The organism is Nostoc sp. LPT (assembly GCF_017115165.1).
In the GTDB taxonomy this organism is placed as follows: Bacteria; Cyanobacteriota; Cyanobacteriia; order Cyanobacteriales; family Nostocaceae; genus Nostoc.
This window is the reverse complement of record NZ_JABXKF010000082.1, coordinates 1-57,671: the sequence shown is the minus strand read 5'-3', so window position 1 is coordinate 57,671 and position 57,671 is coordinate 1. Positions and strand designations below refer to the sequence as shown.

The following is a 57,671-nucleotide window of genomic DNA, read 5'->3' as shown; positions in this document are numbered from 1 at the left end:
TACGTTCTAGAGGCGATTGTAGAATCTGGTTTGGATTTAGGTGAGTATTATCGCCACTTGCAGAAACAAACAGGGTTTACCTCAGCTTATGATCGCATTGATTTACCCTTAGCAAATATGGAAGTGCGATCGCGTCTTTTGCAACAACTGCAAACCCAACCCTTAACAGAAATTGCCGGGTTAGCAGTGATTGATTGCCAGACAATTGACGGCTACAAGTATCGTCTAGCTGATAAAAGCTGGTTAATGATTCGGTTTAGTGGGACTGAACCAGTTTTACGGTTATACTGCGAAGCCCCGACAATTGAGCAAGTGCATCAAACTCTTGCTTGGGCGAAACACTGGGCAGAGTAAAATTAATTATTAGTCATTTGTCCTTTGTCCTTGGTAAATGACTAATGACCAATGACTAATGACCAATGACCAATGACTAATGACCAATGACTAAATTACTTGTAGTAGCCACAGGAAATCCAGGTAAGTTGCGGGAAATGCAGGCTTACCTGGAAAATTCTGGTTGGGAATTAACCTTCAAACCTGAAGAGTTGGAAATTGAAGAGACGGGCGAAACCTTTGCCGCCAACGCTTGTCTAAAAGCATCACAAATTGCTAAAGCCACAGGAAACTGGGCAATTGCTGATGATTCAGGCTTGCAAGTAGATGCCCTAAATGGCGCACCAGGGGTGTATTCTGCACGTTATGCCACAACCGACTCAGAACGCATTGCTAGGGTATTGAGAGAATTAGGCAACGAGGTAAATCGGCAAGCTCAATTTGTTTGTGCAGTAGCGATCGCTCGTCCCGATGGTGCGATCGTATTACAATCTGAAGGTATTTGTCGCGGCGAAATTCTCCACGTACCTCGTGGTGATAGTGGTTTCGGCTACGACCCAATTTTTTATGTGCAAGAGTTGCAATTGACCTTTGCTGAAATGACACGGGAGTTGAAGAGGTCAATTAGCCATCGAGGCAAGGCTTTTACGGCTTTACTTCCACAACTAGACACATTGTTTAGTCCTGAGTCTTGAGTTAGGATAAAAAACTGATTTAAGAAATGAAAAGCTATCTGATAATTAGTACTTTTTATACTTAATACCCGGAACAAGGGTCATGATAAACCAAGTCGAATTTTGCGGTAAAGTTTCTGGATCTGTGGTAACTTGCCAATATTGAACGGCATGGCGCTTGCCAAATACTATCTCTCGAATATACCTTTTCTCTTGTTGACCATCTGAGAATATACGGTTATAGGGTCGCCAACGGTTATATCTAACTTTCTGACCCTGCGGCAGCCAAACTCCATGATTGCTCCGAATCACCACTACAAAATTTAGTTCTAATTGGCACAATACACTAATAAAGTTACTTTCGCTTTCACCATATAAACTATCTGCTAGTACCAGTTTAAATTTAAACCCCATTTCTAGGAGCTTTCTAATCATAACAGCCGCAATTTCTGGCTTGGTCTGATAGACATCTGATTCTAATAATCTTTGTTTTGGTTTAGAAACTTCAAATATCAATGGGAATGTCATTCCCTCGAATAATCCATAAGCTGTAACTGCAACTATTCCATTTTCAATTTTTCCTAAATTACCTATATACTGTCTTTTGACGTAATCTGTCGTCGAGCCTTTCTTTTTATCCCCTGTCTCATCAATAATCAAGGTAATTTCTCGCCCAGCTAATACTTGTAAAATTAGCTTTAATCTGGCTTCTCTTAATTTCTCTATTTCCCTCTTGTGTTCTGTTAGGAAATACAATAACCCTTGTTCGTTCCCTAACCCTATTACCCGCGCTATCTCTGGTAGAGTTTTGCGTTTAATTTCTGAAATCATTCCTACATGAAGATATTTAAACGCTTCAAAACTTCTGACTTCTGGAAACAGCTTTCTATACCATTCACAGTAATCATCTACAAATTTTATAGTTTCCGTCGGCTCTCTTCCCCAAAACATAGTCCAGCAAAGAGTTTACGACACTTTACCCTATTATTTTCTCATGAGAGTGATGGAAGAGCGCTAGACAAGTATAAGTTCAGATTTCTTCTCGTCTACAGTTTCAAAGTAAAATTTTTCACCTTGCTCTATGCGTTGCTCAATCAGCCCCATCATCCGTAAAGCTTGCCGTAACACTGCTGACTTATTCATGTCCTTTTTTTCACTAAGACTATTTAGTAGCTCAAGTTCAGCGTCCGACAAGTTAAGCGTGATTAAAGTTTTTTTGCTCAAAACATCTTTACCTCTATTTTTATATATAGATTATATATCAAATATACATAGTACATAAGTTCTATGTCAAGAGTAAAGCCAGTTTTTGTCGTAACCTGTAGTCAATAGGACGTGGGAATATGCCTATACGTGACTGATTAAGTCGTATATAGGCATATAATTCAAAAGCTGATTAGGACTCAAACTGCTTCTGTGTTCTTTTCGCCGGTGCGAATCCGAATCACTTGCTCAACAGGCGAGATGAAAATTTTACCATCGCCGATTTCACCAGTGCGGGCAGCAGCAATAATTTTGTCTACCACCATATCAACCTGATTGTCGTCAACTACGATTTCCACTTTGAGTTTTTGCAGAAACTCAACGGTGTACTCAGAACCGCGATACCGCTCAGTTTGACCTTTCTGCCGTCCGAACCCCCGGACTTCAGAAACAGTCATGCCGACAATACCAGCGTTAACTAAGGCAATTTTCACCTCATCTAGCTTAAATGGGCGGATAATAGCTTCTACTTTTTTCATCTTCTTGACTCCTGACTTCTACTAGCTTCGTTTATATATCTAACCAGATCCGCTGTCTGAAGCTGTAACTAGCAGTGCTTTTCCTAAAAAATATGTAATAATTACAACTTTTTTAAAGTGTAAGTGCTTTACTTGAGGTTTTGTGACATGAGAAGCGGTAAGGATTTATTAATTAGATAATCTTTGAGGTTCTGACATAAAGAAGTTGCTGTCAATTTAGCATTTTATGTAGCTTTTATAACCTAAAAATAGATCGTTTTAGCCATTGAGCAGATTTGTTCGGATATTTAGAGAGTGATTGCAGACAAATTGCACGGTAGCCCGAAAGTCTGCTACTGCTGCTAACTGTGGGAATGTCAACTAACGTTTCTGATGTTCAAATAAGGGACGCACAATGAAATATCCAGCACTAAAGGCAGTCAACATGATTAACAAGATGGTAATAATTAACCACCAGCCATTGAGTTCCTTGACATCTGGCTCAGTAGTGGAATAATAACTGACTTGTTGCTCTTCTATAAAAACTGGTTCTGGTATCGGGAAATTCATTTCCATTACAGGTGTAGAAAAGTCCTGACGGCGGCTTTTTTCGGCTGGTTGTTTGGGCACAACGGATGGACGCTTTCCTGAAACCTGCTGAGGTGGACGTGCTTGTTTTACTGGCTGTTTGGCGGCACTTTTAACGTCACCAGAAGCTTGATTAGCTTGGTGATAACTAGATGTAGTATGGGAGCCCACAAAATTTTGCAAACGAGAAAAAGACTCAACGACTTTGGTAATTTCTTGGCGTAATAGTTGATTTTCTTGTGCTAGTTGCTGATTTTGAATGGTGAGTGCATTTAGCCTCGCCTGTACTGCTTGCAACTCTGTTGACAATTCCCTGTATACAGATAGCGGTACAGAAGGAGGGTAGGCTTGAGTAGTCGGTGTTGGCGAATTCCTGTGAACAGAACCTATGGTTGTTCGCATTGGGGGCTTGGTATTAAAAATCAAAGTAATTAGATCGTACAGAGATGCTAACAGAGATAGTCACCCCTGAAACTATGCCCAAGAATAATAGAAAAATATCGAAAGGGCAAAGATTTTTTATTTGGGCATTGGGGATGGAGTACTGAGAAAACTTTTCTTTAGTCCCCATCCCCAATGACCAGTCTCCAATCCCTAATCTTTAGTCTCTAGTCCCTAGTCCCCACAATGGGAAGAAGTGTCCCACAGGGCCTTGCCCTTCGCCAATATCTAGGGCGTAAGTGAGTGCGGTAGTCACATATTCCTTTGCCTGTTGCACTGCCTGCCACAAATCTTTTCCTTTAGCTAGATTAGCAGCGATCGCAGCCGATAGTGTACAACCAGTACCGTGGGTATTTTTTGTCTCTACTTGCTGGCAAGTCAAAACTTTCAACTTGTCCCCATCAAACCAGATATCAACACCACGCAAATCTCCCTGCATACCTCCGCCTTTGACTAAAACAACCTTCGTCTTTAAAGTCTTGTGAATAATTTCAGCAGCAGCTTGCATATCCTCTAAAGAATTAATTTGTAAACCGCTCAAAATTTGGGCTTCATAGCGATTGGGCGTAATCATAACCGCTTTGGGAATCAGGGCATGGCACAGAGTCTTCACAGCATCATCATCAATCAATTGTGCTCCCGTGCGTGACACCATTACTGGATCAACTACTAAATTATTGATTTGTAAAGCTTCCACTTGCTGGGCAACAGCAAAGATAATTTCCTGATTGAGCAACATTCCTGTTTTGGCAGCTTGTACGCCAATATCCTCAACTACTGCCTGAATTTGCGCCACAACAGCCTCTGTTGGCATAGCATCAACCCTCTTCACTCCTAGAGTGTTTTGTGCCGTGACGCAAGTTATAGCACTAGTACCGTGGACACAGTGAAAAGCAAAGGTGCGTAAATCAGCTTGAATTCCTGCACCGCCACCGCTATCTGAACCAGCAATGGTTAAAGCAACAGGTATTCTGGAGTTTATTTCAGTGTTCATATTATCAAGATTAAGTGAGTTGGCGTCATCAAACCAAACTATCTCAAAGATTGATGAACTAGGCTAAAACCCTCTTCCCTCTTGCCCGATTTCAACGACTGACTCCACCAGACACCTCCATAGTTTTTTAATTTTATTGTAAAAAAACTTACAATATTCCGGGTAATCACTGGTATCAAGTGCTATTTGTAAAGGTTAGTTTTAATTAAGTTCACAACGCTCAGTTACACCCCTTAAAACAGGTTCAACTAAGTTGTTACATTAGTCCCCTTAAGTTAAAGGGTCAACCTAACTAAAGTTTCAACCAATTTAACTTCGATCACTTTAACTTTAAGTCCCCAGTTATCAGCCAAGGGTGAATTTTACCATGCAGATTTGGCAACCTCCTGACCTAAAACAACGCATAAAGTTCAGAGGAATTACTATGCCAAATACGATCGTTTGATTGAAAAAAGCAGATGCTAAAGCTGGTTTGCAAAGAGCAGCGATGTCTACGACGGGCTACGCCTATGCAGCTGCTAAAGATGAAGATACGATTCAATTCAATTTTATCTAGTCTTGCTAAGAGGATATCTGATGACAAGTCTGGAGTAGAAGCATCTATGCGTTAATCGTCCAATTACTCTCAACAAAACTCTGATGATTGACGGTATTGATATTCCTAGTTTGACCGTCAACGGTTGACAGGAGAAAAATTTTTCAGGTTTACAACAGCGTTTCTACAATCGACGCGATTTTAAGTCGCGATCGGACAACTGTGACTGTCCTTAACAGTGCAGATAGATGACTCATTCAAATAACTACTTAGCAACTGAAGAAAGTTGCTGACATTGTACTACCAATTTCCCCTACATATATTTGGAGTAAACAGATGGCTGGCACAACATACTACGTTTCTGCAACAGGCAGTAATCAAAATAATGGCTTAAACGAAGAATCTGCATTTCTCACCTTGGGTAGAGCCGTGTATGAGATGAAAGCAGGCGACACGCTCTACGTCATGAATGGAAATTATCAAATGAAAGGGGTTACGCTTTTAAACTTGAATGGCTCACCAGATAGCTGGACAACAATAAAAGCTTATCCAGGGGCTACGCCGACGATAACAACAACGGGAAGTGGCATTACTATATTGAGTTCATCCTACGTGCGGATTGAAGGACTTGATATAAAAGGCAATCGGGAAAACATCACTCTCGAATATGCCTTGCAAGAGAAGAATAACCTTGATAATCCCTTGACCAATAGTAATGGAATTGCTGTTAATACATGGAAAAACGACACTGGTGTAAGTGGTACTAATCCTCATCATATTATCATTACTGGTAACACAATTCGTAACTTTCCAGGTGGAGGTATAGCAGTCAGTAATTCAGACTATATAACTGTTGAGAAAAACATTGTGTCTGGAAACGCTTGGTATTCACCTCACGGCAATCAGGGAATAACCTCTCTCCACAGTTTTAATTTTGATAACAATACCACTGACTACAGAATGATTTTTCGAGACAACATTGTCTACGATAACCAAAGTTTAATTCCGTGGAAAAATGGAGGCACTGACAAAATCACTGAGGGACATGGGATTATGCTTGATACTACCAATACCAGCAAAGATAATGTGGCCTATACAGGTAAGGCATTAATTGCAAATAACATTACTTACAACAATGGAGGTGCAGGCATTAATGTTTTCAAAGCTACCAATGTTGATGTTATCAATAACACGGCTTACAAGAATGCCCAGGTTCTTCCAGAATCTGGAGAGATTGGTGTTACTTACTCGGAAAATGTACGTGTCTACAACAACATTTTGTACGCAAGTGACAATCAAAATGCTAACAGAATTAAGTATGACACAAATGTAATTTTCGATCGCAATCTTGTTTATAACTCGAACCAATTCCAAGCTTCAGATAATTTAAACGCTACAGGGTTACAAAATCTTTTGGGTCAAGATCCTCAATTTGTTGATCCAGACAAAGGGAATTTTGCACTCAAACCTGGAAGTGTTGCGATTGATGGTGGTTCCAATGCCTTCAATAGCATCACTAAGAGGACTCCTCAAGATGGTGATGGTAATGGCAGTACAGTCGTTGATATTGGTGCATACGAAGCTCCCCGCAACCCTACCAAAACCCCAGAAATTCAAGTTCTCAGTGGCAATGTTGAGATTATAGATGGCAACACTGCCATTAACTTTGGCGAGACTCTTGTTGGTGAACCCTTGACTAAAACCTTTACCATCAAGAACACCGGTATAGCTGCACTCAAACTGAGTAATCTTAAACTTCCCGACGGATTTAGCTTGGTTGGAACTCTTCCAACGAGTGTGGCTGTTAATGCTTCCACCACCATATCGGTGGCACTCAATCCCACTGCACCCGGCGTCTATAGTGGCAGCCTCAGTTTAAACAACAACGACATTAATGAAAGCCCCTTTGACTTTGCCATTAGTGGCACAGTTTATACCCCAGAAATTCAAGTTCTCAATGACAATGTTGACATTACAGATGGTGACACCACTGCCATTAACTTTGGTGAAACGACTGTTGGTGATACCTTGACCAAAACCTTTACTATCAAGAACATCGGTACAGGCGCACTCAAGCTGAGTGATCTTAAACTTCCCGATGGATTTAGTTTGGTCGGAACTCTTCCAACGAGCATAGCTGTTAATGCTTCTACTAGCATATCGGTGGCACTCAATCCCACTACAGACGGTAGATATAGTGGCAACTTCAGTTTAAAAAACAACGATATTGATGAAAGCTCCTTTGACTTTGCCATTAGTGGCAAAGTCAGACCCGCTCCTGCCCCGGGAACTATAGTTCTCAATGGCACTAACTCCAATGACACCTTTATTATCCAACGAGGCGATGGCAATTACAGCATCACCGACTTTGGCGGTGTAGGTACTAGCTCAAACCCTTCGGCTGCGGTAATTGCCAAAGTAGATACTTTGCAATTTATTGGGACTGAATTGACTGCAAGAAATCTGCAATTAACTCAAAAAGGCAACAATTTAGAAGTCACCTTTGAAGATGTGGGTAATACCAAAGTCACTTTGCAAAACTTTAAGTTAGAAAACCTAGAGAACTTAGCCGCATCGACAACAAGACCTGCCATCGGTAATATCATTTTTGACGGAGAAGACAGTGTTACCAAAAGCTTTGATGTGATTAGTGCCAACTCCACTCAAACGTATATTTCCACCGCAAACTGCGTCACTTTCCTCAATGACTTGAACAATAACATTAGCGGTTTTTACAATTCCAACGACGTGATTAATGGTCAAGGGGGTAATGATACTATCAATGGCAGTGGTGGTGACGACCTGCTGCGGGGTGGTACTGGCAACGATCTTCTGATTGGTGGACAGGGCAACGATACTCTTGTGGGTGGTACAGGTGCTGACTCTTTCCTCTACGACACCGATGCTATCTTTAATACTGCTGTTATAGGTATTGATACCATCGCTGACTTCAATCGCTCTAGTGGTGATAAGATTGTCCTCGATAAGACTACCTTTAGTGCTATTACTTCTGATGTGGGAACGGGTTTTAGTAACGCCAGTGATTTTCAAATCACCAGTTCAGGGGCACTTAGCAATGCTGTAATTGTCTACGACCGTATGACTGGGCAGTTATTTTACAATCAAAATGGTAGCGCTGCTGGTTTCGGCAGTGGTGGTCAATTTGCACAACTTACTGGTGCGCCTTCTCTTACTGCCTCTGATTTCATCATTCAAGCATAGCTGGATCGGGTCAACTGAATGCAAGTGTAATCCAAACATGAATTGAGTTTTAAGGCGGCTTTCAATTAGATAGACTACACCCATAGGGCGCAATATCTGGTGAAAAAGAATGTAGAGATGTAGCACGGCTACGTCTCTACAAGGGTTTTGGATAACGTATATTTAATTTATGGAGATGTTGAATAAATGGTATTCAAGTAAAAGCCATTCCAAAAAACATCTTTCTAATAAAAACGTCGTTGCCCATGAATAATATTACTACTAGCGATCTAACTTTTTGACCAGAAATAGGCGTCTTATTTGGAACTTATAGTTTTAATATAACTACTGCTGTGGTTGCGATCGCAAGTCTTGTAATAGCCCCTGCAAAAACTTACCCCATTCTGCTGCCAAAGGGACTTCTGTAAACGGAACCCGGACTGAGTTAGTAGATTCGGAAAATAGAAATTCTAATTCTATAGAACGACCTTTTTCCGGTGGGTTGTTTACATCTACTGATTTTTCATCTACTAAAACCTGGATTTGTTTGATATCAAGCAAGGAGAATGTTTCTAGTTTAATCGGCCCTTGAGGTGTGGGTTTTCCCCAAGTGATATTGTTGTCTTTTTGACCTAATACAGCATAAATATCATACTTGGCCCGTTCAAATTGCTCTGCCCAAGTGCGATAAGCTTCGACTTTTTGATACTCTTTCGAGCCTTGCCAAGCTAACCAGAAAAACATTACTAACAAAGGCAACCACAAAAGACCACGTTCCATCGTTAAAAAAATCCTGATTCCTGAATAAAACTTGTAACTAAAAGTGCAAAATCTACCAACAAGTGATGCAAATAAGTTATGGTAGTGAGCAAACTGGCAAAAAGCGGTGATGAGTTAATATGAGAAAACTTATATTATTGTGCTTGTTTGTCATTGGGCTGGTATCTGCCATATTTGGTTTCCTGAATTTTCAGGGATTGGCAGCTAAAGGAGAGTTTGAGACGATTTTGCTTGATTTTCGCGAAGATATTCCATCACTTGTAGTGGAACAGGATTTGCAAGCGATCGCCAAACAATACAACGTTACACCCCAATTAGACAACAAGTTTTCCAAAAAAGATAATGTGTATATTATCAAGGGCGATCGCCAACGGCTCCAAGAACTGAAAAAATCTCAGTTTGCCCAAGCTACAGAATTCATTGAACCAAACTATATATACAGCAAGATTCCACAACCAGGTAAAGCAGCTTGGCTAGCAGAATTTTTGCGACCCCAAGAAGATGAAGAAGCAAATCCTTCATTAACTGGCCCCAATGACCAATATTACAGCAAGCAGTGGAACTTGCACAAAATCGGTGTTGAAGGCGCATGGAGTCAAACCAAAGGCAGTGGCATTACAGTCGCAGTGATTGACACGGGAATTACCAAGGTTCGCGACTTGTATGAGACAAAATTCGTCAAGGGCTATGATTTTGTTAACGACAGAGAAGAAGCCACAGACGATAATGGTCACGGTACCCATGTTGCCGGAACTATTGCTCAAGCTACAAATAACAAATATGGCGTCGCTGGAATTGCCTACGAAGCCAGTTTGATGCCGCTGAAGGTACTCAGTTCTTATGGCGGTGGTACCGTTGCCGATATTGCCGAAGCGATTAAATTTGCTGCTGATAAAGGCGCAGATGTGATTAATATGAGCTTGGGTGGTGGCGGTGAAAGCAAGTTGATGAAAGATGCGATCGAGTATGCCCATAGAAAAGGTGTTGTTATTATTGCCGCAGCCGGGAATGAAAACGCCAATGGAGCAAGCTATCCAGCCCGCTATCCCTACGTCATCGGCGTTTCGGCAATTGGCCCAGATGGCGAAAGAGCGCCCTATTCTAACTTTGGTGCAGGGGTAGATATCTCTGCTCCTGGTGGTAGTGAAGCTGGTAAGATTCTCCAAGAAACCATTGATGAAAAGGGCGAAGGCATATTTCTGGGTTTTCAGGGTACAAGCATGGCTTCTCCCCACGTTGCTGGTGTTGCAGCATTAATCAAAGCTGCTGGCATCAAAGAACCAGATGAAGTTTTAAAAGTTCTCAAGCAGTCGGCACGAGTTATCCAGGATGATGGTTTGAACTATTATGGCGCTGGACAACTCAATGCCGAAGCAGCAGTCAAACTAGCCTTTAGCGGGCAAATCAGTTTCCCAGATTTCTTTCGGTGGTTACGGGATAACGGCTATCTTAACCCCGGCTTTTGGATTGATGGTGGTGCGGTAGCACTGTTACCCAAGGTTTTAATGGTAGTTGGTTCCTATCTGCTGGCTTGGTTTTTACGCGTTTACTTCCCCTTCACTTGGAGTTGGTCTTTATCTAGTGGACTAATTGCCGGCAGTTCTGGGTTATTCTTCCTCAAGGGAATCTATATTTTTGATCTTCCCCAATGGCCTTTTCGGGTTTTGGGCAGTTCAATTCCCGAATTAGGAAATACCCTCCAGGGAACTGATGCATTAAATCCTCTATTTGCCAGTGTACTGATTCCCATTGTGTTGATGGCATTGCTGCTGGGACATCCTAGTTGGAAATGGTTTGCCATTGGTTCAACTTTAGGTATAGCAGCGTGCTTAACTACAAGCGCGTTTTTCGAGCCGACAGTTTGGGGATTGGGAAGTGGTAACTTAGCACGCCTCTTCCTCATTGCTAATGCCCTAGTCTGTTATGGACTTGTTCGTTTAGCATTGAAAAACGAAGAGAAAATTGCGTAAACGGGGAGTGGAGAGTGAGAAAGAATTCTTAATCACTCCCTACTCCTAACTCCTAACAGACGCGATTAATCGCGTCTCTACTTTTAACTCCGCACTCAGCACTGTTATGAGCATTAAACTTACAGGTACAGTCGAACGTCGTGATATTGGTACAGGCGCATGGGCGTTAGTTACAGAAGAGGGCGTTACTTACGAAATCCTCAGAGGGGCTGACAAAGACTTACTCAAAGCCGGACAAAAAGCAAAAGTGAAAGGACAGGTGCGTGAAGACATTATGACAACTGCCATGATTGGCCCTGTCCTGGAGGTCAAATCTTTTGAGGTAATTAGTTCTGATTAGCTGTAGAATTCAGAACCTCTTGCAGACGACTTCTAAACTCTCCTTTGGGATGACCTCCTTTTACTTCACCAACAATCTGAAATTCCCCCTCTGGAGAATTGCAGATGATGTAAGTAGGCCATCCCATTTCTGATTTATCGGGATATTGAGTCAATAAAATCTTGCGATACTTGCGATAAGCAGTCGTATCTTGCATCTTTACATCAATAAATTCTAAACCCAGTTCTTCAGCCACCTTTTTGTCATAAAAAGACATTTTGTGGCAAATGCCGCACTCTTCTGAAGAGAACTTAATTACAGCTAAACTCATGGGTTGGCTACTCTTTGATTCTAGGCAAAGTTTTTTAGCATAATGCTATGAGATATTACCATACAGATGGTCATTAGTGTCAACTTTAGGCTGAAACCCTAATTCAGTATTTTTTCCTCCTTCTCTGCTTTTAGTAGGGAAGGCAATTTTTTAGGAGGATTCTACCTCCGATAACATATTCTCAGTCTTTGAGTATCTGTGACAAACTATAGGACTCATATCATGTCCGCCAAATCACTCATAATAAAAGAACCCCACTCCCAACCCCTCCCCGCTTGCAGGGAGGGGAGCTAAAGCGCAGCTTTTGCGGGGTGGGGTTCCGGTTATTATGGTTAATTACCCGGACATCATATCATATCTGATTTCTGAACAAGATTTCAGATAAAACCCTGATAAAACGGGCTTTTCAGTCTCAGTATGTTTTCAGAAATCAAATCGGAGTCCTATAGCGCAATATCTACCAAGGGCTACGCCTACGCAAAAATATCAAGTGGGATGTGTTTATAAGTTCACATCTATTCACTGTCTGGATTTAGGCTTGTATTTAACTATATCCAAATCTCGATTAAAAAAATAAGGTGCGTTAGCTGTCTTTGTAACGCACCATCTATTAGCAATTGCAGATTAATAAGTCCATATTCCTTATTCTTCTGGCTCTAAATCTACTTCTTCCTCTTCATCTTCGTCACTGGCTTTAGCTACGGAGTTAGCAGAAACAACAGCGCCTTTATCTAGCTTTTCACGCACTAGTTTCTTAATTTCTTCAGCAAATTCAGGCTTTTCTTCTAGATACTTAATGGCGTTATCTCGTCCTTGGGAGATATTATCGCCATTGTAACTATACCAAGCTCCTTTGCGGACAATAATGCCAGTTTCTTCTGCTAAGTCAACAAGACAACCCAAGGTAGAAATACCTTTACCAAAAATAATGTCAAATTCCGCTATTCTGAAAGGCGGTGCTACTTTATTTTTAGCGACTTTGACTTTAACGCGATTACCAAATTCATCAGTACCTTTTTTCAAGGTTTGAATTCGGCGAATATCCAAGCGCACCGAAGCGTAAAACTTCAATGCATTACCACCAGTTGTGGTTTCTGGGCTACCGTAAGTAACACCGATTTTTTGCCGCAACTGGTTGATGAAAATTACTGTGCAACCTGATTTACCAATATTACCAGTAATTTTACGTAGTGCTTGGCTCATTAACCGCGCTTGCAGACCAACGTGAGCATCACCCATATCGCCTTCAATTTCAGCACGGGGGACCAACGCTGCTACTGAGTCTATAACTACAATATCAACCGCAGCAGAACGAACGAGCTGATCGACAATTTCCAAAGCTGATTCGCCTGTGTCAGGTTGAGAAATCAGCAGATTGTCAATATCTACACCCAATGCCGCAGCATAAGTAGGATCAAGGGCGTGTTCAGCATCAACAAAGGCAGCAATACCGCCATTTCTTTGCACTTCGGCGAGGGCGTGTAGCGCTACTGTAGTCTTCCCGGAACTTTCCGGGCCATAAATTTCAATTACCCGACCCTTGGGTAAACCACCACCCAATGCTAAATCTAGGGTGAGCGCCCCACTGGAAATAGTCTCCACCCGCATTCGGGTAGCATCGCCCAGGCGCATGATTGCTCCTTTACCAAAGCTGCGCTCAATCTGGTTGAGCACCATAGTCAGCGCTTTTTGCTTGCCTGAAGTATCTGTGTTGATAGCCATTCCTGCCTCTAATGCCTCTAAATATATGGTTTTAAGGAGTGTTGGTTTTGGAGTTTGAGTAGAACAGATATACTATTTTAACCAGAAAATTCTGGAATAGAACTTCTCAAATCAAAAAAAGGGTGTGACAAGATCGTAACTCGATCGCTACCAAATTAGGGTAGCTCTGCACAATGATACCAACTTGCATTCAGAGATAGCTTTTTTTAGCTGGGTAAGCAAGGGTTTTCAAAGAAAAATTATCTAAACAACTGACCTTACGCAGTGTACATACTTAGACTGCTTGATTTTGGAGAGATATAAAGCTTAGTACAACGTGGCGCGATCAATCAATAAACCGTTGAATCTTGCTCACTTATAACATAAACCGCAGTAGTCTCCGGCATCGATAAGTTTAGTAAAGTTAGCGTCCTTGTTGAAGAAAGCCTGTTGGCATTGAAATTATATACTGATATAACTGTAATATAAATTACAGTTATTATTCTAAGCAAACGTGAATAAGTCACAGGCTATTAAGCTACTTGAAAGTGAGGCATGGACAAAAGCAGATGCTATGCGTGCTTTGGAAGTAATTGACTTTAGTACCAATCCTGATGAGATTACCATTCGCAGAGCTATTTCGCTTTTTGCTGGTTCTGAACTAATAAAGCGTCAGCGTCTTCAAGCTGCTCAGAAAGGACTGGTAACGAAGAAAACTAAAGAGATTGAGTTGAAGGAGCAAGAATATGCTGCCAAAATTGACCAAGTTAAAAAGTATCCGAAACAGGAAAGAGAAAAATACGAAGCTGAAATTAAAAGCTTGTCTCAGAGAAATAATATTTTAGAAGTTGAACTCAAGACAATATATTCTCAAAACAAAAACTTAACAGAAGTTAATGAACAACTCAAAAAAGACAATAAATCTCTAAAAAGTTTAGTCGATCAAATTAAACTTAAACTAGCTATGAATATTAAAGAAATTCTCAAATATGAAGACAGTGAAATTCGGAAAGCAGTAATTACTTTTTTCAAATGGACTTTAGGATAAATTATTAATTATATGGCTTATAAAAAATGTAAACAAAGGAATTTTAGAGGAATGAGTTATCGGGCTGTTCAAGTCGCTAACTCCAAAAATCGAAGTAAGCTTCATAAAAAAGACCAAATTTGGCTAAAAGAAAACTTTTACATGAATATTGGCTGGGATAATGTTGTTAGTTTTTATCAAAAAATAGAGGAGTTTATAAATAATTATCAGCTTGAAGAATTGACGCTTGAAGAATTATTTATCGAGGCCGATCGTATTGGTAATAGATATCTCACTAATCAAGAAATAAAAGACTATAATCAGAGCTTATCTAAAGAAGTGAACGAGGTAGCAGAAGAAATAGATAAGCAGTTTCCTGAGACAGAGATGGAATTTATTGATTTCAGTAAAAATACTAATATCAAATATAAAAATAAGCCTAATCAAAAAACATATAGAACAGTAAACTTTTAGTAGAAAACATGGTTAATATTGTTAATATTCAAGATAAAGAACTTAAAGAATTATTTGAGCTTGCGGACAAAATTGGTAACAAGCGATATAACAGGCTAACTCATCAAGATTTTGAAACTTATCGGAAATTCGATTATTGGCGCTATATTAATGGTGATTATGAGTGTGGTACAACTCAAGATAGTAAAAATTGGGTGAGAAAAAATTCCAACTGGTACTGTCCAATTTGTAGTTCTCATTACTCTGACAAAGGTGGTAAGACGATAGATCACAAGCTACCTCGATCACAGTATCCTTGGTTAGCAATGGAATTCAATAATTTATGGGTCATTTGCCAAGTTTGTAACAAAGAAAAGGGTGAGATGCATTGGTACAAATATGAACACTATATATTTGTTCACTATCCGAATCTTTATCTTGCTGTGAAGGTGGCACGCCCTAGCCAGTTACTCCAGTCTCTAAGAGATTAAACCAAATAGTGTAATCAGTTATTGCTTTAACGCCCATTGGGAAATCTAACATTCAATAAAGAGTTTTATATCTGCATTAAAGCATTTCATTTAGCTAATGGCGAAACTTGATGGCACTTCATCCGTCACCCTTGTTACTATAAACGCCAGTTATCTAGTCTTAGTGAATAATTTAAATCCTGAATCATTTGATAATGAGATAAATTACCAGTAACTAAAGTTAGATTATGACTGATGGCAATTGCTGCAATCATACAATCGGGATAACCAATTCTTTTTCCGGTTGTCTTTAAATCAGCGTAGATTTTCCCTGCTAATACTGCTTCTGTCAAGTCAAAGAATAATATTTCCTGTGAAGCCAGTATAGTTAAAAATTGCTGAAGACGTTTTTCTTGCTTACGTTTTTGCCAGCCTTCTACAATTTCCATAACTGTAATTACAGAAATTGTATATTTATCAAACTGGTTTAAGTAACTATTGGCTTTGGCAATAATACGAAAATTTACTCGTTTAATAATTTCTGAAATAATATCCGTATCAAGTAGGGATTTTTCTACTTTATTCATCTAATACAGTATATCCTCTTTTTTCCATTGCCTCAGCAACAATTTCATCAACAATTTCTGGGACATCAGCGTATAATCCCATTAAGGGATCGTTTTTCTCCTGAACTTTTGCTAAACGTTCAATGACTTGACTAATCAATTCTGATAAAGTTGATTTATTTACTATTGCCAGTGTTTTTGCTCGTTCAAATGTAAGTCTGTCTAGTTCAAGTTCTATTTTTTCCATTATGGTTTTAAACTCTATTTAGTGATTAATTTAAGTCTAATAGATGTTTGGGATATTTTCAGTTTGATTATTCAACACAATAGCTATCAATTAACGTTATTTGCTAAGATTTGACTAGGTTTTTGCTCCCGCGCATCTTTAATGACTCTCGACCTTCCTGACTCTCTGATTCTCGATACAGCGCTTTCAGTATCTGGATTAACTGACTATATCCGCTTGCTGTTAGAGCAAGATAAACAATTACGGCAAGTTTGGGTAACTGGCGAAGTTTCCAGTGCTAACAATCATCGCAGTGGGTTATTTTTCACGCTGCAAGATCCCGATCGCACCGCCGGAATTAAGTGTGTAGTATGGAATAGCCAATTGCCAAAACTCACCCAGATACCTGTTCCTGGTGAGCAAATAATCATTTTGGGCAGCATTCGCCTGTATCCGCAACGGGGAGAGTATCAGTTATCAGTTTGGCAAACTCTACCTGCTGGTGTTGGTTTACAGGCGCTGCGCTATCAACAACTCAAAAATCGCTTGCTGGCTGAGGGGTTGTTCGACGCGCAAAGAAAGCGATCGCTCCCAACCCATCCCCAAACGATCGCTGTCGTTACTTCACCGACTGCTGCTGCTTGGGGTGATATTCAAAAAACTCTCAAGCAAAGGTATCCAGGTTTACACGTTTTATTTTCTCCAGCTACAGTACAAGGTGAGCAAGCGCCTGAATCTATCGTCAAAGCAATTGAGCGCGTGGAAAGAGATGGTCGCGCCGAAGTGCTAATTTTATCGCGAGGTGGTGGTGCGGTGGAAGAGTTGGCTTGTTTTAATGACGAACGAGTGGTGCGATCGCTTGCTAGTTGTTCTATTCCTGTAATGACTGGTATCGGCCATCAACGAGATGAATCTTTAGCAGATTTAGTTGCAGATGCTTGTGTGCATACACCCACCGCGGCAGCAGAAATGGTTGTGCCAGCACTTTCGGAGTTGTATACTGAACATCGGCAGCGAGTTGTCGCTTTACATGAGGCGGTGCATAACTTTAAGGAAAATGCTGAGGATCAATTGCAAGTATTACGGAACCGTTTGCGACGTTTGCGGTTAGATCGGCAAGTGCAGCAGGAGGTGGAAAAGCTAGCTTGGAAGCGTCAGCATTTGGTACAAATTACGACGGGGCGATCGCAGCAAGCAACGCAGCATTTAGAATTATTGCGGCAAAAGTTGGCAACTCTTGACCCGAAAGCGGTGTTGCAACGTGGTTATGCGGTGGTGAGAAGGGAAGATGGGGCGATCGCTCGTTCGGCAACGGAGTTGGCTGTGGGGCAAGATTTAGTGATTCAGTTGGGGCAGGGTGGGGTTAAAGTGAAGGTTATGGAAGTGAATGAACCGCAGAGGCGCAGAGAACATGGAGAGTTGAATGGTTAAACGTAAGGGTGCTTCTAGTTCTGAGGAGGGTTGGAATTATGAGGCGAAGGTTGCTGAGATAGAAGGAATTATTACTCGCATTGAGGCGGGTGAGTTGGAATTGTCAGCTGTGTTTGACCAATTTGCAACTGCTGTGGAGTATTTGCGTCAGTGCGAAGGTTTTTTGCAGCAGCGACAACAGCAGGTAGATTTGTTGATTGAAACATTAAATCAAGAATAGAAGCTAGAGCCGCAAGGCGGAAGTCAAAAGTCAAAAGTCAAAAGTCAAAAGTCAAAATGAATACAGCATAAGCGTAAGTGTTTTATTGATTTGGAATGGGTGGTTTATTTACGCCGTGTTGTACTAGAGTCTGCCGTTAAGGCTGAAACAGTCAAATTTCAACCCGCAGATCCCCGAATTATTGAAAAACTCAGGGGCTTGTTGCTCACGAATTGATTCAGGATTGCTATAGTTAAAGCATCTATTTAAAATCTGTATATTTTAGAGAAAGTTCTAGTAGTCAGTTCAATATAATTAAAAAGCTAAACAGCTAAAAAGAAATAATTTGACTTAGGAAATCTCCGTTTTCACTACATATTCAACATTTCTGATTTCTGCCAAAGTTCTAATGAGGAGTTTGAGAAACTGAGAATGACTGATGAAATCATTGATTTGACAAACTGCGAGCGCGAACCAATCCACATTCCCAATCTGATCCAGCCTCACGGGGTTTTACTGGTTTTGCAAGATCCCACTCTGGAAATCCTTCAGGTGAGCAGCAATACCCAAGAAGTTGTTGGTCGTCAACCTGAAGAGTTGTTGGGCAAGTCGTTGTCAGATTTACTCGACGCCAAGCAGATTAAGCTGATTCAACAATGTCTGGCAGAAGATTTTGAAAGCGTTAATCCCCTCAACCTGTCCATTAAATATCTGAATAAATCAATTTACTTTGATGGCATTATACATCGTTTAAATAATATCATTATTCTGGAATTAGAACCGAAAAAATCAAAGGGGAAAACAAACTTTTTTGACTTTTCTCAACAGGTAAGAGGAACCATTACCCGCATTCAGAAAGCACCCTCACTGCTGGAAATGTGCCAGATTGTGGTTACAGAAGTCCGGCGAATCACTGGTTTTGAACGCGTCATGGTCTATCGATTTGATCAAGAAGGAGCAGGCAAGGTAATCGCTGAAGACACTAATCAAGAAACACCCTATTTGGATTTACACTATCCGCCCTCTGACATTCCCAAGCGAGCCAGACACCTATACACCCTCAACTGGCTGCGGCTGATTCCAGATGCCAGCTACCATCCTGTTACCTTAATTCCAGCGAACAATCCCTTGACAAATCAACCGCTCGATTTGAGTTTATCGGTGTTACGGAGTGTTTCTCCGTTACATCTAGAATATCTAAAAAATATGGACGTGACTGCCTCCATGTCTATTTCCCTGATACAGGATCAAAAGCTTTGGGGATTAATTGCCTGTCATCATTCCTCGCCTAAATATGTTCCTTACAATATCCGCACTATCTGCGAGTTCATTGGACAGGTGATGTCTGTGGAACTGGCAAATAAAGAAGCGAGTGAAGACATTGATTATAAAAGGCAATTGAAATCACTGCAAACTCAATTTGTGGAAGGGTTGTCTAAAGCTGAGTATTTCCTGGATGGCATGGTGCAACTGCAATCTCAATTACTCAATCTGACCAGCGCCACGGGAGCGGTAATATGCAGTGGCAACCAGTGTATTCGACTAGGTAAAACGCCATCAGAGGAAGAGGTTCACGCCTTACTTGATTGGATTAAACCTCACCTGTCTCATAACTTGTTTGAGACGCGATCGCTCACTAAAGATAACCCTACTGCCGAGTCATATAAAGCGATCGCCAGTGGCGTTTTAGCCTTGGAAATTTCTAGAGTTCATCACAATTACATTCTTTGGTTTCGCCCAGAGGTAATTCAAACAGTGAATTGGGGCGGCAACCCCAACAAGCCTGTGGAAGTTTTGTCAGATGGCAGTTTAAGAATGTCTCCTCGCAAATCCTTTGAATTATGGCAAGAAACGGTGCAAGGATCTGCCTTACCCTGGAAACCCTGCGAAGTTGAGGCGGTTATTGAACTGCGAAGCCTGGTTGTGGGCGTGGTGTTGCGGCAAGCGGACAAACTAGCATCAATGAATTTTGAATTACAACGGAGTAACGAAGAACTTGATTCTTTCGCCTACGTTGCCTCCCATGACTTGAAAGAACCGCTCCGGGGCATTCATAACTACGCTAACTTCTTAATGGAAGACTATGCAGACGTACTGGATAACGAAGGAATTGCCAAACTCCAAACCCTGGTGCGGCTGACCCAGCGAATGGAAGACTTGATCAATTCACTCCTCCATTTCTCCCGGTTGGGACGCGCCGAACTGATCCGGCAACCAGTGAATCTGAATGAGTTAGTCCCGCAGGTGATCACCACATTGACCATTGCCCGACCGCAGAGTAAAGTTGAATTTCGGATTCCTCAACCTTTTAAGAGCATTCAATGCGATCGCACTCAGATTAATGAACTCTTCACCAACCTAGTTAGCAACGCCATTAAATACAACGATAAACCTGAAAAATGGGTAGAAATTGGTTTTATCGAAGGAAATGGAGAAAAAGTTGCTTCTACTTCTTTGATTTTCTACGTTCGTGATAACGGCATTGGTATTGCTGAACAGTATCTTGACAAAATCTTTCAAATCTTCCGCCGCTTACATGGACGGGATGACTTTGGCGGTGGAACTGGGGTAGGGTTAACCATTGCCCGCAAAATTGTGGAACGTCACGGTGGTAGAATTTGGGTGGAATCTACCCCGACTCAAGGCAGTACCTTTTACTTCACCCTGTCGGCGGAGGCAAATACATGACTCAGATTTCAGCCTCCCACATCCAGGAAATGCCACTACTTTTAATTGTGGAGGATAGCAACGAAGACTTTGAGGCACTGCAACGATTTCTAGGACGCTCTGCCATTGCGTTCGCCATTCAGCGATGTGTGAACGGCGAACAAGCCTTGGCGTTTCTTTATCGGACTGGCAGTTATATGGAGCGCGAAAGTGCGCCCCGACCCGGCTTGATTGTGCTTGACTTGAACCTGCCCGGAACCGATGGACGAGAAGTGTTACGCCGGATTAAACAGGATGACAACTTGAAGATGATTCCGGTAGTGGTGTTTACTACCTCTAACAATCCCAAAGATATTGAAGTATGTTATCAATATGGTGTCAACAGTTACATCGTTAAGCCAATTAACTTTGCTCAACTCAAACGAGATATTCAGATGCTCGTAGAATATTGGTTTCAAGTGACGACGCTACCTGATTATCCAAAGGATTAGTCATGAGTTAGAGATCGCGCAATTGCCTCATCGTTTTTCAGTTAGATATTGAAAACTGAGTTTTTGTCAACAAGGAAATTCGCTGAACTCAGTGGATTGACCGCTTTCGTAGATATGTAAAAAAAGCTCATATTTTTTCACCATATCTAACAACGTATTGAGTATTTATTTCTTCTTCCGAGTTTTCTGTATTGATAGCAAAAATACTAAAAATTATGTTATCTATCGTGTTTATTAATTCTATAGAACTCAATATTGCTCATTCATCGGTTGGGTTGAGGAACGAAAACTAACTTAGACATTTTTATTTTCTAGTTTTAACTAAGCACTATTGCTATAGGACTAGTATTTTATTTTTGAAATCCACGTAGGGTGTGTTAGCAATAACGTAACGCACTAAAAGCTTGGAATCTGCTATTGGTCTAATCTCAACTTTATCCAAAATAAGAACTCGGTTTTCTGTATCCAGCAAAAACCCTGAATTTTTGGCAAATATTTTTTCCACGTCACAGATTATCGATGAAGTTAAAAAAGTAAAACTACCTGACCACAGTAATTTCAGCTTATATGTTTGCCTAAGGTAAAAATGGATAATTGGAGCTGATATCATGTTGTGTAAAAACTTATCTTTCAGATTGTAAGCTTCATGAAGTAGAGAGAAAAAGGATTTTAAAATGTTTACATAAATTTCTATAATAAATAAGAAAGCAAATATACTCTTCATAAATAATTTGTATGAGTGAATGAATATTTATAGCTTGTTCTCTAGCAAAAGTGATATAAGTATTATAAATAGTTTGTAAGCAACATATACTACATCAAAACCAAGTAAAGATGTTAATGCAAAGCTGATGAAAAGAGCAACAAAATAAAGTCTATCAAGTATGTTAAAATCCTGGCATAATAGGGGTTTTAGCATTGATTGAAAAATACCAGTTTTTCTCTGCTAACCTGCAAAATGTGGGTTAACTCATACTCGATTAATTAATTCACGATGTCTCAGCAACAGCGCACTCTCTTAATTGTCGATGATTCGCCAGAAGATCGAGAACTCTATCGGCGATATTTGCTGCGCGATCGCGAATATTCCTATACATTTTTAGAAGCAACGCAGGGGCAGCAAGGACTAGAACTTTGGCAGCAACACCAGCCCGATGCTGTGTTGGTTGATTATCGGCTACCTGACCTAGACGGGCTGGAATTTATAGCACAATTGCAACCCTCAATCCAACAGCCTTGCCTACCTGTGATTGTTGTCACCGGGCAGGGCAACGAGGCGATCGCAGTTAAGGCGATCAAAGCGGGCGCACAAGATTATCTTGTCAAAGAGCAAATTACCCCAGAAAAGCTGCAAACAGCGGTCAATGGGGCAATTGAAACAGTGCGGCTACACACCCAATTACAACAGCGTATTGAACGAGAGCGCGTAGTTTCACATATTACCCAGAAAATTCACCAATCGCTAAATCTGGATGAAATTCTTCAGACAACTGTAACCGAAGTGCGAGAATTTCTGCACACTGATCGCGTCTTGGTTTTTCAGTTAAAACCTGACGGAGATGGGACAGTAGTAGCAGAATCGGTTGGGACAGAGTGGCGATCGCTCCTTTACTCCACTATGTACGATCCCTGCCTCGCTAAGAAATACCTTGCATCGAATCCACTGGAAATTGTCAGCAACGATCCCGCCTTTGTCGAAAATTATAGCCAACCCTATTGTCAGGGTTACGTAACAGCAATATTTGATATTCAAGATAGCACCATTGACCCATGCCACGTTGAATTGTTGACTCAGTATCAAGTAAAAGCTAATCTGGTCGTGCCGATTGTTTATGATGATCACTTTTGGGGATTGCTAATTGCTCACAACTGTGCTGTACCAAAAAGATGGCAACCCTTAGAGATTGACTTGCTTAAAGAACTGGCGATTCAAGTTGGCATTGCAATTCGACAGGCGGAACTCTATCAGCAGGCACATAATGAACTGACTGATCGCAGACGGGTAGAAGCAGAATTACGGCAGAGTGACGAACGGCTGCAATTGGCACTATCAGCTTCTCGGATGGGAACATGGAACTGGAATATCCAGACGGGAACAATTTCCTGGTCGGATAACCTGGAAGCCTTATTTGGACTGGAAGCAGGAGAGTTTGACGGCTCATTCGAGATGTTTGCCGCGCGGTTGCACCCTGACGATCGCGATCGCGTGCTGGCAGCCGTCGATCGTGCTGTCGCCAACGGAGAAGACTATGACATTGAATTTCGAGTGGTATATGGCAACGGTAAAATTCGATGGGCATTGAGCCAGGGCAAGGTATTTTACGACCAACACGGACAACCAATTCAGATGGCTGGTATCGATTTAGATATCACCGAACGCAAACGGTCAGCCGAAGCCCTGCGCCAGAGTGAAGAATTTAAAAACCGTATTTTAGATAGCAGTTCTGACTGCATCAAGGTATTAAGCCTGGACGGGCGGCTCCTGTACATGAATATAGGTGGACTGTGTTTGATGGAAATTGACGACTTAAATTCCTATCTCAATACTGAATGGCTATGTTTCTGGGAAGGCAGCTATCGGCAACAGGCAGAGCAGGCACTCGCTGCCGCTAAAGCAGGCAAAGTCAACATTTTTCGCGGATACTGCCCAACTGCAAAAGGTACTGCGAAATGGTGGGAAGTGGTCGTTAGCCCGATTCTGGATGCCTCCGGGCAGTTAGAACGAATCTTATTGATTTCGCGAGACATCACCGATCGCAAAAAAATAGAACTCCTTTTGCAGGAGAGCGAAGCCCGGTTGAAATTGGCGTACAAAGCTACGGGATTGGGACTATGGGACTGGGACATTACCCGCAAAAGTATACATGTATCTGAAGAGTACTACAATTTGTTCGGGCTTGACCCAACCACAGAGGAAATCAGCTATGAACTGTGGTTAAGCCACCTGCACCCAGACGATCGCACCTCAGCCAATGAAATAGTGAGTCACACCATCCAGCAACAGCAAGAGTACTATGAAGATGATTACCGCATTCTACATCCTGATGGCATTCGCTGGTTAGCGGCTAGAGGTCAGGTTTTTTATGATGCTGCGGGCAATGCAGTACGGATGGTAGGCAACGTGCAGGATATCACCGCTCGCAAACAAGCTGAAATCGAACGCGATCGCTTGTTGAAATTGGAGCAAGCAGCCAGAGCCGAAGCCGAACGCGCCAATCGTATCAAAGATGAGTTTCTGGCCATTCTCTCCCATGAATTGCGATCGCCTCTCAACCCCATTCTCGGCTGGACAAAACTGCTACAAACCCGCAAATTTAGTGAAACCAAAACAGCTGAAGCTTTAGCCACCATTGAACGCAACGCAAAACTGCAAACTCAACTGATTGATGACTTGCTCGATGTAGCCAAGATTCTGCGCGGCAAACTTAGCATAGATGCTGCTCCTGTAAATCTGGCATTTGTGATTGAATCTGCGATCGACACAGTAAATACAGCAGCCCTTTCCAAATCAATTGTGTTGCATTCAGTACTGCCGAATATTGGGCAAGTCTCTGGAGATTCCAACCGCCTGCAACAGATCGTTTGGAATTTACTTTCCAATGCGATCAAGTTTACCCCCAAGGGAGGACGGGTAGAAACCAGACTAGAGCGAGTTGATGATCGAGCACAGATTATCGTTAGTGACACTGGCAAAGGCATTAACCCAGAGTTTCTCCCGTATATTTTTGAGTCATTTCGTCAGGAAGATGTTTCCATTACTCGCAAGTATGGGGGGTTAGGATTGGGGTTGGCGATCGTTCGGCAGTTAGTTGAGGCGCACGGCGGCACGATCAAGGCTGATAGTCCTGGTGAAGGCTTGGGAGCCACCTTTACAGTCCAATTGCCACTGCTGAATGTAGAACCGGAAATCAACCAGCCAGATGAGTTGCCACAAAAAGCACTCGAACTCACGGGGATTCGAGTTCTCACAGTCGATGACGATCCCGATGCTCGTGAGCTATTAACAGTATTACTTGCGGAATACGGAGCAAAAGTGCTGACTGTCGCCTCTGCGACGGAAGTATTGGCAAACTTGGAGTCTTTTCAACCCGATGTTTTAGTCAGTGATATTGGGATGCCTGAAGTCGATGGCTATTCTCTGATCAAACAGATCCGCACTTTAACGCCCGAAAAAGGGGGAGAGATTCCGGCGATCGCTTTGACTGCTTATGCCAGAGTTGAGGATTCCCAGCGAGCGATAAGCAGTGGCTATCAACGGCACGTTACCAAGCCCCTCGATCCAGAAGAGTTAGTTCAGGCTGTTGTGGCACTGGTGCAGACTAAATTAAATAATACCATAACTTAAAATGATAATGATTCGGTTTAACCCTTTTTAAATACTTATTTGCTGAATAAACGTCTGATGTTCTGCTGAACTTAGCCCTTTCTGCAACACTGCTAAAACTTGTTGCATATTGTCCGCAACTAATGCTGATACATCAAGCCACAATCCCGGAAAGACTTGACTTTGAATTATGCCTGACGCATTTGGTATCAGCGCTACGTATTCACCATTTTGCAAGCTGAACCAACTAACAGTCCGCTCAAAAACCTGCCAAACAATATATTCCTGAATGCCATTGCGACGATAGGCACGTTTTTTATCATACAAATCTTTGCTAGCACTGCTGGCGGCAACTTCTGCTACTAATTCTGGCGCACCTTCCACGTAACCATCAGTACCCAGATGAGATGATCCGCCACACGCTGCATCAATTAACAAAATGGCATCAGGTTGGGGTTCATTATCTAAATCTAGCCGCACAGTTGGATTATCGCCTAGTCTGACACCAAGCGTGGCTACTTTATAATTTCCCAGCCAAATCATTAAATTACCATGCGGTTCGGCGTGTGGTTCAAAGCCCAAAGGTGATCCCACGTAAACGACTCCTTCAATCAATTCAGCTTTCTTGAGGTTGGGCATAGCATTATAGCGACGCTCAAACTCTGGACGAATGAGGCGATCGCCACTCTCAAGAGGCGGAATGTCGGAGGTAGAATCAGTTGGAGTCGAATGTTGTGGAGACGTGTTGACCACGAGCGCAGGCAGTAGAGGTGGTTAAATTGATTGTATCGTAGTGCATTAAGCCAAAGAGACGTAGTACTAAGTCTCTACATTGTTTTTCGGTGCTAAGTCTCTTTCGACATCGCTCAAATTTAAACATTAGTTGTCAAAAATTGAGCGTTTGCAGCTAATGTTCTTCCATATATAAGAAACCCTTAAGCATTTGCCGCAAATGTATAATTCTTTTTTCCAAACGCTTAATACTTTGCAACAAATGGTCTTCCATGTATAAGAAACGTTTAAGCATTTGCCGCAAATGTATAATTCTTTTTTGCAAATGCTTAATGCTTTGCAACAAATGGTCTTCCATGTATAAGAAACATTTAAGCATTTGCAGCAATCATTGTAATCAACTTATAAATCTATTTATTTCCTGAAATATAACAGCAAAGGCAATACTGATATAGTGAAAATTACTAGCAACAATCTACCTAATTTGACAATATTTTTCTGGAATCTAATTCTGTATCTTTGTAGTTGTGTACAGCTAGGCTTTCTATTGAACAATTATTTGTAACTGCTATCCACATTAGTATTACAGAGTACCTAAAGAAACAATTTCATGCAGCCTGTGTTTTGCAATGGCTAAAAGTTAATAAAGCACATTTATCTGGCGAGTAAAAAGGGGAAATAAACTGCCATAAATTAGAGTTCTCTAATTGCACCATTAGCTCAACACAATAATAGTTGCAATAAATTTATGCCTAAATCCGACCCTGCAAAAATCAAAAAAGTCTCTTTCAGTCTTCCTTTTAGTATTGGTTCTGTTGAATGGGAAGCAGATCCAACAGAACGCAGAGCCGCCTGGTCACTTTACATTGAACTTGTTACCTGCATTGCAGTACAGCCTTTGGAAGTTGACCAAGGAATGTTACGGGAAGACAACTTGTTTCCTGTAACAAGACAAGTCCTAAAGGAGGCTGGTCCAGATGTGGGAGCATCACGCGATTCAGTAGGAGGAATTGCGATCGCAGTACTCAATAATGGTTTGCGTCCTTTCCTGGCTAAGTGGCATCCACTATTGCAGACATGGGAAGCCCCGCGTCCTCCTCATCTCAGTCTTAAAGAACACGAGCGCAATTGGTCTGAAGAGCCAAAATTGCGGGCTGAGTTGGAATCTCTGAGGAAGGATTTGGAAGAATATGCCAACGCGCTAGCAGTAATTGCTGGGGTGAATAAATAATGGAGAAACACGAATGCAAGTTTTCATGAGTTATAGCAGTAGCGATAAAGACTTTGTTAGGAGATTAAAAGGAAATTTAAAGAGTGAAGATATTGAGGTTTGGCTAGATGAAGATGAAATTATTCCAGGGGATAGTATACTAGCAAAGCTTGAAAAAGCTCTTTTTAATGCCAGTGTTTTTGTCCTGGTACTCTCACCTGATAGCATTGATTCGGAATGGGTTAAACGCGAAAGAGAAGCATGGATAAATCTACAAATTGACGAAGAAAAACGTGCCAAAGTAGAATCACGTGATCCTAATCGCCGCCTGATTCCAGTACTTTATAAAGACTGTAAAAAGCCACTTTTTCTTGAATCTATCTTACATATCCCCATAGATAACGAAAACTATCAAGATGGCTTAAAAAAACTTATCAAAGCAATTGGGCGTGAGTCTAATAGACCACCTGTGGAAGATGAAAATAATGTTAGATCAACTCCACAACAAAAATCTTTATTAGAAGACGACATCATAGGAGGAAAATTAGTTCTGAATCTGTTTCAAAGCCTCTCATCGAATGATCAAGAGAAGTTAATCTCACTTTGTAGCGGAAAACAAATTGAATTACCAAATAATCAGGAAAAAGAACCATTTGAAGAACTTCTTGAACTTATTAAAATTGCACGTCAAAATCCAAATAGTGAAAATTCTATAGTAAAGTTGTTAAATACAATAATGGAATTAAAAATTATTAGTAACATTGGTAATCTTATTCAAGAACTAAAAACAGGAAGACTTAACTTTTTAAAAGGAAAATTGTTTTTTCATGGAGCAAAAAATGACAGTTCCAATAATTCAAATTTTTACAATATTAATGAAATTAAAAACCTTCTATTGAATGGATTTGAGGGTGAAGAAAATCTCACAGACCGGATGAGCAAGCTTTTAGTGAATAGTGATAAGGGCGAATTATCAAAAAAAGACAACTACGCCGCAGGTAATATTTTAAATTTTTTATTGAAGCTCGACTTAAAAAAAGATTTTAGCTACTTTGATCTATCTAGTATCACTATTTTGGAGGCTGACTTACGAGAGGCTATTTTAACAGGAGTAGATTTTTCTAATTCTGACCTGAAAAACTCGATTTTTTCTGAACCGTTAGGTTGCATTCATTCCATAGCCTTTAATGCTGATGGTAGTTATTTTGCTACAGGGGATGCTCATGGATCAATTCGAGTTCATAATACAGAGAACTTGGAACTCTGTTATTTTCAGAACGAAAGGGGAAGTCAAATTTGGTCGGTTGCTTTTAGTTCAGAGACTGAACCTTGGAGATTTGCTTGGGGAGCAGAAGACGGTAGTGTTAGGTTATTCGAGATTGAAACCGATACTCTAGGCAAACTCAAACTTAGCAATATTGACTTACCTAACGAACAGGGATCTGTATTATCAAAGGGACGTGTATTATCAGTAGCGTTTAGCCCTAGTGGAAATATTCTGGCCTTTGGAGGAGATGGAAAGGGTGATGCGATAAAATTTTTTGATATTCTTGAGAAAAAAAAATTGCCAAGTTTATCTGCTACTAATATCTCTTGTATGACTTTTATTAATGACAACCTTTTAGTTAGCGGTGGGAAGGATGGAGATATTTATATTTGGTATTTCAACACCCGGAAAGAAGCGGTAAATAAAAGAGTTCATACAGGAGTAATACGATGTATTGCATTTAATAGTCAACAAAACATTATAGCCAGTGGAGGTGAGGATGGAAAAGTGATATTGTCCAATTATCTAAATTTAAACGGAGAAGGAAGCTTGACAGAACTCCAGTTTCCAACAGAAAATGAAAATATAATTAGTCAGATACGGACGCTAGCATTTAGTCAGGATGGGAAGATTCTTGCTGTTGGATGTATCGATAGGAATTTGAAAGGGCAGAGCGAACATAGAATTCGGCTGTGGAAGTTAATTGGGAAAGAATGGAATTTCATTGACAACTTGGAGGGTCATGAACATTTGATCAGAAGTGTAACATTTTGCCCTAACCCTACTAACGAACCTAAACTTTTAATAAGCGGTGGCGATGGGCGTACCGTCAAACTTTGGCATTGGGAAAACGAAAACGACAAATGGAAATGTAAACAGACCTTGACAGGATATGCTAATCGCGTCTGGTCAGTAGCATTTAGTAAAGAGAAAGATAAAGATGGTAAAGATCGTATAACTTTTGCCTGTGGAGGTGAAGACAATACAATTCGTATTTGGAATTATCATGACCGCTCAGATATTCCAATTCACAAACTTTTAAAACATACTGATTGGGTTTGGTCAGTGGCTTTCAACAAAGATGGAACACTTATAGCCAGTGGTGGTGAAGACAATAAGATTTTTCTGTGGCAGTTACAAGATGAAAAGTGGGAATCCATTGAGTTAATAGTAAATAAGGATAATGAACTAACAGAACAAGGAAATAAGGATAATGCACTGACAGAACAAGGAAATAATAAACTGACAGGACATAGTAAACGCGTTCGATGTGTTGTTTTTCATGCTGACAGCAATATATTGGCTAGCGCAGGCAATGACAACAAAGTTGTTTTATGGAATCTAGATGATAATATAAAATCTCCTCAAATATTAAAAGAATTTATTGAACACAAAGACCGAGTCCTATCCCTAGCTTTTAGTCCAAATGGTGATTATCTAGCTAGCAGCGACCGTGAGACAAAGATTTATCTGAGAAAGGTAGAGGTAAAGGTAAAATCAGACGGAACTAAAACTGTGAACGTAAATTCATACGAAACTCCGAACGTAAATTCAGATGACAAAGAAAAAGATATCAATGATCATAAAGACCAAGTTCATAGCATTGCTTTTGGCCCAAAGGAAAATACATTGCTTGAAAATAAATTGGTTAGCGGGGGTTTTGATCAACAACTAAAATTGTGGGATGTTGATTCTGGAGAACTTATTCACAAACTCACTTGGTCTGGAGATCAAAAAATACTTTCTGTCGCTATTCATCCCGAAAAACCAATGATTGCTAGTGCTGGACATGGTGGCTTTATTACGCTATGGAAAATAAGTGAGGCAGATAAGAAGTGGGAAAGTAAGCCTCACAAGACACTCAAAGGACATAAGCTTGCTGTAGAGTCTGTAGTATTTAGTCCTGATGGTAAGAGACTTATTAGCTGTAGCCAAGATCAGACTATCAAGTTTTGGGATGTAGAGGGAGATATTAATATTAGTATTAATACCATAGAACTTGGCAAACTATATCAGGGTATGAATATTTCGGGCGTTAAAGGTTTAGACGAAGCCCAAATTGATGCGCTGGAAGAATTGGGGGCTTCAAGGGATAGGAAAATTTCTGGTGTGTCGAATGAAATTTCACTCAACAATTAAGTTTTATCCTTCAAAAAATCCAAAATACTGCAAACCTTCTTCAATTCCAGCCGCAAATTGAGCTTTTGCTAAGTAACGATTTGGGTTTGGGTTAGCTTCGTGCCATTTCAGCAATTCCTGTTTTGCATTGCCGACGATAATACCTTTTTCTTTCTTGTCAGCAAACAGGGCAATATCGTTACCGGAGTCGCCACAAGCAACAGTTTGCGCTACATCTATTTCTAGATTTTCGCGTACAAAGGTCATTGCCATACCTTTATTAGCCTTACGTGGCAGAATATCTAGAACTTGAATCTCTAAATCTTTACCATCTTTGTAATTATTATCAAGGTTGTTGATATGAGTAGAGCTACCAAGGCTACAGATAACTTGAATATCTAATCCTTTCTTTAGCAAACGAGACTCTAGGTCTGACAAACAATTTCCAGAGATTTCTTTTTCTTCTTCAAGGAAATAGCTAACTTTAAAAGGTCTTTGCTCGGTATTTGGCTGGGGCTTTAATTCACTAAAAGCCTTAGATATATTTACAACTAAGTCTCTATCCCAACCTTCAGAGAGATAATCTGACCACTTAGAATCTAGAGTATTACTGTTACTGTAGTAAATTTCCGTACCTACAGCACATATAAGTACATCTGGTTCTAAAAGTGCTTTTTTATCTATAAGCTTTTGGTAAAGAAAAAGTGATCGCCCAGTTGAATAAACAATCTTTGTGTGGTGCTGCTGACGATGCTGTTCTAGCCGTTGATTTAACCTTGCCATTGCTTGGTCATCGCCTACCAGCGTATAGTCGAGGTCTGTTACTAAAAGAAACTGTCTCACACTATACCCCAGCACTCTTACTAAACTACACCATCACAAAACCATAAGGTATTTTACCACAGTTGCAGAAATATAAATTAAATGTAAAGTTAATCTACAGTAGCGGTATTGACCTTGACATTGTACCCCATAGCAGCGATAAAGGTCAGGCAATGCAGTTTTTACGCCAGAAGTGGAAATTTGCAGCAGAACAAACAGTTGTCTGTGGTGATTCAGGTAATGATATTGCTTTATTTGCTGTAGGCAACGCACGGGGAATCATTGTGGGGAATGCCCGCAAAGAGTTACTCCAATGGCACAAAGAGTATCCCGCTGATTACCGCTACCTGGCTTCATGTTTTTGTGCAGGTGGAATTATTGAAGGCTTAAAATATTTTGGTCTCTTGTAATGATTAGTTATCTAAAAGGTATAGTCGCTGGTATCCAAACAATTGGCGCTAATCGCGTGATTCTGACTCTGGAAGTGAATGGCTTGGGGTATGATTTGCAAGTTCCCCAACGCCTAGCAAACCAGTTACCAGAGTCAGGAGGAGTGGCGCAAATTTTTACCCATTTCCAAATTCGCGAAGAAGTGCCCTTTCTATATGGCTTTGCTTCCCCAGCCGAACGCGATTTATTTCGCCACTTGCTGACTGTCACAGGTATTGGTGCAGCCTTAGCAATCGCACTCCTAGATACTCTGGAACTACCAGATTTAGTCCAAGCAATTATCGCCGGCAATACACAAATCCTAATTCAGGCTCCCGGTGTCGGTAAAAAAATCGCCGAACGCATCTGTTTGGAACTGAAAAGCAAATTAGTTGAGTGGCGCAAATCAGCCGGGTTCTTCGTCGCCACAGGCGGGCCAGCACCGGGAATTCTCGAAGAAGTGCAAATGACCCTCTTCGCCTTGGGATATACTGCCCATGAAGTCAGTCACGCCCTGCATGTGGTCAGCGAAGACATCGGACTACCCAAAGATGCTTATGTCGAAGACTGGATTAAACAAGCCATCGCTCATCTCAGCAGTGAACAAGTTTAATTGTCATTTGTCATTAGTCATTAGTCCTTTGTCATTAGTTATTTCTTATTGCCCCCTGCTCCCTGCTCCCCTGCTCCCCCACTCCCCACTCCCCATGCCTACTGACCCTTATGCTTGGCTAGAACAGTCCTTAGCAACGATTCATCGGGCAGACTGGTATCGTTCAGTACAACCTATTAATGGTCGTCCGGGTGCAACGGTGGTTTTAGCTGGGCAAGAGGTAATTAATTTTGCCAGCAATGACTATTTGGGATTGGCTGGAGATGAGCGTTTGATGGCAGCTGCAACTGCTGCGATCGCCGAATTTGGGACTGGTAGTACTGGTTCTAGATTACTCAGTGGGCATCGGGAATTGCACAGGGAGTTAGAGGAGGCGATCGCATTTACTAAACAAACAGAAAATGCCTTGGTATTTAGTTCTGGATATCTAGCAAATTTGGGTGCAATTACCGCCCTTGTTGGCAAGCGTGATTTAATTTTCTCTGACCAATCTAATCATTCCAGTCTGAAAAATGGAGCGATTCTCAGTGGTGCAGCAGTTGTGGAATATCCGCACTGTGATATGGCAGTATTAAAAACTCAGTTGAACCAGCAGCGGCAAAATTACCGACGCTGTTTGATTCTTACTGATACCGTCTTCAGCATGGATGGCGATTTATGTCCGTTACCTGCACTGTTGGATCTCACTGATAAATTTAGCTGTATGCTGCTAGTCGATGAAGCTCATGCCACTGGGGTACTAGGAAAAACTGGCGCTGGATGTGTCGAATATTTTGGGTGTACAGGAAAGCAATTAATTCAAATTGGCACCCTAAGTAAAGCTTTAGGTAGTTTAGGCGGGTATGTAGCAGGAAGTACTGCCCTAATTGACTTTTTGCAAAACCGCGCACCCAGTTGGATTTATACCACTGGACTTTCACCTGCTGATACAGCCGCAGCCTTAGCAGCAATCAAGATCGTGCAACAAGAACCGCAACATCGTGCCCAATTGTGGGAGAATATATATTACTTGAAAACTTTGCTGCAACAGTTACCTAACTTGAAATTGCTGCCTTCTGAATCACCCATATTATGTTTTCAATTGCCTAATGCCACAGATGCCCTCAAAGCTGGAAAACAGCTAAGAGATGCTGGCATTTTTGCCCCAGCAATTCGTCCCCCCACAGTGCCCACAAGTCGAATCAGAATATCTGTGATGGCAACTCATCAAGTAGCACATATTGAAAAATTGGTAGCAGTACTAAAGGATGTTAACTGACGCCAGTAGGGCATGGGGCATGAGAGAAGAGACAAGGTAGATAAGGAAGACACTTGCTGAAAAGGTTATGTGTTCTCTAAACCTCTAAGCAATGAGATAGCAGAAGTACTTCTAGCAAGTCAAAGTATGTATTTATCCTCTGATGAATCCGGCAACTGATGAGGTAATTAAAAAAGCAGTTGGACGATCAATAGGTTATCTTACAACTACAGCCATTATTTTCTGTTTATCTCTATCCTTAACTAGATATTATTCCATAATTTTTGTTATGAATTAACTGGCATTTGTATTTAGTATTTTAAATTAGCAAAATAGTGTCATTTATCTTGATGGTTCGAGCTAAATTTTTACTCTACATATCAGATAACTAACAAATTAACCTCTGGCAAAAGAGGCTTTTAGAACTCAGCAAAAATCTATCTGTAGATAAGTTACTAAAATTTACAAACTAGCTTAGGGTATGTACAGCCTCTGCAATGAGTATTGGTTTTTCAAAAACTTTTCATGCCCCTTATTTATTATTCTCAGTTATTGCGTTCTGGCATCGCTGTATTAATTGTAGCACTTGCATTAGTGTTAATGTTAATGCTAGACCCCTGGTTAAGCATGAATGGAACTACTTTCCTGCTATTTTTTAGCGCTGTCATGGTGAGCGCTTGGTATGGTGGTTTGAAATCAGGGCTATTAGCAACTTCCTTGTCTGCATTACTGAGCGATTACTTCTTTCTCCCTCCAGCTTATGAGCTGAGTCTTGACTTATCTAATTCTGTGCGAATTGGGTTATTTGCATTACAAGGATTGCTCTTTAGTATCTTATGTGAGGCATTAAAAACTGCTAAAAGACGGGCGGATGAAAATCTCCAAAAGCTGAGAGTTAGTGAAGAAAGATTTCGATTAGCGTCAAGTAGTTCAGATATCGTGGTATTTCAGCAGGATCGCGATTTGCGATATCAGTGGATTCATAATCCTCAAGGTCTAAACACTGCTGAGGAAATATTAGGTAAGTCTGATGATGAATTATTTCCCGCCTCAGTAGCAGAGCAATTGCAGGCAATTAAGCTAAAGGTCATAGAGACTGGTGTTGCAACCCGCCAAGAGGTTTATCTAACAACTTGTAAAGAAAACCGTTACTATGATTTGCTAGTTGAACCACTAAGGGATTTAGATAATAGTATTCAAGGTATCACCTGTGCAGGTGTAAATATTACTGAGCGCAAGCAGGCTGAGGAAAGACTGCGTTATATCGCCCAAATTAGTAGTTTACTCTCTACTTCGTTAGATTATGAACAAACCTTACAACAGATAGCCAAAATTTCAGTTCCCCAGCTAGCTGATTGGTGTAGCGTCGATATTTTAAATGAAGATGGCTCCATTCGCCGCCTACCTATTGCTCATGCAGACCCATCGAAAGCAGAGTTGGCGCGTAAACTTCAAGAGTATGTGACAGATTATAAGGGTGCAAGTGCAATTACTAGAGTACTACAAACTGGTCAAAGTGAATTGATCTCAGAGGTATCTGACTCGCTATTAGTAGCAACTACTCAGAATCAGGAACACTTAGAACTTGTTCGGCAATTGGGGATGAAATCTGTAATGATTGTGCCGTTAATCGCAAAAGGGCGCATACTCGGCTGTATTACCTTTATCAACACCCTATCAGACCGTCGCTACGATCGCACTGACCTAAATTTAGCAATAGATATTACTCATCGTGCTGCCTTAGCAGTGGAAAATGCCCAACTTTATCGAGACATCCACCAGGCTTTACTCCATTATTCCGAATCTCTATCTCTCCTAGATGCGTTGCTAGGAGCGGCTCCTGTTGCCGTATGCTTTTTTGATCGGGAACTGCGCTATATTCGCATTAATCAAGTTTTCGCTGACATTAACGGTTTAGCTATAGAAGAACATCTAGGACGCAAATTTAGGGAAGTGTTGCCAGCGATGGCGGCTGAATTAGAGCCACAGTTACAGCACGTGTTAGAGACTGGAGAACCCCTACTGAATATGGAAATCAGCGGTGAGACAAGGGGACAACCAAGACGTTACGGTTACTGGCTGGGCAACTATTACCCAGTTAAAAACACAATGGGTGAAACGGTAGGAATTGGCATTATTTTGGCAGATGTGACAGCAGCAAAGCAAACAGAAGTTGCTTTGCGAGAAAGCGAAGAAAGGTTTCGGGCAATGTTCAATCAAGCAGCTGTTGGTATTACTCTAGTAGGGTTGGATGGGCGATTTCTGCAAGTTAATCCTGCCCTATGCGAAATTACTGGGTATAGCTATGAAGAGTTAATTCAAATGAACTTTCAGGAAATTACCCATCCTGACGACTTAGAAGTTGATTGGGAAAATGCTCGGCGAGTTTTAGCAAAAGAAATTAGTGGTTATTCCCTAGAGAAGCGCTACATTCGCAAAGATGGTTCTATAGTTTGGGCAAACCTAACTTCATCAGCAGTTTGGGATGCTAACGGACAACCAAAGTATGCATTAGGCATTATTGAGGATATTAGCCATCGCAAACGAATTGAAGCCACACAAAACTTTTTAGTCGAAGCCAGCACCTTACTAGCTGCCTCATTAGATTATGAGATCACCTTAGAAAATGTGGCAAATTTAGCAGTTCCGACCCTAGCTGACTTGTGTATTGTAGATGTCTTCCAAGAAGATTGGTCAAGTAAACAAATTGCGATCGCAATTGCCGATCCCACAAAATTAAATATTTTAGACGAAATCCGACGGCGTTATCAACCCCAAACCAGAGCCAAACAGCTTGTACGGCAGCTACGCTTAGGAATATCTGTCTTTTATCCCGAATTATCTGACTCACATCTTCTACAGATGTCTGAAGACAACGAACATCGGCAATTGCTGCAAAGTCTGGGTATTCGTTCTCTGATGGTGATTCCAGTTCGTTCTCGCGGGCAATTATTTGGAGCAATCTCTTTTTTTACCGCCGAATCTGGTCGGTACTATCAACAAGCAGACTTGGCTTTAGCAGAAGATATTGCTCGGCGGGCAGCGACAGCCATTGACAACGCCAGACTTTACCAGGAAACTCAACGGTCTGTCAATCGCACAGTACTTTTACAAAAAATAACTGCTGCCTTCTCGGAAGCCTTAACTCCCCAACAGGTGGCTGATGTAGTGGTGAACCAAGGCATTGCCGCCTTGAAAGCTACTGGTGGTTCCGTTGTCTTACTTACTGAAGGAAATACTACCCTAAAAGTTGTGCAAGCAATTGGCTATCCGCAAACGCTCATAAATACTTGGACAAGTTTTCCGATCACAGCACCTAACCAAATAGCAGAAACAGTCAGAACTGGGCAGCCGATTTTTTTAGAAAATTTAGCAGCCATGATTGCTAGATATCCCGACTTAGCAGATGTTGTGACTGTTATAGCGAATAATGCCTGGGCTTCCATTCCCTTGATAGTAGAAGGTAAAGTAATTGGGGCTTTGGGATTAAGCTTTACTACTGGACAAATATTTAATCAAGAAGACCGGGGATTTATGTTGACACTGGGACAGCAGTGTGCCCAAGCGATCGCCCGCGCTCAACTTTACGAAGCTGAAAAGATTGCCAGGGCAGAAGCCGAGACAGCCAACCGCATTAAAGATGAATTTCTTGCTGTCCTTTCCCATGAACTCCGAACTCCCTTAAATCCGATTTTAGGGTGGGCAAAGTTACTCAGAACCCGCAAGTTCGACGAAACTACTAAAATCCGGGCATTGGAAACAATCGAGCGCAATGCTAAGTTACAAACCCAATTGATTGGAGATTTACTTGATGTTTCGCGGATTTTGCAAGGTAAAGTCAGGTTAAATCTCCATGCAGTGGATTTGAAAATAGCGATCGCATCTGCATTAGAAACGGTGCGTTTAGCAGCAGAAGCCAAATCAATTCAAATTCACACGGTGTTAAGTAATGATATCAGCAAAGTTCTTGGCGATGGCGATCGCTTGCAACAAGTGATGTGGAATCTCCTCTCCAATGCCGTTAAATTCACACCTACAGACGGGCTTGTAGAAGTGCGTCTAGAGCAAGTTGGTTTAGATGCCCAAATCCAGGTAATTGATACAGGTAAAGGAATTAACCCAGAATTTTTACCCTATGTGTTTGATTACTTCCGGCAAGCAGATGCTAAGACAACCAGAGTATTTGGCGGACTGGGATTGGGACTAGCAATTGTGCGTCATTTAGTAGAACTTCACGGTGGCACAGTTCAGGCAGAGAGTTTGGGAGAAGAACAAGGGGCTACCTTCACAGTCAAACTACCTTTGCTCAAAAATTCTGAGTTGCGAGTTAGCAGTGGTGAAGCTTCTCAACCAGAAGTCAGTAATGACGACACATTACTTGCTGGAGTACAAATCCTGCTCGTGGACGATCAAGCTGATGTGCGAGAATTTTTTAGCTTTGCCCTGGAACAATATGGCGCAACGGTAACGGCAGTTGAATCAGCAGATGAAGCGCTGCAAACATTAGTGCAATCAAAGCCAGATATCCTCTTAAGCGATATTGGAATGCCCTTGATGGATGGGTATATGTTGCTGGGCGAGGTGAGAAAATTACCGCCAGAGCAAGGCGGCCAAATTCCGGCGATCGCCTTGACTGCTTATGCTGGAGAACTTAACTACAACCAAGCAATGGCAGCAGGATTTCAAAAACACCTACCTAAACCCGTCGATCCAGTGGATTTAGCCGCAGCGATCATTAGTCTCATTGGGCACACTTCACCTTCAGAGTAAATAAACTCTTTAATTTCTCTTCTTTCCTTTAGAAATTAAATATGTATTTTTTATTTTTCTTCAGAAATTTGCCGTTTGCAACTTGATGTTATAAAGTGGTGCTCAGGTTTTAATCAAAGATTTATTTACCAATGAAAACCCAACAGTTCAGTTCAACAACCCTAGAAAATAGACCTACCAAGACGAAAAAACAGTCTTTTCCTGGTAGGAGTATTAGTACTCCTAAAGTACCATTTCGGAAATCCCATAAAATAGTACAACATGAGTTACTTAGTGATTGGGAACACGCGAGTTAATTGAGTAACCTATCAGACATCAACTGAGGAACTATTGAAGAAGAATACAGAATTCAGAATTCAGAATTCAGCAATCTTGAGCGTGGGGGATTCAGACCCGCCACTGATTGAAGACCACCAAATTGAAAATTTAGCGGGGGTCTTAAACCCAGTTATTCAGACGCGACGCTCGTTCCTCGCTAACGCTACGCTATCGCGGACTCGCTTGCCGCCGGCGCTATCCGCTTTTTCGGTCAGAATACCTTTCCTGTATTCTGACGACTGACGCCTCTATTCTGTTCGGTAAATTAGAGGGGTGATGATTTCTTTGGCTCAATTGCCATGAGCCAACAATCTGAGTATTCTCCTTCATGCAGTTCATGTGCCGGCAATAGCTTTACTTTCACAAAACCACATTTCTCATAGCAGCGAATAGCACGAGAATTGTCAACGTGCGGATCTATGACAATTTTATGAGCTTGACACTGTTCAAAAAGATAGTTGATAAATACTGACAGCATTTTTGTACCAATTCCCTTGTTCCAATAGTCGGTTTCGCCGATGAATAAGTCAATCGCATAGACAAAATCGGTTTGGTCGAGATGATACAATTGTCTATCAGTTTCCGATAATTCATTGAGCGTACAATAATGCAAATAACCAATGGGAATATTTTGATAGTAGAAGAGGCACGGAACAACCGGTTCATCTCCCTTAACCATTGGTTTGTACGTTTCTATAATTCTTTCTAAGGGAAAAGGATTATCTCTTCCTTCATAAAATTCTAAAACTTTTGCATTAGTTAACCATTTTGCCATCAACTCATAATCATACATTTCATCTTGCATGAAACGAATACCTATTTCACCGTTTTGAATCAGCATATCTTGTTTACAAAAATTATTTAAATCAGCGATGCAATGATATTAATACTCATAGCTAAAATGGTAGTATTGAAAAAGAAGGATAATATGCTATGTAACAGAGTCAAGCGTCTCATACTGGGTGATGTTGTCTGCACATCTGAAACTTGACTAGTCATGCCGACTACAAATGAATAATATAAAAATTCCCAGTAGTCTGGATAGTCGTTATTAGGAAAATCTAAACCTTTGGTGATTTCTTCACTATGATTACGATTAATATATTTGTAATAGCTGTGTGCATATTGCACTGCAAACATCGTATGCACTAGTAACCAAGAACCGACAATGGTCATAATTGAAAGTATGACATGTAGGGTAAGCAGAATTCTTGATAACTCTTTTTTATCAGTTAATAAAAACCCAATGGCTAAAACACTGGCACAAGCCGCAGCAATCACCAGCATCAATATAGCGAAATGTCCTTCATATTCATTCTCAGCATAACGGCGAATTTTTTCTGGGTTAGCCTTAATCATTTTCCACCATGTTATAGCTAAGAAAAAGTCACTACCAGAGTTCCAAGCGCAGAGAATGCGAGTAGGTAAGTGCAGCCAAGGCGGCAGGATTACTAAAACTAATACAGCAAGTCCGACAGCAATCATCAGTCGGGGTCGGGAGTCAAAGTTTTTAAATAAATTAAGTTTCACAAATATTGCGATCACAGAGTTTAACTAATTCGTAATTCATAGTTTTCGGTGAAACACCACGCCACATTACCCAATCATCATTCCAGATTTTACTGGGGTCTGAATCCACATAAGTAGATGGACAAAAATATTTACAACCATTGCAAACCAAGTTAAGCAATCCAATACTCTGAGATTGTCTCTCTTGTCTATGAGAGGCTACGCGAATGTCTCACTCGTAATGACATTGTGTAATTAATTTTGTCCAAATACTTCTTTATCTTCCCAGTCTTTAATCTCCAGTTCTTAGTTACATTACAAATTACTTGAACTTGGCTCTAATCGTCTCTATTCGTTGACGATTAACACCCAAATCGCTCTGACCTAAACGTGAAGCTGAACGCACGTGGATAACATTGGCATTCCGGTCTAGGTAGAATTCTACATCATCCACAAATCTCAGTAAAGCACTTTTAAATTCTGCATATAAATAATCTTTATTTTCGGTAATGATTTTGGTTCTTGGTAGAGACTCAATAATCTGTTTAAGATTAGCGATCGCTTCTTCTGGAGTAGATGTAAAAGTCAGTGGTGCAATTTGGTGAGATGCATCTGTACTCTGACTAGAAACGCAATTAGGGGAATTAGGGCAGGATGCTAATTTACCGTCGCTAATACCTAAATTATTTGGTCGTTTGCCAGCAAAAACCATAATTATGTCTCCAGGTAAGTGAATAAATATACTCTCACACATTTGTTTGAATCACTGTAATACTTTGCCGTAATCGCATCTTCTGGCAAATGACAGATTCACTAAAACATTGGTGATGCGTTCGCCTCTAGCGTTGGCGAAGCCATCGCTCTATGATCCGGTAAGTATCATCTAAGCAAAGACAGATTTATGACGCAAACAATTTCAATTAACGACTCCGGGCGCTTGCAACTCACGCCGCTAGAAATTCCACCCCGTCTGCTGTTGGGGCCAGGGCCATCTAATGCCCATCCCACAGTTCTGCAAGCGATGAATACTTCACCCGTTGGGCATCTTGACCCAGCTTTTCTCGCACTCATGGATGAAATTCAGTCGTTACTACGCTACGTATGGCAAACAGAAAACTCACTTACCATTGCAGTCAGCGGTACGGGAACAGCCGCAATGGAAGCAACCATCGCCAATGCTGTAGAACCCGGTGATGTAGTTTTAATTGGTGTAGCTGGTTATTTTGGTAATCGCCTCGTAGATATGGCTGGACGTTATGGCGCTGATGTGCGAAGCATTACCAAACCTTGGGGACAAGTTTTCAATTTGGATGAACTTCAAACTGCCTTAAAAACCCATCGTCCAGCTATCTTAGCTCTAGTTCATGCCGAAACTTCCACCGGCGCACGTCAACCGTTGGAAGGGGTCGCTGATTTGTGTCGTGAATTTGGTACTTTACTACTAGTGGATTCGGTGACAAGTTTGGGCGGCGTCCCGTTGTTTTTGGATGCTTGGGGAGTTGACTTAGCCTATAGTTGTAGCCAAAAAGGGTTAGGTTGCCCGCCTGGTGCTTCTCCCTTTACGATGAGTGCGCGTGCAGTTGAAAAATTGCAACAGCGCCAAACGAAAGTTGCAAACTGGTATTTAGATATGTTGTTGCTAGGCAAGTATTGGGGTGCTGAACGCACCTATCACCACACCGCACCGATTAATTTATACTATGCATTGCGGGAAGCACTGCGTTTGCTTGCAGAAGAGGGATTAGCAAATTCCTGGCAGCGGCATCAAAAGAATGTAGAATATCTTTGGGAAGGTTTAGAGAATTTAGGACTGAGTATGCACGTTGAGCAACAGTATAGACTGCCAACGCTTACCACTGTCCGTATTCCAGCCGGGGTAGATGGTAAAGCGATCGCTCGGCAGTTACTCAATGAACATAATATTGAAATTGGCGGTGGTCTTGGCGAACTCACAGGTCTTGTTTGGCGCGTGGGATTGATGGGCTTTAATAGTCGAAAGGAAAGTGTTGACCAACTTTTAGCAGCACTACGGCAGGTTTTGCCTAAGTAGCTTTTACGCAATCAGGTGCGTTAACAGTAGTGTAACGCACCTAATACAAAAGGCGTAGGCGTAGCCCGCTGTAGGCATCCCACTAACATTGTTTGAGAATGAAAGAAAAGTTGATACTTTACACTTACTTACTCTTTTTACCAATCCCAACAATTAAAGAAAGAGCAGATTAATTTTTGCAGGTCAATACAATCGCATTGTCAGGCGAAACAATCGCATTGTCAGGCGAAACAATCGCATTGTCAGGCAAAACAATCGCATTGTTAGTCAGAACAATCGCATTGTCAGCCGTTGCATTAACTAATGTAGTATTGTGTTTAGATAATAGTTATGATTCCCACAGTCATTGCACCCCGCACGCCAGGTGCTTCAAGTCGGGCTTTGCCCGCCCAACGCACTGGCTCCCCTTAATCCCCTCCCCAAAGCATCGGCTACGGTGACACACAAGTCGAAATGTGCGACTATCTACAAAAATCCCATCCCACCTCAACAGCCACCTTCTTTACCAGAAGCAGTACGAATGATTGCGACTCTAGGCGGCTTTTTGGGTCGCAAAGGCGATGGTGAGCTTGGTGTGAAAACTATTTGGCGTTCGCGTACCGTCTCGAAGAGAGGATTGCGGCGATTACACGATATCACCGCCACCTGGAAATTAGTCGATCAGATTTCCTAGTTCATGGTTGATTATGTTTAGTGATCGCCTAGAAAATTTCCCTTTGCTTACATAATTCCCTATTTTTGTCAATCCTCCTTAGAACTTCTCATCAGCAAATCCTCTGGCTGACTTCTTTTCCGCAATCTTAAGAAAGATGTGACTAATGGATAGCTTTGGGAGAAGGGGAGACGCTGCGCGAACAAGTCAGGAAACCGCAAGGGCGCAGTGGCTCCCCAACCTACGCAGTTTAAAGTTTTTGACGCTAACCCAAGCGTATTGGTTTATAGATTTAATAATAACGAACATTGTTAGAAGCAAGCCTGATTAATTCTTCAACATTGTTTGAAATTGTATTACAAATAGTATTTAAAGGTAAGTCATTAGGATCAAAGCCAAAAGGTTCTTCGATTTCTGAGCCAATTTGTTCAATACTTAATAATGTAAAACTTACAAAAGCCATTACTATACCAGTCCACCAATTTAAAAAGCTCACAATTTCTAAAGGTAGTATAAGACAAAACATTAATAAAAGTTGTCTGAGTTTAATAGTATATATCAAAGGCAGCGGCGTTTTTAAAATGCGTTCGCAACCACCTAAAATATCGACTAAATCATCTACACAATTATGTAGAGTAGTCAGTTGATAGACATTTAGACAATTTCGGTCATGCTGATACTGCAAGTAATCTCCTATCCAATAAGCAATTTGTAGTGGAGGATGATCACTATTTTGGAGTTGTAAATATTGTTTCTCAGACATTAATGATGCCATCTGAGTGTCTAAAGGCACCGATCTTAGATGTAACTTCATTGCAACTGCAAAAGCAGTTACTAAGCGAAGCATTGCTTCTTTTTATAATTTATCTTCTGGTGTCTTCTCTTTAACTATTATCGAAATTCCCCGAGTTAAGTTACGCGATGTATTAACTAAAGCTCCCCATAGTTGACGACCTTCCCAAAATCTATCATGGGCTGTATTCGTCCGAAAGACTAATAGTAATGTAAAACCAATATTAAAACTTAAAACAGCATTGGTAAGAATATTGCTGGAATCTGAAAATGCTATTGGTAATCCTAAATGAACTAAAAATGATATGAAAGTACCATATATAGTACAAAAAATTACCCAAGGAAGAATAATGGAGATAATTGACCTTTCAAGCCGAAGAGTTACTTGAAGCCAGTTCAGCTTTTCACCTTTGTAAAGATGATACTTTTCTCTTAAAGAGTTTTTAGAATTATTTTGAAAATAGTTAGGTTGTTTCATGTTGTTAAGGTTTGAGGATTACATCAATTAGCAAACTAACTTTTTTAGCTAAATATATCTTGCTTAAGCAAGATATATGCAAAATGTAGATTTCCAAATAGTTACCGTAGTGGAACTATAATAAACACAAATTATAGTTGTAACATTGAAATTTATTTCTGGTAACCATCTTTAGGTAGGGAAATTTAATACTGTCTTCCAACTCTTCACCATAAACCTGATTTTCTGATTATTATTAAACTTTGTATTATTTCACTGCTTTCTGAGATAATTAGACGAAATGTACTGCTATTTACAGTAAATATTTACTTTTTCTCATCGACAGAGCAATGTCTACGACGGACTACACCTAAGCATTTGGGTTAATAACAGTTAGCGAATGCGTAACTCTCAAGCTATAAAATGGGGATAAACCCAATGAAATTTAATATTAAGCCAGCGAGTTACTCAATTTTAGATATCCGTTTTGAGAAAAACCATTATTGGGTGAAGGGTTATACAAATACTTTTTAAAATGACAAAAATATGTCATTACTAGATAATTTAATCGAAACTTATTTTAATAAAGATTTGGCAACAGTATTTACACAAGTTGGCATTGAAAGTATCAAAGTTACCGAAATCAATCGGCAAATTCTCAAAAAAGTAATCCTTGCTCAATAGTTACTAGAGTCTGCTGGTAGAGGTAAAAGCGATCTTGCTATCAATAAAGCTGAGAATATTAAAACTATAAAGCGCGATCGCATTAGCTAGGCTATATATCAGCAGGCAATCCTAACAGTGCAGACACAGACAAAGGACTATTTGACGCGATCAAATTATTTCAATCAATTATTGCTGGTTGCAGTAATGTTAATGGTGATAGATGAGTTTAATCTTTAAACTTTCTTCAACCAGGCAGTGGGTGAAAAAATTTATAGTTTTTGTCCTGCATAAATCGATCGCACTTCGCCATTACGTCGGATGACTGCTTCGCCATTACTGACATCTACTAGCGTCCAACCGCTGGAGCCGATACTTTCACCCATATTGATGCGGCGAGTCACGCCATCAATTTTAAACAGAGCGGCAGATTTGTTGCCCAACTCTAGCAATCCCTCTAAGGTATTACTCGGAGCAACTGCGATCGCAGTTGGCGGATATACTTGTTCCTGGGTAATAGTTGGTTCTGATGGTGCGAGTGCAGCACGCAATGGAACTACTGGTAATGCAGGCAGAGGCTTGGGTGTTTGCCGCACGGTAATGGGTGCTGTTTTGGCTGCCACAGGTTTGAGTTCGGCTCGGACAGCGGCAGCTAACATATTAACAGTTACAGGTTTGGCAGCTTGTCGCACTGTATTCAGGGCAGTTTTCACAACATTAGGTTGAGATCCCTGCAATACACTGGCAACTTGTGGTAAAAGTGTGGGAGTCCCCGGAATGGCAGGAAGGGCATAGCGCATTGGTGACGGCGCTTGATAAACGGGGACGTAGATGCGCTCAACAACACTTCCAGAACGATTGGGGGTTGGTGGTGTATTGTTAGCTAGAAGTGGAAGTGCTGGTAGATTACCAGTTACTTGCTGACGACCAAGGGCTATTTGGTTAGTATTTGCCTGACTGGAGAATCCTGGACTGAAAGATTTTTGATTGCTTTTTGCTCCTTGCTTATCTATAACAGCCAGCGATTGGAGCATATAGTCAACTAACTCTGCCTCTATTTCTGTTTTTACGGGCAACCGTGACTGCGATTGCGGCAATAGAAGCGCTGATTCAGGCAATTTGGTATTTAAAAGATATACGACTCCAGACTGCACCAAGTAGATCATACTAGCGATCGCCACGCCTAAAGTTGTTCCTACAATCAGCAGTTTGCCCAAAACCGGACTAGTTTTCTGACGCTTTCTACTAACTGGTTTAACAGTAGCGGGATCAAATATAACGGTACTCAATTGCTTGTGGTTATCTTGAGCAACTGAATGTACTGCTTGGTTCAGTGTGTTCGGTAAGATAATCTGTGGTATCGTAACTGTTTGCAGCACGGGTTCTGGAGGTGATTGGCGTTGAGCTTGGGCGGAAACTCCAGCAACAGAGTGGTTTGATTTGTTTTGACTACCGTGCCTAACAGTTTGAGAAGGTAAATTACCACTAGCATCCAGAATGTAGTCGATATCGGCAAAGAGTTCATCCATTAGGCCATCAGCATAGTTTTCTATCGACCAAGGCTCGTTGGTGATTAAGTCCTCTGATGGTTCTGGTACTATGAGACGGGTGCTGGCTTCTTGTAACATAGACGTTCTGGGTTGTTGCTTGGACGAGGAAACGGCACCCCTACTGCCTGGAATTAGGATTATAAAGAAGGCAGCAAGTAGAGGGCAGTTATTACTGAAAGAAAGAAGTATGAATAAAAACTTTAGTCCTGGGTGATTACCCTGCTTAAAAATCAGAATTGTATTAAGATGTGTCAGGCAATATACAAAGAGTGGAGCCGCTCCGTCTCCGGTCTTGCCCCAATCCTATGCAGTTGCGCGTGGGTTATTCCTGCCTCCTGCCTCCTGAATAATGAAACATCCAATCCCTTATCTTAATTGAGATAAGTTGATTGAGTGTTGGTATTAAACTCAACTTTCATCTAGGGATTGTTGATGATGTCAGTACTAATACTTATGTCATCTATCATACCAATTTCTCTCCCTACTACTATACTCAGTCTTTATCAAGCTTGTATTAAGCTAACGCTGGAAACTCTGACTGGCTCTTGGTTCTACGCAATTCTAGATATAATAATAAAGCGTTAATATCCGCTGGATTTACACCACCTATACGTGCAGCTTGACCAAGGGTGAGTGGTTTTATGTGAGTCAGCTTTTCCCGTGCCTCTTTAGAAAGAGTATCAATTGTTGTGTAGTCTAAATCCCCAGGTAACTGACGGTGAGCTTGGCGGGCAATTTGGTCAATCTGATTTTGTTGCCTAGCGAGATAGCCAGAATACTTGATGTCAATTTCTGCGCCTTCTTTCTCGGCCCGGTTGAGGTTGGGGTTTCCCAGTCCGAACCTGTCGAGGTCAACGTAATGCAATCCTGGACGCCGCAACAAGTCATTGAGGGTAATTGAACCTTTAATTGCTTGTTGGGTATCAGATGCGATCGCTATTCCAATTTCATCATGTTCTTTAACTCGTGTGGTTTGCAATCTTTGTTTTTCTGTGGTGATATTACCCTGTTTTTGGGTAAACATATCCCAGCGGCGATCATCAATTAAACCAATTTCCCGTCCCAAGGGTGTCAAGCGTTGGTCGGCATTGTCAGAACGCAATAGCAATCGGTACTCTGACCTACTGGTAAGCATCCGGTAAGGTTCTCGCAGGTCTTTTGTACACAGGTCATCAACTAGCGTCCCAATGTAACTTTGCTCACGGGCAAACACAATCATTTCTTGAGAGCGAACAAATCGAGCGGCGTTAATTCCCGCCACCAGCCCTTGGGCTGCGGCTTCTTCATAACCTGTGGTGCCGTTAATCTGCCCAGCACAAAACAGCCCCGCAATCTTTTTGGTCATTAGTGTGGGGTAACACTGAGTTGCTGGTAAATAGTCATATTCCACTGCATAGGCGGGACGCAGCATCACACATTTTTCCAAACCGGGGAGAGTCCGCAACATTTGCAGTTGCAAATTTTCTGGCAACCCTGTAGAAAACCCTTGAATATAAAGTTCGGGTATATCCCTTCCTTCCGGTTCAATAAAGATTTGGTGGCTTTCTTTATCGGCAAAGCGCACAATTTTATCTTCAATACTGGGACAATAACGCGGCCCTTTGGCTTCCACCCAACCACCATAAACTGGCGACAGGTGTAAATTTTCCTGAATCAGGCGATGTGTTTCGGCGGTTGTGCGGGTGATGTAGCAAGGCATCTGTTCCCGTTCTATCCACACATCTGGGTCAAAGCTAAACCAGCGCACATCTTCATCTCCTGGCTGGATGAGCATTTTACTGTAATCTACTGATCGCTTATCTACCCGTGCTGGAGTTCCAGTTTTAAGCCTGCCGGTTTCAAATCCCAGGCGATTTAGGGTTTGTGTCAATCCTTCAGCTGCAAATTCTCCAGCCCGTCCGGCTGGCATTGATTTGTTACCAACCCAAATTTTGCCTCCTAGGAAGGTGCCAGTTGTTAAGATGACTGCTTTACATTGGAACCCAACACCAAAATATGTTTCAACGCCGATGACTTCATTGTTAGCACCCAGCACCAAATCTGTTGCCATACTTTCGCGGATTGTCAAGTTTTCTTGATTCTCGACAATATTTTTCATCACTGCTGCATATTCGCGCTTATCAGTCTGGGCGCGTAATGCCCAAACAGCAGGTCCCCGTGAAGAGTTGAGGATGCGTTTTTGCAGATAGGTGCGGTCTGCTACTTTACCAATTTCTCCGCCGAGTGCATCTACCTCATGAGTCAACTGAGATTTGGCCGGGCCACCTACTGCTGGGTTACAAGGTTGCCAAGCGATTTTATCCAAGTTGAGCGTCAATAGCAGGGTACGACAACCGAGGCGTGCAGAGGCGAGAGCTGCTTCGCAACCGGAGTGACCTGCACCGACGACTATAACATCAAAAGCGTCTTGGAATTCAACGGAATTGTGCATGGTCATACTTACAGGATCGGCAAGCTTAGAGTTCTTTTCAATTTTAACTGTTCCAGTGGTTTCATGGATGTAACTTTCTGATAAACAAGTTATCAAACTTACTAGTACTTAATTTAAGGCAAGGTTCCATTTTTTAACTTTAGTAGTAAGTAAAAAATCTCATCTTTTTGAAAATTTGTGACAACGTTCCGGTTTGTTGATCGCAGCTATTGTTCATATCGTTATCCAGTACAAAATTGGTATGTATTAGATGTTTCTCTAACTTGGATGAAGTTATAATCCAATACCGAAAGTCATCTATGCTTTCAGCTATCAATAATAGATATTTTCCAAGAAAAATCTTAATTTTATTCTTGAATCAATAAGCAATTATTTAAAAATGAAACTCATACTCAGAAATCAAAAAAATATTACTAGGTTCATTAGAAAGACAAGTTTCATCAGTATAGTTATTTTGATAATTTTTGTATTAGTAGCTAGCAATGAGATTACTAATCACAAAGTTGCTATAACTGCTAAACCATTACAAGAATGCTTAAGTAATAATTCGTTATCTTGTATAGATATCTCTAAAAATACAATATTAAAACCATTTATTCCCGATCCAAAATTAAATGCTCAACAGCGTTTTTTATCTGCGATCGCTAGAAAATTATCCACAATTCCCCAGCCTGGTACTTATGAATATACTTTGCTGCGAAGCTATGGTGCTGTATTCGTTAATCCAGATATTGGGATTAAATTGCCGCAAAAAGATATCTTTGCTAATGAACAAGAAACCCAAGAGTTTCAAGCTACTTTAAAGATGGGTCATATTGATGGTACTAATGACTGTTTTTTACAAAAACCTGCGGCTGATGCTTTAAATAAAGCGCGAGTTCAACAGCAAATTCCGCTAAAATCTGGTTATGGTTCTGGTGATTGTACTCGCACTTTCAACACTAATTTAAAATTTTGGAATAAATATGCTAATAATCAAGTTTTAACAAAAGTTCAACAAGGTAAAGAAACAAAAATTCTCGGTTTAGTTGCACCTCCCGGAACTTCACAACATCTTTGGGGATTAGCAATTGATTTACGCGTAGGCGGTAAAGAACAGAGAAAAGCTCTTAATCAAAATGGTTGGTTTCAAACTGTAGAAAATGATGTCCCACATTGGACTTATGTGGGTTTATCTGAAGAGAATTTACCTTTATTTGGTTTTAAAAAACAAGCTATTCGAGGTACTATCTATTGGATGACACCACTTTAATTGTTAGATAGCATGAAAACTTGGGAATACTAACCTAAAATATGTATTATCAGGGATTTAGCTATGCCAAACGAAGCTGCTAACCAGGAGCAAGACTTCCTAATTGATTTATTAAGAGCAACTTATCAAAATCAGGAAATATATCCAATTCTGCAAAGTAACTTAAGTAAACTCAACGATGATTTAGCTTTAAAGTTGCGAAAAAGGGTAAGCGATCGCTTCGCTAAAGAACCTGCCATTGCTATTAATTTAGCTAGAGTCATTATCAAACTGAGTACCATTATTCAAGAGTTTCAACAAGGGAATATTGCTAGTAATTTAGAAATTGCGATCGCAGGTTATGAAACAGTTTTGCAAGTGTGTACCCGTGAGGCTTTTCCCCAAGAATGGGATATCGTTCAGCAAGCTTTAGTAACAGCTTATCAGCAACGCCAGTATATTCTCTCCAGAACCATTGGTGAACTGCGAGAGCAGACTGTCCAAACCCAGAGTCAGATTAATACATTAACTGAGCAGTTACAAGAAGAATTACAAAAAGCAAAATTACAAGTTAATGACTTAACAACAACAATTACAGAGTTAAAACAGGAAACGAGTAGTTCAGAGTCAGCGCCAGAAATAACGTCTTTAATCGCTGAGTTAAAAGAGTTAAAGCAGCGTCAGATTCGTGTAGAGCAGTTTACTTCCACGGCTCATGCTTCACCTAATATTGGGCAGTTCAATACAGCTATTTTTTATGATATTGAAAATTTAACAATGGGTAGAAGCAACCCTAACCTAAATTTTTCTCTGAAACAAATTCAAACAAATCTAGAAAATACTAACCTAGTTAATAAAATTGCTATCCAATGCGCTTATGCTGACTGGAGTGATTCTCGATTAAGGCTACTCAAGAATGAGATTCAAGAACTTGGTATTGAAGCAATTCAAATTTTTGATTATAGTCATAAACGGAATGCAGCAGATATGCAATTGGCAATTGATATCATGGAATTAGCCCAGAGTCGTCCTACATTGCAAGTTTTCGTTATTGTATCAGGTGATGGTGCATTTGCTGCTTTAGCTAAAAAGCTCCATGAATATGGAAAGACTGTAATTGGATGTGCTTATGAAGGACAAATTAATCGTATTCTCAAGTCTGTTTGTGATTGTTTTATACCTATACCTGCTCCTCAAGCAAAAATAGAGAATATTTCAATTAATGAAGTAATTAGCGAGAGTCCATTAAATGATGATATTTTAGTAGTAACTAAGAAAGCTTTAGAGGAATTGAAGCAGAATATTGAGCAATTAAGTCAGTTGAAACAAGGTGGTATTCCTATATCTCAAATTCACAAGATATTAAGAGAAAAAATTCCAGCTTTTGACCAAAAAAGAGAAAAGCATGTTGAAAAACTGACAACTTTTTTGAAAAAAATTATTGAAGGAACAAATATTTGTTTATCGATTGAGAACAATAAATTAATTTTGAGAGAAACGTTAACTATAGGGTATAATGGCTCATCAAATAAAACTTTGAATAGTGATAGCTCTTATTTAAGGACTAAAGTGCTTACTACAAACTCCGTTAACCTGTCATAATTCCGCTTGGCAGACTATTAGTACAGTACTCCCACAATTTAGACACACGTACCCTGAGTATAGGACTTTTGAATTCTGGCGACTGACGTATGTATTCTGTTTTGATAAATTTCAAAATAAAAATTCAGTTAGTCTTTACAAAAGGTACAGGTAGTTTGACAAATAAAACTTTTTTATCTTTAGCTCCGTTCTTCAACTCTTGCAAAAGTACTTTTTACAAGAGTTGAAGAAACAGTATCCTAACGACTGTTATTCATTAACAATCGTAAAGCCTTCATAATCAACGACTCCACTCACAGCATTTGGTAAATTAACGTTACCAAGTAAGGTGGCGGTTGCAAAGCCAGCGCCATTAGTACCTGTGGCACTACCTAAACCTAGACCTGATGCAGCAAGTTCATCTTGGTAGCCTGTGATCTCATAGACAGCACCAGTTTCCAGCCAACCTAACAATCTTTGAGAACCGAAGTTAGTAAATGACAACCCAGAATCTGCGCTGACATTCAAAGCTTGCCCTGAAGAAGTTCTCAGAGTAATCGGTGCAGATAGCTCACCAGTAAGCAAATCGACTTTGTAAAGCTGGTTTCCATCTCCATCATTAGTCCTGAAATCGCTAGCAAGAGCGCGAGTTCTACCAGGATTGAGATTGTCGATAGCTAATCCATCGGCAAATTTCCCAGCGTTGGTAGGTTGAGTTCCTTGTCTTTGTGCAGCAGTAGTAGCTGGGCCAAAGCCGTCTACAAGGCTAAGAGTTCCGGGGTTAGCTGTAGTAATTTTATAAAGAGAGCTTCCTACTGGCACTCCATTACTGGTAGCTTGATTGCCTGAAATGTTGTATAGAACAATTGGTTGACCACTTACTGAATAGTCACGTCCAAAGTCAGCACCTGAATCAAATCCAAAACGACGTAGGTCAGATGGTGTACGCGTTGGTGAGAATGCGCCTGGAGCAAAAGGCTGATCTACACTATCAACGCGAATAACACCTGGATCGATTGGTGTTGTAGAACCGGTGACGCGTGCTTCGTTAACCGCACTTATCCTTCCAGTAGTGGGGTTAGTTCCTAAACCTTCTAGGTCTGCGGTAGCAGCAGTACCTGCAAGATTGACTGTACCTACTTTTGTAGGGGTAATAGAACCTCCAGGGCCAGAAGGGATCAAAAAGCGGTAAACGTCAAGTTGTTTTCCATTAGTAGCGTCTGAGTCACGATCCTCTCCAATGGTATAGCCGTAAAGAGCCATGAGAATTTTCTCCTTATTGAAACCTGTTAAACTTTTGAGAACACTCCAAATATGCAAACTGCTATCTGACTAAAAGCTTGTACGACACAAACAAAACTAACCTTCCCAGGCTGAGATTTAAGATTAGTCTGCGTTATATTACTTTGCTTATATAGCAGAGAAATTTGCAAAACTGAAATACTCCTAAACTTTTGACTGTAAAGAAGCTAAGACAACTTAACTCAAGATTGTTGTAATTACTATTTGCTCAATTTCTGAAAGTAGGATATGTGAGAACTTGATGTCAGAGGTAGAAATCTCAAAACTACATCAAGTTACACTTTCAGACATTTTTTGGGAACCCATTATTCCCCAACTAGATTACAATGAGGCGAGAGTTAAGCATCTTTAATTTGCCCGTTAAAAGTCAAACTTTAAGGTTGTAAATTGTATTTGGAGTTATCTTGATAAGACTATATTTGACTAATATTAAGGTTTAATAACAGCTTGGTTAAGGTTTAGTAGTTGCTGAATGTTTTCACTCGCTGATATACTTCTTCCGTTGTTTCAACAAAAAAGCACATCGGGGCAAAGTAATATAGAAGTAGGCTTTCTCCTTGTGAAACCGCTACGGATTACCTCTGAGGTTGCATAGAGCAATTTACTCAATCCTTTTGTCTTGCCAAGTCTGATTTTGTAGAGTTTCACAAAGAAAGAGAATTTTACTAGATAAAATACCACAGTTAATTAATACATTTGGCAAAGGTATTAGTACAGACAGAAGTTGACTGATTTAATAGCTATTAAACAATTTATCTTCGCAGGCGATCGCTTTTAGCCTGTTCACTTCAAAATCCCTTGGGCGAAAATAATTAAAGAAGACTTAAAGGACAAAACTAAAAATAAAGTTTTATTTTTTTACCTTTTCCTTGAACCTGATTCTGCCAGAAATTTAATGGCTTTTTGGAGGACTAAATCAGACTTTTCCTAAAGCGTAACCGCACAGCATCAAGCCGGAGACTTTTCCGTTACTCCGGGCTTTTCTTCATATATTGCAACCTAGATGCAATCAAATTTCTCCTCTGGTTTCAGCAAAATATTAATTAGAAAGTGGGTTTATTATTACTTAACTTAGCTGGGTTCAAATTTAGTTACCTTACCTTTCTTAATGGCAACAATCACATCGTAATGCGAACAATAAGCGAAGGTGACATCATTTATGTCAAAATAAAAATACCCGATACATCAAGGTGAGCGATCGCTCCCAAAGCTAGATTAAAGGATTGACCTGAGCAATGGCAGACCCAACCAATCACAATCAAGCGGGAGAAGTAGCTCCCAGCACTGTTGACAAGCAAGCTCCCAGTGTGGCTGAAGAACACGCTCCTAGTACAGACTCACCCGAAGCCACAGATATTCCTACTGCCAACGCGCCAGATCCCAAAGCCGCAAATCCCGAAGATAATCCCAATGCTGCTAAACCAGCTGCTGTACCACCCAAGCGAGAAAAACCCGCCGCCGCAGCTAAAGCCGCAAAAGGAGAAAAACCCGCCGCCGCCGACGACGCAACGGAAGAAAAACCCGCCGCAGCTAAAGCCGCTAAGAAGGAAAAAGCCCCAGCTGTTGAAAATAAGCCATTTGTAGAGTTCATTGAGCAAGACTACTTGCCAGCTTTACAAAAAGCGATCGCTCAAAAAGGCGTACAAGATTTACAGGTGTCTTTTGCCAAGCAAAAAGTGCCAATTACTGGCTTTGAATCCGCCGAAGAATGCTGGCAAATTATCGGCAGTTGGTCAGAAATTGGTAAGCGTCAGTTTAACCTGTATTTCCCCGAAGAAGATATTCAAGGGAAAAAGGGATTTTCTTGTAATGAAGGCAAAAAACCCAGCACTTTTGAGTCATTCTTAATCGATGAACGCAAAATTACCCTCGATTTATTGGTATATGGCTTAGTTCAGCGCTTGGACGGTCAAAAGTGGTTAGGTAGAAATTAGTCATTGGTCATTGGTCATTGGTCATTAGTTTTTAACAAAGGACAAATGACAAATAACAATTAAAGTTCGTGGAAATGGTAGGTAACGGCTCCAGTATTGGGGTCGTTATCAATTTTTACATAATTTGATTTGTACATCTCTTTGAGAGTAGCTTCCACTTCAGCAAAGCTGGCTCCCGTGAACTTCACCCCTTGAGTGACAGTTAAAATACCACCCTTGCTTTGCGCCACTTCAATCAGTTTCACCATGAGTTGGTTGCCTGTTGGGCGGTGGACTTGAGAAGCAACCACTGCTTGATTCAACGGCACACCAAAGGGAGAGACACCCGCTTTTAATCTCAGGTTGTGTTCGTATTCGTCAACTATGTTGGGGATAAAGAACAAATCCACAAACTGCCCTATACCAAACACACCACCAGTCAACAGCCAAAACAAACCAGTTACGATCCTGCCATTGTAGAAACGGTGCAATCCTCCCACCCCCATAAATCCGACTGCACACAAGATATAAGAGACAAGAAGTCGGTCTTTTTGCTGCTGATTGTTTTCGAGATTCATCTTGTTTTCAAACCTTTGGATTTACTCTTGTTGTTTAAGATAGGTTTTTCAGTCTACTTTTTTATACTAAGTAATTATAGCTAGATTTACATCATGCATCAGTTGCTTGCTAGCAATTTTCTTAGTGGACACTACTGTTCGCTGCAACTCTGATTTGAAGTTGTGGGCATTGTCCAATCTCTAGTTATTAATAAAAGTGCAATATATAACTAGAGGATTTATAATTTTTCAGTAATTATGCTACTCATGGATTGTTAATTTTAAGCCGAACGACGTATTAATAGAACCCCATGAATTTATTTTAGTAACAACCACAGAAAATTACTGAGATAGTAGTGCTTTGAGAATCAAAAGGTAAATGCGACTCCACTCGATCAAAATAATGCTGCTCACTCAACTACATTTATTTGACTACCAATCTGCGATTTTTGATTCCGCTAATATTGAATGATTGTTGCAACTCTTAATGTTTTGCTTACAAATTTCTCACCCGCACCTTGGTAGACTGAACTTTATACAATTCGATTATTGTGGGCTGTTGCGGTTTGCCAGAGCATTTCTGGTGAGGCAGTCGGGTCTTTTCCTAAAGGGAGAGGCTAGCGCCAACGGAGTTTCCACGCCAGTTGCTTCAAGTCGGCACAGCCGCCCAACGCACTGGCTCCCGATGAGGAACTGCCGTTACCGTGGCGGTAGAGACGTAGGAACGTCACCCGAAAGGTCTACTTAAGATAATAAAGACGAAAGAGAAATCAAGACATGGTAGATTCCCTCAAAAAACCAGGCTTTGAAGAAATCCGGCCAGGAATTAAAGTCCCGGCAAAAGAAACCCTGTTAACACCTCGGTTTTATACTACCGATTTTGATGAAATGGCACGGATGGATATCTCCGTCAATGAAGATGAGTTAAGAGCCATTCTTGAAGAGTTCCGCACTGACTACAATCGCCACCACTTTGTTCGGGATGCCGAGTTTGAACAATCCTGGGATCATATTGACGGGGAAACTCGCCGATTGTTCGTTGAATTTCTAGAACGTTCCTGTACGGCAGAGTTTTCCGGCTTTTTGCTGTATAAAGAACTTGGTCGTCGCTTGAAAGGCAAAAGCCCTGTTTTGGCAGAGTGTTTTAATCTGATGTCACGGGATGAAGCGCGTCACGCTGGCTTTTTGAATAAAGCTTTGTCGGACTTTAATATGTCCCTAGATTTAGGCTTTTTGACTAAGAGTCGCAGTTATACCTTCTTTAAACCGAAATTCATCTTCTACGCTACTTATCTTTCTGAGAAGATCGGTTATTGGCGCTATATCACCATTTATCGCCATTTAGAAGCACATCCCGAAGACCGGGTTTATCCAATCTTCCGGTTCTTTGAGAACTGGTGTCAGGATGAAAACCGTCACGGCGATTTCTTTGATGCAATCATGAAATCCCAGCCGCAAATATTGAATGATTGGAAAGCAAAGCTATGGAGTCGGTTCTTCCTGTTGTCGGTGTTTGCGACTATGTATCTCAATGACATCCAACGCAAGGACTTTTATGCCACCCTGGGATTGGATGCACGAGAATACGACATCCATGTTATTCAGAAGACTAACGAGAATGCAGGTAGGGTATTCCCACTGATGCTGGATGTAGAGAATCCAGAGTTTTATCAGCGCTTGGATACTTGTATAAGCAATAACCAGAAGCTGGGTGCGATCGCTAACTCCAACACTCCCAAATTCCTGCAATTCTTCCAAAAACTGCCGCTTTACATCTCCAACGGCTGGCAGTTATTGCGGCTGTACCTGATGAAACCGATTGATACTGTTTCTGCTCAAGGGGCAGTTCGTTAAGTTATAAAAGATTTGCGAAAGCTTTGGTGGTTCTGCTGATTGCAGAGCCACTTTTTTTGTCCTTTTTCCAAGCCAATAATTACTGATATGTCAAGCAATTAGTACTGCGATCGCTAATATCATGTCCGGATAATCGCTTACGATAAAAGTAGTGAGTGCAAAGATGAGTAA

42 protein-coding genes and 4 pseudogenes (1 of these 46 running past the window's edge) are annotated in these 57,671 nt (G+C 40.9%); 26 read left to right on the top strand and 20 right to left on the bottom strand.

Annotated features, from left to right (window positions below; genetic code table 11):
* Positions 1-354: the 3' portion of a phosphoglucomutase/phosphomannomutase family protein gene (locus HWQ58_RS17700; RefSeq protein WP_292865166.1), read on the top strand. The gene continues 1,083 nt to the left of window position 1, outside the view; the window shows 354 of its 1,437 coding nt (coding positions 1,084-1,437); its start codon lies off the left edge, out of view; its stop codon occupies positions 352-354.
* A gap of 86 nt (positions 355-440) precedes the next feature.
* Entirely contained in the window at positions 441-1,028 is a 588-nt protein-coding gene (rdgB, locus tag HWQ58_RS17695; RefSeq protein ID WP_292865163.1) for an RdgB/HAM1 family non-canonical purine NTP pyrophosphatase, read from the top strand.
* A gap of 78 nt (positions 1,029-1,106) precedes the next feature.
* On the opposite strand, the pseudogene HWQ58_RS17690 reads toward rdgB, so the two are convergent.
* From HWQ58_RS17690 to thiD, 5 genes and pseudogenes are all read right to left on the bottom strand, one after another.
* A pseudogene (locus HWQ58_RS17690) lies at positions 1,107-1,958 on the bottom strand (IS701 family transposase); the annotation flags it as partial.
* 63 nt (positions 1,959-2,021) lie between these two features.
* Positions 2,022-2,201 (bottom strand): hypothetical protein, encoded by a 180-nt coding sequence (locus HWQ58_RS17685; RefSeq protein ID WP_267870640.1) that lies wholly within the window; start codon positions 2,199-2,201, stop codon positions 2,022-2,024.
* Positions 2,202-2,410: 209 nt separating this feature from the next.
* Positions 2,411-2,749: a P-II family nitrogen regulator gene (locus HWQ58_RS17680; RefSeq protein ID WP_012410794.1), complete on the bottom strand. Its 339-nt coding sequence runs from the start codon at positions 2,747-2,749 to the stop codon at positions 2,411-2,413.
* Between the two features lie 360 nt (positions 2,750-3,109).
* Complete coding sequence (locus HWQ58_RS17675; protein ID WP_292865160.1) at positions 3,110-3,718, bottom strand: hypothetical protein; 609 nt, start codon at positions 3,716-3,718, stop codon at positions 3,110-3,112.
* Positions 3,719-3,917: 199 nt separating this feature from the next.
* Positions 3,918-4,751, bottom strand: coding sequence for a bifunctional hydroxymethylpyrimidine kinase/phosphomethylpyrimidine kinase (gene thiD, locus HWQ58_RS17670; protein WP_292865157.1), 834 nt, complete (start codon positions 4,749-4,751; stop codon positions 3,918-3,920).
* 871 nt (positions 4,752-5,622) lie between these two features.
* Here thiD and HWQ58_RS17665 point away from each other — a divergent pair.
* A complete protein-coding gene (locus tag HWQ58_RS17665; protein WP_292865154.1) occupies positions 5,623-8,508 on the top strand; it encodes a choice-of-anchor D domain-containing protein in 2,886 nt (961 codons plus the stop codon).
* A 324-nt stretch (positions 8,509-8,832) separates the two neighbouring features.
* On the opposite strand, the gene HWQ58_RS17660 is transcribed toward HWQ58_RS17665, so the two are convergent.
* Positions 8,833-9,267, bottom strand: a complete 435-nt coding sequence (locus tag HWQ58_RS17660; RefSeq protein ID WP_292865152.1) for a hypothetical protein — start codon at positions 9,265-9,267, stop codon at positions 8,833-8,835.
* Between the two features lie 119 nt (positions 9,268-9,386).
* Between HWQ58_RS17660 and HWQ58_RS17655 the strand changes: the two genes are divergently transcribed.
* Positions 9,387-11,237 carry a S8 family peptidase gene (locus tag HWQ58_RS17655; protein WP_292865149.1) on the top strand — a complete coding sequence of 617 codons (1,851 nt, stop codon included), beginning with the start codon at positions 9,387-9,389 and terminating at the stop codon, positions 11,235-11,237.
* A 106-nt stretch (positions 11,238-11,343) separates the two neighbouring features.
* Entirely contained in the window at positions 11,344-11,577 is a 234-nt protein-coding gene (locus HWQ58_RS17650) for a hypothetical protein (RefSeq protein ID WP_292865146.1), read from the top strand.
* Here the strand turns inward: HWQ58_RS17650 and HWQ58_RS17645 are convergent.
* Together HWQ58_RS17645 and recA are read right to left on the bottom strand one after the other, a co-directional pair.
* A complete protein-coding gene (locus HWQ58_RS17645) occupies positions 11,564-11,887 on the bottom strand; it encodes a thioredoxin family protein (RefSeq protein WP_094327275.1) in 324 nt (107 codons plus the stop codon). The two genes, HWQ58_RS17650 and HWQ58_RS17645, sit on opposite strands and share 14 nt — an antisense overlap.
* 642 nt (positions 11,888-12,529) lie before the next feature.
* Entirely contained in the window at positions 12,530-13,609 is a 1,080-nt protein-coding gene (gene recA / locus HWQ58_RS17640; protein ID WP_292865143.1) for a recombinase RecA, read from the bottom strand.
* Positions 13,610-14,102: 493 nt separating this feature from the next.
* Between recA and HWQ58_RS17635 the strand changes: the two genes are divergently transcribed.
* The 3 genes from HWQ58_RS17635 to HWQ58_RS17625 are packed head-to-tail and all read left to right on the top strand — an operon-like array spanning position 14,103 to position 15,559.
* Positions 14,103-14,636: a hypothetical protein gene (locus HWQ58_RS17635; protein ID WP_292865140.1), complete on the top strand. Its 534-nt coding sequence runs from the start codon at positions 14,103-14,105 to the stop codon at positions 14,634-14,636.
* A 12-nt stretch (positions 14,637-14,648) separates the two neighbouring features.
* The gene (locus tag HWQ58_RS17630; protein ID WP_292865137.1) at positions 14,649-15,089 is read left to right on the top strand and encodes a hypothetical protein; all 441 of its coding nucleotides are present in this window, start codon (positions 14,649-14,651) and stop codon (positions 15,087-15,089) included.
* 8 nt (positions 15,090-15,097) lie between these two features.
* Positions 15,098-15,559 (top strand): HNH endonuclease, encoded by a 462-nt coding sequence (locus HWQ58_RS17625; RefSeq protein WP_292865134.1) that lies wholly within the window; start codon positions 15,098-15,100, stop codon positions 15,557-15,559.
* A gap of 137 nt (positions 15,560-15,696) precedes the next feature.
* Here the strand turns inward: HWQ58_RS17625 and HWQ58_RS17620 are convergent, their stop codons facing one another.
* Positions 15,697-16,125 (bottom strand): type II toxin-antitoxin system VapC family toxin, encoded by a 429-nt coding sequence (locus tag HWQ58_RS17620; RefSeq protein ID WP_292865131.1) that lies wholly within the window; start codon positions 16,123-16,125, stop codon positions 15,697-15,699.
* Positions 16,118-16,351, bottom strand: coding sequence for a hypothetical protein (locus HWQ58_RS17615; RefSeq protein ID WP_292865128.1), 234 nt, complete (start codon positions 16,349-16,351; stop codon positions 16,118-16,120). Before HWQ58_RS17615 ends, HWQ58_RS17620 begins: the two co-directional genes overlap by 8 nt.
* Positions 16,352-16,492: 141 nt before the next feature.
* Between HWQ58_RS17615 and xseA the strand changes: the two genes are divergently transcribed.
* The 5 genes from xseA to HWQ58_RS17590 all read left to right on the top strand — a co-directional run bounded on the left by xseA (position 16,493) and on the right by HWQ58_RS17590 (position 25,463).
* A complete protein-coding gene (gene xseA / locus HWQ58_RS17610; RefSeq protein ID WP_292865125.1) occupies positions 16,493-17,761 on the top strand; it encodes an exodeoxyribonuclease VII large subunit in 1,269 nt (422 codons plus the stop codon).
* On the top strand, positions 17,754-17,981 hold the full coding sequence (gene xseB / locus HWQ58_RS17605) for an exodeoxyribonuclease VII small subunit (protein WP_292865122.1): 228 nt from the start codon (positions 17,754-17,756) through the stop codon (positions 17,979-17,981). The genes xseA and xseB overlap by 8 nt, the downstream gene beginning before the upstream one ends.
* Before the next feature lie 411 nt (positions 17,982-18,392).
* Positions 18,393-20,648 (top strand): ATP-binding protein, encoded by a 2,256-nt coding sequence (locus tag HWQ58_RS17600; RefSeq protein ID WP_292865119.1) that lies wholly within the window; start codon positions 18,393-18,395, stop codon positions 20,646-20,648.
* Entirely contained in the window at positions 20,645-21,118 is a 474-nt protein-coding gene (locus HWQ58_RS17595; protein WP_292865117.1) for a response regulator, read from the top strand. Before HWQ58_RS17600 ends, HWQ58_RS17595 begins: the two co-directional genes overlap by 4 nt.
* Before the next feature lie 994 nt (positions 21,119-22,112).
* Positions 22,113-25,463 (top strand): response regulator, encoded by a 3,351-nt coding sequence (locus tag HWQ58_RS17590; protein ID WP_292865114.1) that lies wholly within the window; start codon positions 22,113-22,115, stop codon positions 25,461-25,463.
* Between the two features lie 27 nt (positions 25,464-25,490).
* Here HWQ58_RS17590 and HWQ58_RS17585 read toward each other — a convergent pair whose 3' ends face one another.
* Entirely contained in the window at positions 25,491-26,195 is a 705-nt protein-coding gene (locus HWQ58_RS17585; RefSeq protein WP_292865111.1) for a Uma2 family endonuclease, read from the bottom strand.
* Positions 26,196-26,922: 727 nt separating this feature from the next.
* Between HWQ58_RS17585 and HWQ58_RS17580 the strand changes: the two genes are divergently transcribed.
* Positions 26,923-27,405, top strand: coding sequence for a hypothetical protein (locus tag HWQ58_RS17580; protein ID WP_292865108.1), 483 nt, complete (start codon positions 26,923-26,925; stop codon positions 27,403-27,405).
* Between the two features lie 13 nt (positions 27,406-27,418).
* Positions 27,419-30,790, top strand: coding sequence for a TIR domain-containing protein (locus HWQ58_RS17575; RefSeq protein WP_292865105.1), 3,372 nt, complete (start codon positions 27,419-27,421; stop codon positions 30,788-30,790).
* Positions 30,791-30,793: 3 nt separating this feature from the next.
* Here HWQ58_RS17575 and HWQ58_RS17570 read toward each other — a convergent pair whose 3' ends face one another.
* On the bottom strand, positions 30,794-31,612 hold the full coding sequence (locus tag HWQ58_RS17570) for a sucrose-phosphate phosphatase (protein ID WP_292865102.1): 819 nt from the start codon (positions 31,610-31,612) through the stop codon (positions 30,794-30,796).
* 50 nt (positions 31,613-31,662) lie between these two features.
* Between HWQ58_RS17570 and HWQ58_RS17565 the strand changes: the two are divergent.
* The 4 genes and pseudogenes from HWQ58_RS17565 to HWQ58_RS17550 form a co-directional block, all read left to right on the top strand.
* Positions 31,663-32,001: pseudogene (locus tag HWQ58_RS17565) on the top strand (HAD-IIB family hydrolase); the annotation flags it as partial.
* A complete protein-coding gene (gene ruvA / locus HWQ58_RS17560) occupies positions 32,001-32,633 on the top strand; it encodes a Holliday junction branch migration protein RuvA (protein ID WP_265269913.1) in 633 nt (210 codons plus the stop codon). The pseudogene HWQ58_RS17565 and the gene ruvA, both read left to right, overlap by 1 nt.
* 94 nt (positions 32,634-32,727) lie before the next feature.
* Positions 32,728-33,891, top strand: a complete 1,164-nt coding sequence (gene bioF, locus HWQ58_RS17555) for an 8-amino-7-oxononanoate synthase (RefSeq protein WP_292865099.1) — start codon at positions 32,728-32,730, stop codon at positions 33,889-33,891.
* A 504-nt stretch (positions 33,892-34,395) separates the two neighbouring features.
* A complete protein-coding gene (locus HWQ58_RS17550; RefSeq protein ID WP_292865096.1) occupies positions 34,396-38,640 on the top strand; it encodes a PAS domain S-box protein in 4,245 nt (1,414 codons plus the stop codon).
* A 583-nt stretch (positions 38,641-39,223) separates the two neighbouring features.
* On the opposite strand, the gene HWQ58_RS17545 is transcribed toward HWQ58_RS17550, so the two are convergent.
* From HWQ58_RS17545 to HWQ58_RS17535, 3 genes are all read right to left on the bottom strand, one after another.
* Positions 39,224-39,799: a GNAT family N-acetyltransferase gene (locus tag HWQ58_RS17545; protein ID WP_292865093.1), complete on the bottom strand. Its 576-nt coding sequence runs from the start codon at positions 39,797-39,799 to the stop codon at positions 39,224-39,226.
* A gap of 20 nt (positions 39,800-39,819) precedes the next feature.
* Positions 39,820-40,488 carry a DUF1345 domain-containing protein gene (locus HWQ58_RS17540; protein ID WP_292865091.1) on the bottom strand — a complete coding sequence of 223 codons (669 nt, stop codon included), beginning with the start codon at positions 40,486-40,488 and terminating at the stop codon, positions 39,820-39,822.
* Positions 40,489-40,789: 301 nt separating this feature from the next.
* Positions 40,790-41,179, bottom strand: a complete 390-nt coding sequence (locus HWQ58_RS17535; protein WP_292865088.1) for a DUF1499 domain-containing protein — start codon at positions 41,177-41,179, stop codon at positions 40,790-40,792.
* Positions 41,180-41,368: 189 nt separating this feature from the next.
* Between HWQ58_RS17535 and HWQ58_RS17530 the strand changes: the two genes are divergently transcribed.
* Both HWQ58_RS17530 and HWQ58_RS17525 read left to right on the top strand, forming a co-directional pair.
* Complete coding sequence (locus tag HWQ58_RS17530) at positions 41,369-42,517, top strand: alanine--glyoxylate aminotransferase family protein (protein WP_292865085.1); 1,149 nt, start codon at positions 41,369-41,371, stop codon at positions 42,515-42,517.
* 445 nt (positions 42,518-42,962) lie between these two features.
* A pseudogene (locus HWQ58_RS17525) lies at positions 42,963-43,190 on the top strand (IS4 family transposase); the annotation flags it as partial.
* Between the two features lie 271 nt (positions 43,191-43,461).
* On the opposite strand, the pseudogene HWQ58_RS17520 reads toward HWQ58_RS17525, so the two are convergent.
* Positions 43,462-44,439, bottom strand: a pseudogene (locus HWQ58_RS17520) (bestrophin family ion channel).
* 525 nt (positions 44,440-44,964) lie between these two features.
* On the opposite strand from HWQ58_RS17520, the gene HWQ58_RS17515 reads away from it, so the two are divergent.
* Positions 44,965-45,102, top strand: coding sequence for a hypothetical protein (locus HWQ58_RS17515; RefSeq protein WP_292865082.1), 138 nt, complete (start codon positions 44,965-44,967; stop codon positions 45,100-45,102).
* A 251-nt stretch (positions 45,103-45,353) separates the two neighbouring features.
* Here HWQ58_RS17515 and HWQ58_RS17510 read toward each other — a convergent pair whose 3' ends face one another.
* Together HWQ58_RS17510 and mnmG are read right to left on the bottom strand one after the other, a co-directional pair.
* Complete coding sequence (locus HWQ58_RS17510) at positions 45,354-46,709, bottom strand: hypothetical protein (protein WP_292865079.1); 1,356 nt, start codon at positions 46,707-46,709, stop codon at positions 45,354-45,356.
* Positions 46,710-47,145: 436 nt separating this feature from the next.
* Positions 47,146-49,068: a tRNA uridine-5-carboxymethylaminomethyl(34) synthesis enzyme MnmG gene (mnmG, locus tag HWQ58_RS17505; RefSeq protein ID WP_292865290.1), complete on the bottom strand. Its 1,923-nt coding sequence runs from the start codon at positions 49,066-49,068 to the stop codon at positions 47,146-47,148.
* A 373-nt stretch (positions 49,069-49,441) separates the two neighbouring features.
* Between mnmG and HWQ58_RS17500 the strand changes: the two genes are divergently transcribed.
* Both HWQ58_RS17500 and HWQ58_RS17495 read left to right on the top strand, forming a co-directional pair.
* The gene (locus HWQ58_RS17500; RefSeq protein WP_292865076.1) at positions 49,442-50,314 is read left to right on the top strand and encodes a M15 family metallopeptidase; all 873 of its coding nucleotides are present in this window, start codon (positions 49,442-49,444) and stop codon (positions 50,312-50,314) included.
* 63 nt (positions 50,315-50,377) lie between these two features.
* Positions 50,378-51,895 carry an NYN domain-containing protein gene (locus HWQ58_RS17495; RefSeq protein WP_292865073.1) on the top strand — a complete coding sequence of 506 codons (1,518 nt, stop codon included), beginning with the start codon at positions 50,378-50,380 and terminating at the stop codon, positions 51,893-51,895.
* 249 nt (positions 51,896-52,144) lie between these two features.
* Here HWQ58_RS17495 and HWQ58_RS17490 read toward each other — a convergent pair whose 3' ends face one another.
* Positions 52,145-53,137, bottom strand: a complete 993-nt coding sequence (locus tag HWQ58_RS17490) for a water stress protein WSP1 (protein WP_292865070.1) — start codon at positions 53,135-53,137, stop codon at positions 52,145-52,147.
* A 1,274-nt stretch (positions 53,138-54,411) separates the two neighbouring features.
* On the opposite strand from HWQ58_RS17490, the gene HWQ58_RS17485 reads away from it, so the two are divergent.
* Positions 54,412-55,110, top strand: coding sequence for a DUF2996 domain-containing protein (locus HWQ58_RS17485; protein ID WP_292865067.1), 699 nt, complete (start codon positions 54,412-54,414; stop codon positions 55,108-55,110).
* A gap of 59 nt (positions 55,111-55,169) precedes the next feature.
* On the opposite strand, the gene HWQ58_RS17480 is transcribed toward HWQ58_RS17485, so the two are convergent.
* A complete protein-coding gene (locus HWQ58_RS17480) occupies positions 55,170-55,667 on the bottom strand; it encodes an NINE protein (protein ID WP_292865064.1) in 498 nt (165 codons plus the stop codon).
* A 756-nt stretch (positions 55,668-56,423) separates the two neighbouring features.
* Between HWQ58_RS17480 and acsF the strand changes: the two genes are divergently transcribed.
* Complete coding sequence (gene acsF / locus HWQ58_RS17475) at positions 56,424-57,500, top strand: magnesium-protoporphyrin IX monomethyl ester (oxidative) cyclase (RefSeq protein ID WP_292865061.1); 1,077 nt, start codon at positions 56,424-56,426, stop codon at positions 57,498-57,500.
* Positions 57,501-57,671: the final 171 nt, after the last annotated feature.

Bases quoted from the DNA above. Each gene is read 5' to 3' on its own strand.
- rdgB (WP_292865163.1), top strand. From the start codon at position 441: ATGACTAAATTACTTGTAGTAGCCACAGGAAATCCAGGTAAGTTGCGG.
- HWQ58_RS17680 (WP_012410794.1), bottom strand. From the start codon at position 2,749: ATGAAAAAAGTAGAAGCTATTATCCGCCCATTTAAGCTAGATGAGGTG.
- HWQ58_RS17675 (WP_292865160.1), bottom strand. From the start codon at position 3,718: ATGCGAACAACCATAGGTTCTGTTCACAGGAATTCGCCAACACCGACT.
- thiD (WP_292865157.1), bottom strand. From the start codon at position 4,751: ATGAACACTGAAATAAACTCCAGAATACCTGTTGCTTTAACCATTGCT.
- HWQ58_RS17665 (WP_292865154.1), top strand. From the start codon at position 5,623: ATGGCTGGCACAACATACTACGTTTCTGCAACAGGCAGTAATCAAAAT.
- HWQ58_RS17660 (WP_292865152.1), bottom strand. From the start codon at position 9,267: ATGGAACGTGGTCTTTTGTGGTTGCCTTTGTTAGTAATGTTTTTCTGG.
- HWQ58_RS17655 (WP_292865149.1), top strand. From the start codon at position 9,387: ATGAGAAAACTTATATTATTGTGCTTGTTTGTCATTGGGCTGGTATCT.
- HWQ58_RS17650 (WP_292865146.1), top strand. From the start codon at position 11,344: ATGAGCATTAAACTTACAGGTACAGTCGAACGTCGTGATATTGGTACA.
- HWQ58_RS17645 (WP_094327275.1), bottom strand. From the start codon at position 11,887: ATGAGTTTAGCTGTAATTAAGTTCTCTTCAGAAGAGTGCGGCATTTGC.
- recA (WP_292865143.1), bottom strand. From the start codon at position 13,609: ATGGCTATCAACACAGATACTTCAGGCAAGCAAAAAGCGCTGACTATG.
- HWQ58_RS17630 (WP_292865137.1), top strand. From the start codon at position 14,649: ATGGCTTATAAAAAATGTAAACAAAGGAATTTTAGAGGAATGAGTTAT.
- HWQ58_RS17625 (WP_292865134.1), top strand. From the start codon at position 15,098: ATGGTTAATATTGTTAATATTCAAGATAAAGAACTTAAAGAATTATTT.
- HWQ58_RS17620 (WP_292865131.1), bottom strand. From the start codon at position 16,125: ATGAATAAAGTAGAAAAATCCCTACTTGATACGGATATTATTTCAGAA.
- HWQ58_RS17615 (WP_292865128.1), bottom strand. From the start codon at position 16,351: ATGGAAAAAATAGAACTTGAACTAGACAGACTTACATTTGAACGAGCA.
- xseA (WP_292865125.1), top strand. From the start codon at position 16,493: ATGACTCTCGACCTTCCTGACTCTCTGATTCTCGATACAGCGCTTTCA.
- xseB (WP_292865122.1), top strand. From the start codon at position 17,754: ATGGTTAAACGTAAGGGTGCTTCTAGTTCTGAGGAGGGTTGGAATTAT.
- HWQ58_RS17600 (WP_292865119.1), top strand. From the start codon at position 18,393: ATGACTGATGAAATCATTGATTTGACAAACTGCGAGCGCGAACCAATC.
- HWQ58_RS17595 (WP_292865117.1), top strand. From the start codon at position 20,645: ATGACTCAGATTTCAGCCTCCCACATCCAGGAAATGCCACTACTTTTA.
- HWQ58_RS17590 (WP_292865114.1), top strand. From the start codon at position 22,113: ATGTCTCAGCAACAGCGCACTCTCTTAATTGTCGATGATTCGCCAGAA.
- HWQ58_RS17580 (WP_292865108.1), top strand. From the start codon at position 26,923: ATGCCTAAATCCGACCCTGCAAAAATCAAAAAAGTCTCTTTCAGTCTT.
- HWQ58_RS17575 (WP_292865105.1), top strand. From the start codon at position 27,419: ATGCAAGTTTTCATGAGTTATAGCAGTAGCGATAAAGACTTTGTTAGG.
- ruvA (WP_265269913.1), top strand. From the start codon at position 32,001: ATGATTAGTTATCTAAAAGGTATAGTCGCTGGTATCCAAACAATTGGC.
- bioF (WP_292865099.1), top strand. From the start codon at position 32,728: ATGCCTACTGACCCTTATGCTTGGCTAGAACAGTCCTTAGCAACGATT.
- HWQ58_RS17550 (WP_292865096.1), top strand. From the start codon at position 34,396: ATGCCCCTTATTTATTATTCTCAGTTATTGCGTTCTGGCATCGCTGTA.
- HWQ58_RS17545 (WP_292865093.1), bottom strand. From the start codon at position 39,799: ATGCTGATTCAAAACGGTGAAATAGGTATTCGTTTCATGCAAGATGAA.
- HWQ58_RS17535 (WP_292865088.1), bottom strand. From the start codon at position 41,179: ATGGTTTTTGCTGGCAAACGACCAAATAATTTAGGTATTAGCGACGGT.
- HWQ58_RS17530 (WP_292865085.1), top strand. From the start codon at position 41,369: ATGACGCAAACAATTTCAATTAACGACTCCGGGCGCTTGCAACTCACG.
- HWQ58_RS17515 (WP_292865082.1), top strand. From the start codon at position 44,965: ATGTCATTACTAGATAATTTAATCGAAACTTATTTTAATAAAGATTTG.
- HWQ58_RS17510 (WP_292865079.1), bottom strand. From the start codon at position 46,709: ATGTTACAAGAAGCCAGCACCCGTCTCATAGTACCAGAACCATCAGAG.
- mnmG (WP_292865290.1), bottom strand. From the start codon at position 49,068: ATGACCATGCACAATTCCGTTGAATTCCAAGACGCTTTTGATGTTATA.
- HWQ58_RS17500 (WP_292865076.1), top strand. From the start codon at position 49,442: ATGAAACTCATACTCAGAAATCAAAAAAATATTACTAGGTTCATTAGA.
- HWQ58_RS17495 (WP_292865073.1), top strand. From the start codon at position 50,378: ATGCCAAACGAAGCTGCTAACCAGGAGCAAGACTTCCTAATTGATTTA.
- HWQ58_RS17490 (WP_292865070.1), bottom strand. From the start codon at position 53,137: ATGGCTCTTTACGGCTATACCATTGGAGAGGATCGTGACTCAGACGCT.
- HWQ58_RS17485 (WP_292865067.1), top strand. From the start codon at position 54,412: ATGGCAGACCCAACCAATCACAATCAAGCGGGAGAAGTAGCTCCCAGC.
- HWQ58_RS17480 (WP_292865064.1), bottom strand. From the start codon at position 55,667: ATGAATCTCGAAAACAATCAGCAGCAAAAAGACCGACTTCTTGTCTCT.
- acsF (WP_292865061.1), top strand. From the start codon at position 56,424: ATGGTAGATTCCCTCAAAAAACCAGGCTTTGAAGAAATCCGGCCAGGA.